The 52,399-nt window shown below is 68.1% G+C and carries 60 protein-coding genes (1 of these 60 cut by a window edge); 25 read left to right on the forward strand and 35 right to left on the reverse strand.

All coding sequences use genetic code 11. The features are described from left to right. Positions 1-118 precede the first annotated feature (118 nt). Genes CFK39_RS15470 through CFK39_RS15480 form a run of 3 tightly spaced genes read left to right on the forward strand, consistent with a single transcriptional unit; the run spans position 119 to position 2,320 of the window. The gene (locus tag CFK39_RS15470) at positions 119-967 is read left to right on the forward strand and encodes a hypothetical protein (protein WP_089066478.1); all 849 of its coding nucleotides are present in this window, start codon (positions 119-121) and stop codon (positions 965-967) included. Positions 968-977: 10 nt separating this feature from the next. Next, positions 978-1,835 (forward strand): J domain-containing protein, encoded by an 858-nt coding sequence (locus CFK39_RS15475; RefSeq protein WP_089066479.1) that lies wholly within the window; start codon positions 978-980, stop codon positions 1,833-1,835. A gap of 50 nt (positions 1,836-1,885) precedes the next feature. After that, entirely contained in the window at positions 1,886-2,320 is a 435-nt protein-coding gene (locus tag CFK39_RS15480; protein WP_172805713.1) for a hypothetical protein, read from the forward strand. Between the two features lie 22 nt (positions 2,321-2,342). On the opposite strand, the gene CFK39_RS15485 is transcribed toward CFK39_RS15480, so the two are convergent. The 4 genes from CFK39_RS15485 to CFK39_RS15500 form a co-directional block, all read right to left on the reverse strand. Continuing rightward, positions 2,343-2,711: a hypothetical protein gene (locus CFK39_RS15485; RefSeq protein WP_089066481.1), complete on the reverse strand. Its 369-nt coding sequence runs from the start codon at positions 2,709-2,711 to the stop codon at positions 2,343-2,345. 31 nt (positions 2,712-2,742) lie between these two features. After that, entirely contained in the window at positions 2,743-3,291 is a 549-nt protein-coding gene (locus tag CFK39_RS15490) for a helix-turn-helix domain-containing protein (protein ID WP_089066482.1), read from the reverse strand. A 6-nt stretch (positions 3,292-3,297) separates the two neighbouring features. After that, positions 3,298-8,382: a hypothetical protein gene (locus CFK39_RS15495; RefSeq protein WP_157697273.1), complete on the reverse strand. Its 5,085-nt coding sequence runs from the start codon at positions 8,380-8,382 to the stop codon at positions 3,298-3,300. Between the two features lie 229 nt (positions 8,383-8,611). Further along, complete coding sequence (locus CFK39_RS15500; RefSeq protein WP_172805714.1) at positions 8,612-8,800, reverse strand: type II toxin-antitoxin system HicB family antitoxin; 189 nt, start codon at positions 8,798-8,800, stop codon at positions 8,612-8,614. Between the two features lie 607 nt (positions 8,801-9,407). On the opposite strand from CFK39_RS15500, the gene CFK39_RS15505 reads away from it, so the two are divergent. Then, positions 9,408-9,713 carry a hypothetical protein gene (locus CFK39_RS15505; RefSeq protein WP_245823031.1) on the forward strand — a complete coding sequence of 102 codons (306 nt, stop codon included), beginning with the start codon at positions 9,408-9,410 and terminating at the stop codon, positions 9,711-9,713. A gap of 332 nt (positions 9,714-10,045) precedes the next feature. Beyond that, positions 10,046-10,744: a hypothetical protein gene (locus CFK39_RS15510; RefSeq protein WP_089066485.1), complete on the forward strand. Its 699-nt coding sequence runs from the start codon at positions 10,046-10,048 to the stop codon at positions 10,742-10,744. Positions 10,745-11,099: 355 nt separating this feature from the next. On the opposite strand, the gene CFK39_RS15515 is transcribed toward CFK39_RS15510, so the two are convergent. The 4 genes from CFK39_RS15515 to CFK39_RS15530 form a co-directional block, all read right to left on the reverse strand. Next, complete coding sequence (locus CFK39_RS15515) at positions 11,100-11,594, reverse strand: hypothetical protein (RefSeq protein WP_089066486.1); 495 nt, start codon at positions 11,592-11,594, stop codon at positions 11,100-11,102. A gap of 105 nt (positions 11,595-11,699) precedes the next feature. Then, complete coding sequence (locus CFK39_RS15520) at positions 11,700-11,903, reverse strand: hypothetical protein (RefSeq protein WP_089066487.1); 204 nt, start codon at positions 11,901-11,903, stop codon at positions 11,700-11,702. Between the two features lie 152 nt (positions 11,904-12,055). Beyond that, positions 12,056-12,526, reverse strand: coding sequence for a prepilin peptidase (locus CFK39_RS15525; RefSeq protein ID WP_089066488.1), 471 nt, complete (start codon positions 12,524-12,526; stop codon positions 12,056-12,058). 165 nt (positions 12,527-12,691) lie between these two features. Beyond that, entirely contained in the window at positions 12,692-13,009 is a 318-nt protein-coding gene (locus tag CFK39_RS15530; protein ID WP_089066489.1) for a histone-like nucleoid-structuring protein Lsr2, read from the reverse strand. Positions 13,010-13,163: 154 nt separating this feature from the next. On the opposite strand from CFK39_RS15530, the gene CFK39_RS15535 reads away from it, so the two are divergent. Continuing rightward, positions 13,164-13,376, forward strand: coding sequence for a hypothetical protein (locus tag CFK39_RS15535; RefSeq protein ID WP_089066490.1), 213 nt, complete (start codon positions 13,164-13,166; stop codon positions 13,374-13,376). A gap of 59 nt (positions 13,377-13,435) precedes the next feature. On the opposite strand, the gene CFK39_RS15540 is transcribed toward CFK39_RS15535, so the two are convergent. Continuing rightward, the gene (locus CFK39_RS15540) at positions 13,436-13,624 is read right to left on the reverse strand and encodes a hypothetical protein (RefSeq protein WP_089066491.1); all 189 of its coding nucleotides are present in this window, start codon (positions 13,622-13,624) and stop codon (positions 13,436-13,438) included. Then, entirely contained in the window at positions 13,621-14,490 is an 870-nt protein-coding gene (locus CFK39_RS15545; RefSeq protein WP_089066492.1) for a hypothetical protein, read from the reverse strand. Before CFK39_RS15545 ends, CFK39_RS15540 begins: the two co-directional genes overlap by 4 nt. Before the next feature lie 227 nt (positions 14,491-14,717). Here CFK39_RS15545 and CFK39_RS15550 point away from each other — a divergent pair, with 227 nt between their 5' ends. Beyond that, positions 14,718-15,131, forward strand: a complete 414-nt coding sequence (locus tag CFK39_RS15550; RefSeq protein ID WP_245823032.1) for a hypothetical protein — start codon at positions 14,718-14,720, stop codon at positions 15,129-15,131. 9 nt (positions 15,132-15,140) lie between these two features. After that, positions 15,141-15,935 carry a hypothetical protein gene (locus CFK39_RS15555; RefSeq protein WP_089066493.1) on the forward strand — a complete coding sequence of 265 codons (795 nt, stop codon included), beginning with the start codon at positions 15,141-15,143 and terminating at the stop codon, positions 15,933-15,935. A 212-nt stretch (positions 15,936-16,147) separates the two neighbouring features. Here the strand turns inward: CFK39_RS15555 and CFK39_RS15560 are convergent, their stop codons facing one another. Beyond that, positions 16,148-16,846: an SOS response-associated peptidase gene (locus CFK39_RS15560; RefSeq protein ID WP_089066494.1), complete on the reverse strand. Its 699-nt coding sequence runs from the start codon at positions 16,844-16,846 to the stop codon at positions 16,148-16,150. 310 nt (positions 16,847-17,156) lie between these two features. On the opposite strand from CFK39_RS15560, the gene CFK39_RS15565 reads away from it, so the two are divergent. From CFK39_RS15565 to CFK39_RS15580, 4 genes are all read left to right on the forward strand, one after another. Then, the gene (locus CFK39_RS15565) at positions 17,157-18,755 is read left to right on the forward strand and encodes a phytoene desaturase family protein (protein ID WP_089066549.1); all 1,599 of its coding nucleotides are present in this window, start codon (positions 17,157-17,159) and stop codon (positions 18,753-18,755) included. 104 nt (positions 18,756-18,859) lie between these two features. After that, a complete protein-coding gene (locus tag CFK39_RS15570) occupies positions 18,860-19,372 on the forward strand; it encodes a TetR/AcrR family transcriptional regulator (protein ID WP_089066495.1) in 513 nt (170 codons plus the stop codon). Then, on the forward strand, positions 19,369-19,713 hold the full coding sequence (locus tag CFK39_RS15575) for a DMT family transporter (RefSeq protein ID WP_089066496.1): 345 nt from the start codon (positions 19,369-19,371) through the stop codon (positions 19,711-19,713). Before CFK39_RS15570 ends, CFK39_RS15575 begins: the two co-directional genes overlap by 4 nt. Continuing rightward, positions 19,710-20,039 (forward strand): DMT family transporter, encoded by a 330-nt coding sequence (locus tag CFK39_RS15580; protein ID WP_089066497.1) that lies wholly within the window; start codon positions 19,710-19,712, stop codon positions 20,037-20,039. The genes CFK39_RS15575 and CFK39_RS15580 overlap by 4 nt, the downstream gene beginning before the upstream one ends. A 236-nt stretch (positions 20,040-20,275) precedes the next feature. Here CFK39_RS15580 and CFK39_RS15585 read toward each other — a convergent pair whose 3' ends face one another. The 22 genes from CFK39_RS15585 to CFK39_RS15685 form a co-directional block, all read right to left on the reverse strand. Beyond that, a complete protein-coding gene (locus CFK39_RS15585; RefSeq protein WP_089066498.1) occupies positions 20,276-21,280 on the reverse strand; it encodes an IS481 family transposase in 1,005 nt (334 codons plus the stop codon). After that, positions 21,277-22,461, reverse strand: a complete 1,185-nt coding sequence (locus tag CFK39_RS15590) for a Cmx/CmrA family chloramphenicol efflux MFS transporter (RefSeq protein ID WP_015780278.1) — start codon at positions 22,459-22,461, stop codon at positions 21,277-21,279. Before CFK39_RS15590 ends, CFK39_RS15585 begins: the two co-directional genes overlap by 4 nt. Positions 22,462-23,509: 1,048 nt before the next feature. After that, a complete protein-coding gene (locus CFK39_RS15600) occupies positions 23,510-23,791 on the reverse strand; it encodes a hypothetical protein (protein WP_089066500.1) in 282 nt (93 codons plus the stop codon). Between the two features lie 25 nt (positions 23,792-23,816). Next, complete coding sequence (locus tag CFK39_RS15605) at positions 23,817-24,530, reverse strand: ATP/GTP-binding protein (protein ID WP_089066501.1); 714 nt, start codon at positions 24,528-24,530, stop codon at positions 23,817-23,819. Positions 24,531-24,863: 333 nt separating this feature from the next. Then, positions 24,864-25,391 (reverse strand): hypothetical protein, encoded by a 528-nt coding sequence (locus CFK39_RS15610; protein WP_157697274.1) that lies wholly within the window; start codon positions 25,389-25,391, stop codon positions 24,864-24,866. A gap of 79 nt (positions 25,392-25,470) precedes the next feature. Continuing rightward, the gene (locus tag CFK39_RS15615) at positions 25,471-28,500 is read right to left on the reverse strand and encodes a LysM peptidoglycan-binding domain-containing protein (RefSeq protein ID WP_089066503.1); all 3,030 of its coding nucleotides are present in this window, start codon (positions 28,498-28,500) and stop codon (positions 25,471-25,473) included. Continuing rightward, positions 28,497-28,922 carry a pilus assembly protein TadG-related protein gene (locus tag CFK39_RS15620; RefSeq protein WP_089066504.1) on the reverse strand — a complete coding sequence of 142 codons (426 nt, stop codon included), beginning with the start codon at positions 28,920-28,922 and terminating at the stop codon, positions 28,497-28,499. Before CFK39_RS15620 ends, CFK39_RS15615 begins: the two co-directional genes overlap by 4 nt. Continuing rightward, positions 28,919-29,350: a TadE/TadG family type IV pilus assembly protein gene (locus tag CFK39_RS15625; RefSeq protein WP_089066505.1), complete on the reverse strand. Its 432-nt coding sequence runs from the start codon at positions 29,348-29,350 to the stop codon at positions 28,919-28,921. Before CFK39_RS15625 ends, CFK39_RS15620 begins: the two co-directional genes overlap by 4 nt. Positions 29,351-29,416: 66 nt before the next feature. After that, entirely contained in the window at positions 29,417-29,875 is a 459-nt protein-coding gene (locus CFK39_RS15630) for a TadE/TadG family type IV pilus assembly protein (protein ID WP_089066506.1), read from the reverse strand. Continuing rightward, complete coding sequence (locus CFK39_RS15635; protein WP_089066507.1) at positions 29,872-30,072, reverse strand: hypothetical protein; 201 nt, start codon at positions 30,070-30,072, stop codon at positions 29,872-29,874. The genes CFK39_RS15630 and CFK39_RS15635 overlap by 4 nt, the downstream gene beginning before the upstream one ends. A 111-nt stretch (positions 30,073-30,183) precedes the next feature. Next, complete coding sequence (locus tag CFK39_RS15640) at positions 30,184-31,074, reverse strand: type II secretion system F family protein (RefSeq protein WP_089066508.1); 891 nt, start codon at positions 31,072-31,074, stop codon at positions 30,184-30,186. Then, positions 31,071-31,922, reverse strand: coding sequence for a type II secretion system F family protein (locus CFK39_RS15645; protein WP_245823033.1), 852 nt, complete (start codon positions 31,920-31,922; stop codon positions 31,071-31,073). Before CFK39_RS15645 ends, CFK39_RS15640 begins: the two co-directional genes overlap by 4 nt. Then, on the reverse strand, positions 31,919-32,092 hold the full coding sequence (locus CFK39_RS16315) for a hypothetical protein (RefSeq protein WP_157697276.1): 174 nt from the start codon (positions 32,090-32,092) through the stop codon (positions 31,919-31,921). Before CFK39_RS16315 ends, CFK39_RS15645 begins: the two co-directional genes overlap by 4 nt. Next, on the reverse strand, positions 32,089-32,781 hold the full coding sequence (locus CFK39_RS15650) for an ATPase, T2SS/T4P/T4SS family (protein WP_245823034.1): 693 nt from the start codon (positions 32,779-32,781) through the stop codon (positions 32,089-32,091). Before CFK39_RS15650 ends, CFK39_RS16315 begins: the two co-directional genes overlap by 4 nt. Next, positions 32,733-33,566: a hypothetical protein gene (locus CFK39_RS17085; RefSeq protein ID WP_245823035.1), complete on the reverse strand. Its 834-nt coding sequence runs from the start codon at positions 33,564-33,566 to the stop codon at positions 32,733-32,735. The genes CFK39_RS15650 and CFK39_RS17085 overlap by 49 nt, the downstream gene beginning before the upstream one ends. Next, the gene (locus CFK39_RS15655) at positions 33,566-34,348 is read right to left on the reverse strand and encodes a CpaE/TadZ family protein (RefSeq protein ID WP_089066510.1); all 783 of its coding nucleotides are present in this window, start codon (positions 34,346-34,348) and stop codon (positions 33,566-33,568) included. Before CFK39_RS15655 ends, CFK39_RS17085 begins: the two co-directional genes overlap by 1 nt. 1 nt (position 34,349) lies before the next feature. Further along, the gene (locus tag CFK39_RS15660; RefSeq protein WP_089066511.1) at positions 34,350-35,042 is read right to left on the reverse strand and encodes an SAF domain-containing protein; all 693 of its coding nucleotides are present in this window, start codon (positions 35,040-35,042) and stop codon (positions 34,350-34,352) included. 15 nt (positions 35,043-35,057) lie between these two features. Then, on the reverse strand, positions 35,058-35,426 hold the full coding sequence (locus CFK39_RS15665; RefSeq protein ID WP_089066512.1) for a hypothetical protein: 369 nt from the start codon (positions 35,424-35,426) through the stop codon (positions 35,058-35,060). 23 nt (positions 35,427-35,449) lie between these two features. Continuing rightward, complete coding sequence (locus CFK39_RS15670) at positions 35,450-36,106, reverse strand: ParA family protein (RefSeq protein WP_089066513.1); 657 nt, start codon at positions 36,104-36,106, stop codon at positions 35,450-35,452. Positions 36,107-36,173: 67 nt separating this feature from the next. Next, complete coding sequence (locus CFK39_RS15675) at positions 36,174-36,773, reverse strand: hypothetical protein (protein ID WP_089066514.1); 600 nt, start codon at positions 36,771-36,773, stop codon at positions 36,174-36,176. Continuing rightward, entirely contained in the window at positions 36,770-36,913 is a 144-nt protein-coding gene (locus CFK39_RS16320) for a hypothetical protein (protein WP_157697277.1), read from the reverse strand. Before CFK39_RS16320 ends, CFK39_RS15675 begins: the two co-directional genes overlap by 4 nt. Before the next feature lie 175 nt (positions 36,914-37,088). Then, positions 37,089-37,883, reverse strand: a complete 795-nt coding sequence (locus CFK39_RS15685) for a hypothetical protein (RefSeq protein ID WP_089066516.1) — start codon at positions 37,881-37,883, stop codon at positions 37,089-37,091. A 237-nt stretch (positions 37,884-38,120) separates the two neighbouring features. On the opposite strand from CFK39_RS15685, the gene CFK39_RS15690 reads away from it, so the two are divergent. The 9 genes from CFK39_RS15690 to CFK39_RS15725 are packed head-to-tail and all read left to right on the forward strand — an operon-like array spanning position 38,121 to position 47,210. Beyond that, a complete protein-coding gene (locus CFK39_RS15690) occupies positions 38,121-38,402 on the forward strand; it encodes a hypothetical protein (RefSeq protein ID WP_089066517.1) in 282 nt (93 codons plus the stop codon). Continuing rightward, positions 38,396-39,391: a conjugal transfer protein gene (locus CFK39_RS15695; RefSeq protein WP_089066518.1), complete on the forward strand. Its 996-nt coding sequence runs from the start codon at positions 38,396-38,398 to the stop codon at positions 39,389-39,391. The genes CFK39_RS15690 and CFK39_RS15695 overlap by 7 nt, the downstream gene beginning before the upstream one ends. Next, entirely contained in the window at positions 39,388-39,768 is a 381-nt protein-coding gene (locus CFK39_RS15700; protein ID WP_089066519.1) for a hypothetical protein, read from the forward strand. Before CFK39_RS15695 ends, CFK39_RS15700 begins: the two co-directional genes overlap by 4 nt. Before the next feature lie 6 nt (positions 39,769-39,774). Further along, positions 39,775-40,374 (forward strand): hypothetical protein, encoded by a 600-nt coding sequence (locus CFK39_RS15705; protein ID WP_089066520.1) that lies wholly within the window; start codon positions 39,775-39,777, stop codon positions 40,372-40,374. A 2-nt stretch (positions 40,375-40,376) separates the two neighbouring features. Further along, entirely contained in the window at positions 40,377-40,775 is a 399-nt protein-coding gene (locus CFK39_RS16325) for a hypothetical protein (RefSeq protein ID WP_157697278.1), read from the forward strand. After that, positions 40,772-42,874 carry an ATP-binding protein gene (locus CFK39_RS15710; RefSeq protein ID WP_157697279.1) on the forward strand — a complete coding sequence of 701 codons (2,103 nt, stop codon included), beginning with the start codon at positions 40,772-40,774 and terminating at the stop codon, positions 42,872-42,874. The genes CFK39_RS16325 and CFK39_RS15710 overlap by 4 nt, the downstream gene beginning before the upstream one ends. Next, on the forward strand, positions 42,867-45,020 hold the full coding sequence (locus CFK39_RS15715) for a hypothetical protein (RefSeq protein WP_157697280.1): 2,154 nt from the start codon (positions 42,867-42,869) through the stop codon (positions 45,018-45,020). The genes CFK39_RS15710 and CFK39_RS15715 overlap by 8 nt, the downstream gene beginning before the upstream one ends. A gap of 23 nt (positions 45,021-45,043) precedes the next feature. Then, positions 45,044-46,312 (forward strand): M15 family metallopeptidase domain-containing protein, encoded by a 1,269-nt coding sequence (locus CFK39_RS15720; RefSeq protein ID WP_089066523.1) that lies wholly within the window; start codon positions 45,044-45,046, stop codon positions 46,310-46,312. A 25-nt stretch (positions 46,313-46,337) separates the two neighbouring features. Beyond that, entirely contained in the window at positions 46,338-47,210 is an 873-nt protein-coding gene (locus CFK39_RS15725; RefSeq protein WP_089066524.1) for a hypothetical protein, read from the forward strand. 127 nt (positions 47,211-47,337) lie between these two features. Here CFK39_RS15725 and CFK39_RS15730 read toward each other — a convergent pair whose 3' ends face one another. Next, positions 47,338-47,586, reverse strand: coding sequence for a hypothetical protein (locus CFK39_RS15730; RefSeq protein ID WP_089066525.1), 249 nt, complete (start codon positions 47,584-47,586; stop codon positions 47,338-47,340). 555 nt (positions 47,587-48,141) lie between these two features. Here CFK39_RS15730 and CFK39_RS15735 point away from each other — a divergent pair. The 4 genes from CFK39_RS15735 to CFK39_RS15750 are packed head-to-tail and all read left to right on the forward strand — an operon-like array spanning position 48,142 to position 51,747. Further along, positions 48,142-50,112 (forward strand): FtsK/SpoIIIE domain-containing protein, encoded by a 1,971-nt coding sequence (locus tag CFK39_RS15735; RefSeq protein ID WP_157697281.1) that lies wholly within the window; start codon positions 48,142-48,144, stop codon positions 50,110-50,112. Between the two features lie 50 nt (positions 50,113-50,162). Then, a complete protein-coding gene (locus CFK39_RS15740; protein ID WP_089066527.1) occupies positions 50,163-50,765 on the forward strand; it encodes a 3'-5' exonuclease in 603 nt (200 codons plus the stop codon). Further along, positions 50,762-51,478 carry an HNH endonuclease family protein gene (locus tag CFK39_RS15745; protein ID WP_089066528.1) on the forward strand — a complete coding sequence of 239 codons (717 nt, stop codon included), beginning with the start codon at positions 50,762-50,764 and terminating at the stop codon, positions 51,476-51,478. Before CFK39_RS15740 ends, CFK39_RS15745 begins: the two co-directional genes overlap by 4 nt. Further along, positions 51,478-51,747 carry a hypothetical protein gene (locus CFK39_RS15750; RefSeq protein WP_089066529.1) on the forward strand — a complete coding sequence of 90 codons (270 nt, stop codon included), beginning with the start codon at positions 51,478-51,480 and terminating at the stop codon, positions 51,745-51,747. Before CFK39_RS15745 ends, CFK39_RS15750 begins: the two co-directional genes overlap by 1 nt. Here the strand turns inward: CFK39_RS15750 and CFK39_RS15755 are convergent. Continuing rightward, a protein-coding gene (locus CFK39_RS15755; protein ID WP_089066530.1) for a hypothetical protein crosses the window boundary here: on the reverse strand, positions 51,738-52,399 show its 3' portion. It continues 148 nt past the right edge of the window; the window shows 662 of its 810 coding nt (coding positions 149-810); its start codon lies off the right edge, out of view; it ends in the stop codon at positions 51,738-51,740. The two genes, CFK39_RS15750 and CFK39_RS15755, sit on opposite strands and share 10 nt — an antisense overlap.

Raw genomic sequence — 52,399 nt, forward strand, 5'->3', positions numbered from 1 at the left:
CTCGTAGTCTCGTAACCTCGTTATCTCGTATGTTCGTAATCTCGTTAGTTCGGTAGCGTTTGGGGGGCGGGTCTCGATAGAATGATTGGTAATTGTTAGGCGGAAACTGAGGCGTGTCATGAAGGTCTACTCCGTGCAGGAGATCGCAGATCGGCTCGAGGTGAAACCCGAGACGGTCCGGTGGTGGCGGAGCCAGGATCCGGCGTTCCCGCCCGTGACTCAGGTGGGCCGGAGCTGGGGGCTAACGGAGGACCGTCTGGCCGCCTGGGAGACGGTGAGGGGAGCGGATACCGCCGGCCGCGCGAGTATCGGAGGTTCCCAGGGGAGCCGGCCCGTATGGACTCCTGCTCGAGTCGAGGTCCTGCTGCGCCTGGTGTCCCAGCGCAGAGGAACGCCTGCACGCACGAAGAAGGACCTGGCGGCGGCGCTCAAGGTGCACCCGTCGACGGTGAGGCGCTGGTTGACGCGGAGCGGGTCCTGGAAGGGGTCTCCGGCGGCGATCCCGGCCCGAAGGCTCGAGGAGCTGCTGCGGGAGATCTCGCCGACCCCTGCGGATCGTGAGCGTGAGCTGTTCCAGGAGGACAACGCTCGGAAGGCACTGGAGCGGTTACGAGCGCGCAGGGCGCCGTTGACGGCCTGGCGGGAGCAGGACTGGATGTCACCTCATCGCGTGTGGGTCGAGGACCAGGTCAATGGGACCTCTGTGGTCCGTCTGACGAGGGTGGGGACTCGGCGGGATCACGCCGAGGCTGGTTCCCAGAACGTGCGCTCGGTGGTCGTGAACAGCAGGTTCGAGGCCCAGCTGGTGAAGGCGGCCGTGTTGCGTGAGGTCTCTCCGTGGAGGGTGCGACTGGCCGGGATGTCTGGAGGCTCCGAGCGCTGGATCAGCGGAGCGAAGCTGCGTCCGCTCGAGGTCCTGCATGACGAGATCCGGCGGAAGGATCCCCGCGGACCGGGGAGGGAGTGAGGATCAGGTCATGGCTACCACCGGACCGACCTTGTACGAGATCCTCGGGGTCTCCCCGGACGCCTCTGCGAGCGAGATCAAGGCCGCCTACCGCAAGCGAGCTCGGAAGACGCACCCAGACGTTGCGGGCGCCGAGATGAACGGGTTGTTCCTCCTGATCCAACACGCGCACGAGGTGCTGTCCGATCCCGCTCGACGGGCGGAGTACGACCGCACCATGAGCGGCGGGTACGCGGCGCCGGCTGCTGAACCCGCGCCTCCCCCGGCGGATCCTCCGCCTCGCGGGTGGGTACCCGGAGAACAGGTGCCTGAGGAGCTCTACAGCGGCCCTCTGCCGCGTGAAGGGCACGATCTGGGCCGGATGCCCTGGATCGATCAGTTCGACGGCGTGGAGCGCTCGAGCGTGAGGATCACCGGGGCGGGGCTACGCCGATGGCACTGGGCCCTCATCGGCGCCGGCGCGGCTGCGGGCACGATCGTGCTCACGCAACTGGTGACGGTCACGCTGTTGCCGGTGCTGGTCGGTCTCCTGGGCGCGCTGCGAATCTGGATGACCCGCAGGTTCCCCCGGAGACTGACCGCCATTCTTGCGCTGACCACGGTGGTCCTCGCGGCTGTGAGCGTCTTCTACAGCTCGATCGGGCCCTCGAGCTGGCATGCCCCGGTGCTCGGCCTGGTAGGCATCCTCGTCCTCATCGGGGGCGTCTGGTGGGCGGTGTACGAGCTCGCGGTGCGAGAACGCCTGCGGGTACCGCGAAAGGACATCCCGGAGGGGTTCTACTGGGGAGAACCCGGGGAGACCCTCTCGCATGCGCAGGAGGTCTTCGGCCTGGACCGCACGATGGACGGGGTCGAGGGGAACGGCTGACGGCCGCGGAGATCGGCTACTTCCTGGGATCCATCCCCGGGGTGAGGCTGGTGAACGGGCTCGCGTTCCCCGGCTCCGAGACCGCTGATGTCGATCACGCGGTGCTCTGTGGCCGGCGCGTGGCCCTGATCGACTCGAAGGCGTGGAAGCCGGCCACCTACGCCATGGTCGCGGGACACGACGCGATCCGCGTCGGGGGTGATGAGGGGTGGAGCTACTTCCCGGCTCACATGCCGACGGCGGTGGAGCGGTACCGGGCCAGCCTCGGCGGTCGCCGCCTCAGGGCTGAGGTCCGTGGATACATCGTGGTGCACCCGAAATCGATCACGGAGGACCTCGAGCTGCTCAACGACAGGACCGACGGCTCGGTGCGCCTGGTGACGGCCAATGAGCTCATCGAAGAGCTCGGGACGTGGTTCAGTGAGGACGAGGAACAAGCAACCACGGTCGATCGCCGGCTGCTGTCGTTCCTGCTGCGGAGCTGATCGGAGTGCTCTTCCTCAGCGGCTACAGGATCGGCTGAACAGACGTCTTCACGTGGACTGCATGCACTGGGCCGTCTCCTACGGAAGGCGTCGCGAAGTCCCAGGAGGGCTCGAGATCCTCGAGCTGGCGGATGGTCTTGTAGTCCATCATCCGCGCGTTCCAGTTCTCGGTGAGGACGTTGACCCAGACGTAGATGTCGAACTCCACTGCGTCCTCGAGGCTGACGGTCGAGGTGTCGAAGAAGGCCTCGGCCTCGAATGCTCCTGACGCCCCCTCGACGACGCCCCGCGAGAGCTCGAAGCGGGAGATCCGCAAGCCGCCGTGATCGCTGTCTACGACGACAGGGACAGAGCCGCCGTCGGGGTTGTCCGTATGGAGAAGCTTGATCATGTTCTCGATCCTAGGGGCTGGATGGGGGTGCTCAGTCGAGCTTGATGTGGTCGATGTTCTCGAACGTCCAGCCGGGCACGTAGTTCGCGGAGTGGTGCTGCTGGAGCCAGTCGGTGACGGCGCTGTCGCCGCCTCGCTCGTAGGCGTCGAACATCGCGTCGACGTCGCCGCCGGAGAGCTCGATGCTGACGGTGCGGACGCGCGAGTAGCCCTTCCCTCCGCCTTCGGGGCCCTGGAGGCCGTGGGTGGTGAGCTTGGTGCTCTTGCGGCCGGCGAACCGCTGACGGGACTGGTCCAGGGAGGCCTTGCGGCCCTTCTTCGTGCTCACGGCCTGGCGGGCCTTGACGCGCAGGTTGGACAGGTGATCGCTGCGGGGGGCGTTGCGCTGCTTGCGGTCCTCCCCCGCGATCCAGCGCTGGACGCTGCGCTGGGAGACCCCGAGGGACTCGGCGGCGGCCCTTGTGTTCGGGCCGCCGCGCTTGGTGGTGCCGAACGCGCCGATGATCATGTCGCGGACGCTGCCGCCGGTGGGTGAGCCCTGGCGGCCGGTGAGGCCCTGGAAGATGGACAGGTTAGGCATGCTCGGTCACTCCTTCGTGGGGTCCCAGTCGGCGGGGTCGATCAGGCTCGCCTTGCCGTGCCAGTCGCGTCCGGTGAGGAACTCGAGGTGGTCGGCGAGCTGGGCTGATCCCTCGTGCTTGTACTGGCCGAAGCCGCGGCCGAGCTTGGAGGGGTCGCCGGGCCAGGAGGCGATCGGGTCGGGGTTTGCCGAGAGGTAGCAGATCGTGTCGGTGCCGATCGCGATCGGCCAGATGCCGCTGTCGAGGCCGTTCTTCTCGACGGTGCGCAGGATGTTCGCCCTGGACTTGGCGATGATGTGGTGCCGGCGCTCGGGGGCGAAGCCCTGCTTGCCCTGCATCCACGACGCGGAGCCCATCATGCCGATCATGCGGGTGTAGACCGCCTTGAGGGCGTCGAGGGCGTGCTCGGTGGTGGTGAGGTCGATGATGTCGGCCTCGTCGGCGGGGTGTGCGAGTCGGTCGAGCCTCTGGAGCAGGGCGGTGCGGCCGTTCTTGATCTGCTCGTAGAACGGCTGGAGGACGCGGCCGTGCTCGGGCCAGGTGTAGGCCTCGTGGATCTCGGGGCCGTAGCCCTGGGCCTGGGCGAGCTCGAGGGTGGGGGTGGTGACCCAGATCGGGTGATCGGGGGCCTTGGTGCCGCCCGGGGCGAGGGGGTTGGGGAGCCTCCAGTCGCCGTTCTCGGGGACGTCGATCAGCCAGTACCCGGGCAGGCGCTTGTCGAAGGGCCGGCCGTCGGGGTGGTGGACCGGCTCGCCGATGCTGAGCTCGAGGGACGCGGCGCCGGCCATGTAGGAGCCGCCGCGGTCGTAGGCGTGCAGGTAGGGCAGCTGGCGCTCCTGCTCGTCGGGGATGCGGGACCAGTCGAGGTCGCGTTCGGTGTTCGAGGCCTCGGCGGGCGGGACCGGGGCGTAGGGGGCGAAGAGCTCCTTGACGCGGCGGTGCTCGCGCTGGCCGGTCGAGGTGGTCACATCCATGCCCTTGCGGCGCAGCTTGATCGCGAGGTCGATACCGGTCTGGCCCGGGTGCATGTACAGCGGGATCCCGACGGCCGTGGCGGCGTCGCGGATCCGCTCGACGAGCTCCTGGGGGGTCGGGTTGCCGCCGATCATCGGGTAGTCCTCGGGCAGCGCGCTCATGATGACGAGCATCGCGATCGGGGCGTCCTGGTCGCTGCGGAAGATGCGGGTCCAGTTGCTCAGCGAGGTGCCCTTGCCGCCGACGCGGTAGCCGTGGCGCTCGGCGCGGGTGATCAGCTCGTGGCCGGTGGTGAGCTGGGAGAGCTTGGAGCGGACCTCGGAGGGGTCGTCGCCGAGCTGGTCGACGGGCAGGCCGAGCTTGAGGGCCGCGGCGTGGGTGATCCACAGCTGGCCGACCTCGCGCAGGTCGCCCTTGGAGTGCCCGATGCCGAGGGCGGGGAGGAGCTCGGCGAGCTGTCCGACGTGCGTGAGCTCGGGCCAGGCGTGGCGTTTCCCGTCGGGGGTGTAGATCGTGTCGACGTCGAGCACGGCAGCTGGCCCGATCAGGGTGCTGGAGGCCTCCTGGGTGCGGACGACATGGAAGGGACGTTCCTGGGTCTGCGGCTGCTCAGCCGGGACCTGGGCAGGAGCCGGGGGCTGGGTGGCCGGCTGCGCGTCGCGCTGAGGGGCCAGCGCCACCGCGCCCTGTGCCTGCGCGGTGGCGGCCGGGGCGGTCGCTGCGGGCTGCTGCTGCGCGGGAGCCGGCGAGGGGCTGGCGGGGGTGGTGCTGCGGCGCGTCAGGGGCGTGGGGCCCGTGGGGGCGCGCTTGCCGAACAGGCGGGGGTCGCCGCCCTCGTCATCATCGGGGAAGAGCTGTCCGAAGGGTATGACGAGCACGCGGGTCCTGGCTCCGATGCAGGGCAGGTTGCGGGTCTTGGTCATCTTCGGAGCCTTGCCGGGCTGCGCGGCATCGGTGACGAGGATCCCCTCGTCGTACAGGGCGCGCTTGGCGGTGGCTTCGTCGAGCTCGATCTGAACGTCCATGGCGGTGCGAGCCTGCGCGAGGACGTGAGGCAGGGCCCGGGGCTCGAGGTAGATCTCGGTGCCGTTCTCGCTGTCGGGGTTGATCCAGCCCAGCGGGATACCGCGGGCCTCGACACGCTCGGAGTTCATGCCTCCCTGGCGCTTCCAGCCCAGGCGAGCAGCCAGGGGGAAGGAGGGCGCGGCGCCGTCCTGGACGTGGCTGAGGTAGGCGATGCCGGAGTGCAGGGCGTACTGGAGCATCTCGCGGACGCGGCCGCCGGTGGAGGTGGGGATGTCGGGGTCGACGGTGGCCTGCCATGCCTCGAAGAGGCTCTCGTTCAGGGAGGTCATCCAGTCCTGTGCGCTGTCGTCGTCGAGCACGCCGACGTCGCGGAGGAACTCCAGGAAGATCTTGAAGCCGACCCACATCTGCGTGATGGCGGCGCCGGGGCGTTCGTCGGCGACACCGCGGGTGAGGTAGTGCTGGCGCAGGCGGTGGAGCTCCTCGTCGGCGTCGAGGTTGGCCTGCTCGCGCACGAGCTGGGGGTCGTTCTTGGCGAGCCAGTGGATGAAGCTGCTCATCAGGAGCGTCCGCTGGAATCGCGGATCGGCCTTGGACTGCTGCTTCATGAGGTCCACGGAGATGTCGCCGGCGCGCAGCGGGAGGGGGAAGGTGCGCTGCTGGCCGCTGCCCGCCTCCGGGGCGAACTCGGAGGTGAACAGGCCCGAGGCGTTGGGGCGGACGCCGGGGTTGACGTCGTTGCCGTCGCGGGTCGCGCGGGAGCGGCCGATGCGCTCGGCGATCATGCGCGCGTTTTCCTTCAAGGCGCGCTGCGCGTAGGCGATGCCGCGGTCGGGGGCGGCGTCATCTGCCCACCAGACGCAGTCCTTTGCGCGGGACATCCCGATGCGGGCGGCGTTGGAGGTGTCGCCGGTGCCGGCGAGGCTCATGCAGGGCTTGTTGCGCTCCCAGGTTTCGCCGAAGAAGCTCATCGCCCAGGACGCCAGCGAGCTCTTGAGGGTGCCGGGGACGCCGACGAGCACGGTGATCATCGGGTTGTGGCCGATGGCCGAGCGCATCATGAAGCCCAGCAGCGGCAGGATCACGCGTCGCGGGCAGGTCTCGAGCATTGGCTCGATGACCGTGGAGAACGCGGTGCGCAGCTCCTCGGTGTTGGTGCTCGGCGGCGGCAGCTGGATGCGGTTCAGCGGGGCGTCGAGGGCGACGGGGGCGTGCTCGTTGCCTTCGCGGGTGATGATCCCTCCGGCGTGGACGTAGCCCCAGTCGGCGGATCCGTCGGCGGCTTTGCGGCGTCGCCAGCCGACCCCGCGGTACATGGTGCGGGCCTTGTAGCCGACGCTGACCTGGGTGATCGCTCGGGCGACCTCGGCGCGGCCGTTGGTCGTGGCGGCGTAGTCCACGGCGAAGTCGAGTCGCTCGAGCCACTTGCTCGAGGTGAAGTCGTCGGCGTCGACCTTGGTGATGATCTGCTCGCCGGACAGGGGGTGGGTGTAAGCGAGCAGGTACTGCTTGAGGTCACCGGTGCCCGTGCGGGTCTCCTGGATCCCGTCAGCGGCAGCCGCGGTGACGTCGTTGACGCGGATCTGGTCGACGAAGTCCGCGTCGTCGAGGACCTCGTTCGCGTCGCGGGCGATGATGCGTGCGTCGAGGTCCAGGATGCGCTTGAGGTTGCGGACGTACTCGCCCTCACCGCCCCTGGCGGGCTTCCACTCCTCCTTGCAGATCTGCCCGTTGATCAGCACGTACTTCGGGGCGGAGATCTCCACGTCGAGCTGTCGCGGTGCGGGGTCCGCACCGGCGTCCTGGGCCAGCTCCGGGGCCGGGCCAACCTCGGGCACCGGCGCGGGGGCAGGGGCCTCCGTGACCGGCTTGGGGGTCTCCGCCGGGAGCTGGAGTGCCGGCGGGATGTCGCGACCGATGTGCTCGTGAAGGGTGCGGGCGAGGCGGATGCCCCGCTCACGGGTGGAGTGGGCCAGGCGCACGGCCTCCTCGGCCCAGTCCGTCTTGGCGACCGTGGCGTAGCGCTCGACGGTCGTGGTCGTCTCGGTGAGCTTCTCGAGGCGGACCTCGGACTCGATCGTCCAGCGCGTCGCGCGCTTGCGGTGGGTCTCGGCCGCCTTGGGGGCCGACTCGGCCCGTGCCTCGGCGGCATCGAGATGGGCCCGGGCCTCGCGGTTAGCCTCCTCGATGCGGGAGAGAGCCCCCTCGAGCTGGGATGCGGCAGCCCAGGTGTGCAGCTCGGCCAGGGAGGTCTCGATCAGGTCCTCGAGGGTTCCGCCGTCGTCGACGTGGTCGGTCAGGTCGGTCTTCGCCTCGAGGGTGCGGGGCAGGAACACGCGCACGTCAGCGCGACCCTCGAGAGCCTCGAGCAGCTGCGCGCCGCGCTTGTAGCCGGCGCCGTCACGGTCGACGACGACGCGGACGGTTCCGCCCTCGAGCATGTCGAGCATGGCATCGGAGAGCGAGCCGGCACCGCCGGCGTTCGTGGCCGCGATGACGTCGAGGCGCTCCTCGGCGGTGTGGACGTCCTTCTCCCCCTCGAGAATCCAGACCGTCTCGTCATCGGCCAGGGCGTCGACCAGCTCAGGGCAGCGGTACCAGGTGGGCTCGAACCCCTGCGGCTTCTTCGAGACCTGGCCCTTGGCGGTGAAGTACGTCTGCGTGAAGGTCTTGCGCCGCTCCCCCGCGGCGTTGGTGGCTTCCTTCCGGATGACCTGCTGGATCACCTCGCCGTCGGGGCGGGCGTAGTCGTAGGTCGCGGTGACCTGCCAGTCGAGCTGCTCCTCGGGCTCGCGCTCGGGAGCGGCGATCGGTGCGGGCAGGGGGCCGATCTTCCCCCAGCGCTTGCCCGTACGGCGTCGTGTCGTCGACCGCCCGACACGCTCCTCGCGCGGCGGGAGCGGCCGATCAAACAGGTCCGTCACCTCGAGGCCGAGCGCGGCAGCGATGTCGCGCACCTCGCCCTGACAGCCGAAGCACCGCAGCAGCACGCGCCCGTCGTCGCCGGGCACGTAGCTGACGTGCAGAGATGCCTCGTTGTCGTCGTGGATCGGGCAGCGAGCCTTGAAGTCGCTGGTGGTGCCCTTCATCGGGTCACCGCGCTGTGCCAGCGCGTCCCTCACACGGTGCAGTGATGCCTGGGGCTGCGGCGTGTCCTCAGCCGCAGGTCCTTGCATAGACAGGGTCATCGAGTATCCTCAAGAACGAGTTTTGGCACAGAAACTGTGCTGGAAGGTCATCGGTCCTCTCACGCCGGCAAGCATCGGAGGACTCAAGCTTCGGAAGCCCCTCACTGCCAGGTGGGGGGCTTCCTGCATGTCATGCAGACATTCGCGCCTCCTGATCAGGGAGGCGCGGCTGGTGGCTGTCGCTGGCAGCCTGGATGTACGAAGGGACCGGCTCGCCGTGCTGGAGCGCGAGGAAGCGGGTGATGTACTCCGATCGCGTGAGGCCTTCTCGGGCTGCTGCGCGATCGACCTTGTCGATGATGCGGTCGGGGACGCGCATCGAGACGTGGGTGCGATTCCCTCGGTATGGCTGGGGCATGGCATCTCCTCATCCAGCAACGGGACCGGTCGGGAACAAACTACAGCCGTGTAACTCCGAACATGAACATGATTCGTCTTCGGCGTGTCGGTGATCCTCAGAGGATGGCTGCTGAACGTCATGCCCATTTACCGCGATCGAGGACCCCTGCTGTGACACATCCGAGCAGACTCGTAACCTCGTAACCTTGCGATCCCTCGCGCGCGCGAGCGCGTAGCGCACACGCATACGACCGCTTGGGCCTGAAAGGGTGCGAGCGGTGCGAGCCAGATCAAACACGCAGGTCGAGACACGAAAAGTGCTCGCACCTAGGGGTGCGAGCAGGGTGCGAGCAGGGGGTGCGCGCAGGGTGCGAGCACCGCAAAAGACACGCCCTCCCCCGTTCCTCCCTCGGGGAAATCCAGGGGGACGCACACCCAGATTCGAGGGGTCACGGTCGCGGATTCGGGAGGGCCCGCAGATGTTCGGGCCGAGTTGGGTGGACGCACAGGAGGTCCTCTCTTGCCCCGCTCCCCCGTCGAGATTCGGCGCGCTCTGGCGTGTCGGGCTGTCGTGGGAAGGTGAGCGGGTGAGCGATCGAAGGCCGCCCGAGCTGACGGTGACCAACCGGCTCCCCTCGGTGGGGACGCCGGGGGCGCGCCCGATGGGCAACATCCCGGTCCTCGTGCGGCTCTTGCTCGATGACGGCATCGAGATGTGGCGGCCGGCGCGGGCGAACCGATGGACGGCCACTCAGGTTCTCGTCGTCTGGCAGAACGACTCGAGCAACCCGTGGTCCACGCAGATGTGCTGGCTCCCCACGGAGGACGTCGCTCAGACCTTCCGGGGCGACACCGCAGCGCTCGAGCCGCTGTGGCGGCAGATTCACGACTGAGAATGCTCTCGTACTACGAGGTTGCGAACATACGAGCTTACGAGGTTCCGAGCTTACGAGGTTCCTGGGTCACGAAGGGGCAGGGTTCCGAACCGACGGATTCGCGGTTTGCCGAACCTACGAGGTGACGAGGGTACGAACCTACGAGAGTGCGAGATTGGGTAGGTCGCTGATGTCGCGGGCTGCGCGGGCTGCGCGGGCTGCGCGGGCTGTGCGGGCTGCGCGGCTGCGCGGCTACGAGACTACGAGACTACGAGACTACGAGGTTCGTTGGTCACGAGTCTGCGGCGTGCCGTGATGGGCGCAAATGTGCAGGTCGGCATCATGGGGAGATGACTTCTGGACCGTGGCCACGTGAGCCCTCGCCGAGGTTCGCTCGATGGCGCGGCGAGCTCGACCAGTGGAGAGATGCTCACGCCCCCTCTGGACGTCGGTTCCCGGCAACCGCTGGCTACAGCTCCCAGCTCTACTACGAGCACGGCGGCGTCGACGAAGTCGGCACGGTTGCCGACCTGACCTGGCTCGCCCGCACCGGGGAGCAGATCAAGGCGTCACAGCAGGTGGTGTGGGACGTCCATGCGCGCGAGGTGCTCGAAGCGGCGCGTGAGGGTGGTCTCGAGGCGACGGCCGAGGCGCTGCGCGATTCCACCGAGTGGATCCGCCGACTCGCGCGGGAGGGGCAGCCGGTGCGAGAGGAAAGCGACGCTGCCCGACGGGCGAGCGAGGTCGTGGACGCGTGCCCGCCCAATCCGCTGGTTCGCGGCGAGGAGGTCTGGGGCCTGTGGGAGTCCCTCGCCGGTGCGCGGCACACGTGCGAGGGCCTGCGCGATCAGCTGCTCCTAGAGCTTGCGGACGAGGGATGTCCGCGCACGCGGATGGCGGACGGGCTGGGATGGTCCTATGGCCGGCTGCGCCGGCGCCTGGTGCGCCTTGAGGATGAGCGTGCTGCTCGCATCCAGAGGGCGCGACAGGGAGAGGTGCCGGGGATCATCGATCTGGAGTCCCGGCGAGCCACCTCCCGGCGGCGGTGAGGGTAGAACCTCTCCTGCATGCCAGGAGGGCCGCTCCCCGCGCTGCTGCGCGGTGAGCGGCCCTCTGGGTCACCCTCGCCGATGCCGACCTGCGGCCGTGCGGTGCGTGCGTGCGCCGACCTCGCACTTCGCCCGGATGAGCGCCGTCACCAGGTTGATACCCGCGGTGACCAGCGCGATCACGGCCACGATGATGCCCGCTGCCTCGCCCGTCGCCTGCTCCTTCCTGCCCCGGGTCCGCCTCCGGAGCGCATTGACGGTACCGGGGCCGCCCGACGGCCGAGAAGGCTTGCGAGGCCACGGAGCGTGTCCTCGGCGAGTCGTCGGCGGGCGTCCGGTTCGGGCTCGTGGGGCCTCAGGAGGTGGTGGGCCGGCCCGGGCGGGTGTTGCGGGTCTCGAGCCACCGCTCGACGGCTGCTCTGGCCATCAGGGGCCCCTGGGCGGTGACGATGACCGGGGCCGGGAAGCCGTCGATCTTCGTGAACGCCCGGGCGCGCTGCCGCGAGACGCCCGCGATCTCAGCGATCTCGGCGTAGCCGACAACCCCCGGGAACACGGGCTGCTCGAGCTCGCGGTCCAGGGCATCGCCATCACGCACGTCCACGCCAACGACGTCAGCTGTGGGAACGCTGCGCTGGAGCGCAGCCCGAACGATGGCGATCGCGTCGGCGATGGCATCCTCCAGCTGGGCCGACTCCAGGAAGAGCATGACCGACCCGTGGAGTCCGTCGGGGCTGACGGATCCGGCGGGGGAGTGGTCGGCGAGCTCGTCCAGGAGAGATTCGAGGGCGTCGGTCGTGGTGGTGGCGGTGCTCGCCCAGTCGAGGCGGGCATGCCAGGTGGTGGGCATGGTGTTCTCCTTCGTGTTGGTGGTGCGGGTGGAGGAGGTGCTGGTGAGCGTGGGGATCCGCGGCTAGGGTGAGGGGGTCGGGTGGCCGCCCGACCCCCTCGTCGTCTAGACGTCGAAGCCGCTCCGTCGGAGCATCGCCCTGGCGTTCTTGATCGAGCGCCAGTCGGAGTTCGTCAGGTGGATCATCACTGGGTCCCGTTCCTTGTCGGGCGGGTAGATCATCCATCCGGACTTCTTCTCGTCGATCCGCGCTCCCTGTGCCAGCAGGGTCTTGCGGAGCTTCTTCAGATCCTTGTCGATCGGGATCACCTCCTCTCTATATTGTTGTCAACGGGAACAGCGTAACATCAACTGTTCCCGATGACAACAGTTAGAGGTGGTCCTGTAAAAGGACTGGTCAGAGGGGCTGCCTGGGCGGCGTTCGCGACCCTCGTAGGTTCGTAACCTCGTAGGTTCGTAGGTCAGGCAGTGGCCACAGGAACCACGAGGACGAGCAGGGTTCCCAGGATCAGGCCGGGACCGAAGGGGATGTGTCCGCGGATGCCTCGTCGACGCCGAACGAGGATCCATCCCAGAGTGCCGATGCAGCCCAGCCAGATGCCAGCGAGCATCAGCAGCGGGGAGACGAAGCCGCTGTAGAGGGCGAGGGCAGCGACGAGGATGACGTCGCCAAAGCCGAGGCCGCCGCGCGAGATGACGAACAGCACCAGCATCAAGACGGTGGCGATCCCGCAGGAGACGGCCGCCCAGAGCAGATGATCGAAGCCGACCCAGGCCGCGGTGATCGGGAGTGCGACGGCGCCGGCGCCGAGCAGGCCGAGATTCAGCGGCAGCGGCAGCCGCGACTCGCGTGCATCGGTGACGACCATCGGCAGCGCGAGCAGGAGAAAGAGGGCGAAGGCCGGCCAGAGCTCGGGCGTGAGGAGGTACATCGGGGCTACCCCTCCTCGAGGCTGCGGAAGCGGGGCATCGTCGTGTCCTTCGTCCGGTGGATGGTCACCCTGTTACCGCGGCGGAGGTGGGCTCGTGTGACCGCTGGGGAAACTCTTCCTGGTCCTCGGGGCCGACCGACACCGATCAGCGCGTGAGGGACGGGCTCAGCGGGCGGCGGCGTAGGCCTCGCGGATCTCTGCGGAGACGCGGCCGCGGTCGGCGATCTCGTACCCGTTGGCCTGCGCCCACTCGCGGATCCGCTTCGTCTCGTCGCTGCGCCCGCGGGAGGTGCCGCGTCGAGCGCGGCCCCCGACGCGCCGTGCATGCCCCACCCATGCCGCGAACTCGTCGCGGAGCTTCTGCGCGTTCTCGTCGTTGAGATCGATCTCGTAGGTGACGCCGTCGAGGGCGAAGTCGACCGTCGAGGTGGCTGCGGAACCATCGAGGTCGTCGGTCAGGACGATGCGAGCTTTGCGGGCCATGCTGCGTGTCCTCCTGGGTAGATATTGCGTTCAGCTTACAGAACGGCGAACGCGTGATGAGGGGTTCTGCGTGGCGGGGACTGTGCAAATGCTTGGCGAATTCCCGATCCGCACGAGTAGCGTTCAAGGACCACCAGCATCGAGGAGACATGCGATGGACGAGCACGAGGATGACGAACGGCTGGCGGCCCTTGCGCAGCGGGCCGATCGTGGGGAGATTCCCGTGCCACCAGGGGCGCGGATCCAGAGTGCCTCGGACGAGGGCCCTGCCGGCGCCGCCGAGCTGCTGGAGATGACGGGGGCGAGCACGCTCGACGAGGCGTTCAAGGTGCTGCGTGCGGCGGCAGTGCGCGACGGAGCGAAGTAGACAGCGCCGGGCCCCGCGGTCAGGGGGAACCGCGGGGCCCGGACAGTCGAGAGGCGGGGTCAGCCGCCGAAGGAGAGGACCGTGCCGATGAGGGCCACGGACAGTTCCTCATCGGGGTACTCGGCGCGGACGTAGTCCACGGCATCGAGATACTGCTGCTTCCGCTCAGGGGTGAGCTCATCCCAGGCGTGCCGGTCGGCGTCGGTCACGAAGTCGGGGTAGGTGGCGGTCTGGTCAGCAGCGCTCATGACGTGTGTCCTGTTCTGGTGTACTCGTCGGCTTCATCGTAGTCCTGGAACGATCTCGGTTCGGGGCGGCCGAGTTTCTCATATTGGTCCTGCGTCACCATGAAGGTGATATCGGGCTCTCCGCGAGGTGGGGCGACCCTGCTCATGGCCGAATAGTCCCAGCCGTCGGGCGCGAATTCTCGGTTGAAGGGGATCGAGGCGACCTTGACGAAGCCGCTTCGGGCGTAGATCTTCGGCAGGAACGTGTCGAAGCACTCGAGGTGTGTTCCGCCGCGCTCTGCTGCGATGGGCAGCAGGGCACGCGTCGCGCCGCGGCTGCTGCCGTCGGAGTACACCGCCGAGATCTCGCCACTGTGGCGGACGGCCGCGCCGGCGCGGCCGTCCGCCAGCACGAGCATCGTGTGGAAGTCGCGTTGGAGTTCGGTGGGGGTGGCCCTGGTGACCTGCTTCCCCGCGGCGTCCTGGGTGTACCGCTCCGCGAGCCCACTGCTGTAGGACCGTGCGGATGTCGGCCCGGTGACCTCGAGAACGGTGTGCCCATGCGAGGTGTGTGCGCGCACGACGCGGAACGATCCTCCGGGCAGCGTGAGCGGCTTCCCGGTGGGGGAATCGGCGACGTAGCGGTTGATGTTCGCGGTCAGCTGCTCGGCGTCGTAGGAGCCGCCTGCGGCGGTCCGCTCGGTGATGTGCTCCTGGAGCCCGGTGCGGGTCTGGATCAGATCAGCTCTGGCCGTCTCCAGGCTCGAGGAGATCTCTTCACGCTCGGCGGTGTCGGGGGAGCTTTCGGCAAGCCGCTGCTCGAGCGCGTCGACGCGCTGACGCTGGTGGTAGTAGCAGCGCCCTCCCTCGTCTTTTCGTTGGCACATTGGATCTCCGTTCGGGTCACGGTGGACGTGGGCGTCTCGACGGCACCCACATCCCTCTACCGCGGGTTCCCGGGGGCCGTGTGACCGCACAGCACCAACTTGTCGCGCGCGGCGGCCCGGGCTGTCACACCAGATGGATGCACGGGTGTAAAAACGGTGGCATAGCGGTAGCTATGCCGAGGAAATAAACGGTATGATGAGGTGACACCTTCGGAAGGGAGGCACCCATGGTTCCCACGACATCCTCCGCCACCTCGGCCGATGCTCGAACGACCCAGAACCCGGCCTACCGGCGTGCGATCGCCCTCGACGTCCGTGAGGTCACCCGGCGTCTGAACGCCTCGCTCGGAGGGACGCTGGTCTCGGCTCTCGCCGGCTCCTCGGACACGAAGTCCTCGCACAAGTGGGCGAAGTCCACCGGCCCCAACCCGCGCCCGGAGACCGTCAAGCGTCTCTACTTCGCCTACGAGCAGTGGCAGAAGGTCTCCGAAGCCGAAGGTGAGCACACCGCCCGGGTGTGGTTCATCGGAGCGAACCCCTGGCTGGGGTACGACACCCCGGTGAACGCGATCCGCGAAGGACGCCTCCCGGAGGTCGCCACCGCCGCTCAGGCCCTGGTCGACGACTCGTTCAGCGGCTGACCCGCGGCGATGACCTCACTCGATCAGCGGATCTGCTCGCGGTCCGGGCTCGCCCTCGTGGCGGGCCCGGACTCCGCGTTGCGCATCGCGCGCGAGTCCTACGGCCCCCTCAACCCGGTCCCTCGCCCACCGGGGGAGACCCCTCAGGCCTGGAGCCGGTACGACACCCCGGGCCGGACGATCTACGCGTGCGCCGACCGGGTCACGGCCTACATGGAGCTGCTGGCCCCCTACCGCACCGACGTCAACGCCGAGCGCCGCGCGCTCCAGCCGATCGCCGACGTCATGGGGCAGGACCTCGATGCGCTCTGGAGCGAGATCGTCGCCGAATGGGACGAGGCCGGCGCCATGAAGGCCAGCTGGCTGCCGCGCGCCTTCCGCGAGGGCAGGAAGCTCTACACGCTCACCTTCCCCGCCGGCTGGTGGATCGACATCACGGCCACCGAGACGATCGCCGCCCTCGAGGATCTCCTGCCCCATGCGTGGCCCACGTCCGAGGGGCTCCTGGAGGAGCCTCTGACGCTCGCGCACCTCACCGGCGACGATCGAGTCCTGACGACCGCGATCGCCACGGCGCTGCGCGACGAGGTCACGCTCGACGACGGCACCCTGCCGTTGGGGATCAGGTTCCTGTCCAAGCACGGGCACCCCGCACAGGGCACCGGGATCTGCTGGGCCTACTGGATGCGCAACGTTGACAGCGGACTTGCCGAGCCGGCGACCAGGACGCACCGGGAGGAGATCCGCGAGGACGACGCTGATCTGACCGCCGTGCAGGCCTACTGCAAGATCAAGAGCCGCTGAGCTTACCGCGGTGAGGGCCACGGGAGGGCTCGTCGCTCGGCTGTATGTGGCCGGGTCGGGGGCCGGCGCTCTGGGCCTCCGGTCGGCCGGCCGCGCGGGCGATCTCCTTCCCCATCGCCTTTGCCTCTTCGCCGGTCAGCACCCTGTGCAGACCGGAGAACTCTTCGGGTGTGGCCATGGTTTCTGCTCTGTTCGATCAGTTGTGCTCGAGGTCAGATCGGTGCGATCAGGGAGGGGTCGGAGCGGTCCAGGCTGCGGACGCTGTTGACCTGCCGATCTACGGGGCGGGTGACGAGCTGCCCCGCGATCGTGGACGAGACGTCCTCGAGCTGCGCGAGCAACGGCGCTTTCTGGTCGGCCTCGAGCTTCCCGGGGGAGAGCCACTCTTCGACCGCGTCCTCGGTCAGGAAGGTCGGCATCCGGTCGTGGACCTCCCCGCCGGCATCCCGCGCCTCGCGCGTGATCACCGTGAAGGACACGTCCCACGCGTCGCCCTCGTCCTTCCTGGCGGCCGTGAGACCGGCGGCGTGCAGCAGCTCCCCGTCAGGGTGATGGATGAAGAACGGATCCTTGCCGCCGTCGGCAGCCTCGACCCATTCGTAGTAGCCGGTCATCGGGATCACGGCTCGGGCGCTCGAGAACGCGCCGCGGAACATCCCGTTGCTGCTCACGGTCTCCAGGCGCGCGTTGATCGGCCGAGGGCCCTTGTCCTTCGCCCAGGACGGGTGCAGGCCCCAACGGGCGAGCTCGAGGGTGCGGTGCTTCGCTCCGTCCTCGTCGACGAACTCGCGCACCACGGGAGCCTTCGTGCGCGGCGCGATGCTGTAGGTCGGCTCCCACTGGGCCGCCCGGTCGTCGCTCGTGGCGACGTACGAGCGCAGTAGCCCGTCCCCGTTGCCGGGGGAGGGCATCGTTCGGTTGAGAATTATTCTCCGGTCGATCGGCGCACAGCAGTGACCGCATGTCGTACCGCATGCACTCGTTTGGCCAGGGTGTTTCGCTCCCAACCATGGTGACGTCGCGGTCTGCATGCGCCGCTGAGATACGTCCGATCGGACAGCAATTCCAGAGCGCGCTCATATCGCGCTGGCTCCGCGCGCGTCCATGGGCACCCTCGGGAGTAGTGCCCAGATCCCATGGGGTTCGGACCTCTCGTTGACCTACCAAACATGAGGTAGGTATTCTCAGGTGGGTCGAGACGTGGAACACATGGAGGAAACGATGGACACATATGACGTCGTTGTGATCGGGGCAGGGGTCAACGGTCTGGTGGCCGCGGCTGAGCTCGCCACCGCCGGATGGAGTGTCGCTCTTGTGGAGCAGAACAGCCGCCTGGGTGGATTCATCGACTCTGGCGAGGCCACGCTGCCGGGTTACACGCACGACACATACTCCTCTTGGCATCCGCTGTTCGTCTCCGGTGGCGCATATGCGGCCCTCGGCCCAGACCTGCATGAGCACGGCCTCGAGTACGCGAACACCGACGGGGCTCTCACCGGCAGCATCTCTGCTGGCCGGGCGGCCGTGGCCTACCGCGATGCGGCAAAGACTGTCGAAGGGTTCACGCACCCAGAGGACCAGGCGGCATACCTGGCCATGCTGGAAGAGATGGGCGAACGCGCGAATCTGGTCTTCAGGATCCTCGGCTCCGAGGTTCGATCCGCCGCAACAGTGAAGCTCGCGCTCAGTGCCCTTAAGTCTCAGAAGATCAAAGGGATGGATGCTCTCGCGCGGGATGCGGTGATGAGCGGGCGCGCGTTCGGGCGTGACCGGTTCACCGGCAGCGAGCCTGACCAGTTGTGGGCGCCGTGGTTGCTTCACGCCGGCATCTCCCCGGACAGCGCCACCGGCGGGATGATGATTCCCGTCCTCGCGATGACGATGCACGGTTTCGGTTTGCCCGTTGTCACTGGCGGAGCGAAGAACTTTGTGACCGCGTTCGAACGGCTTCTCTCTGAGCATGGCGTGACAGTCCTGACCGGTCATCGCGCGGAACGCGTCACCACGACTAACGGTCGCGCGACCGGCGTCGTCACCGACAAGGGCCTGATTAGCGCGCGGCGGGCGGTGATAGCGAGCGTCACCCCGCAGGCCCTCTACGGCACGCTCTTGAAAGACGAGCCCGTGCCCTGGGCCATCCGGCGGGACGCAGAACGGTTCCGGTTCGGGCGCGCCGCCATGCAGATCCACATCGCCCTGGATCGTCCTCTGCGCTGGACCGACGAGCGTTTCCAGGATGTCCCGCTACTCCACATCAGTGATGGCTCTGGCGGCACTGGCATTGCGTGCGCGCAGGCCGACGCGGGTGCCCTCCCCGCCGCGCCTACGATCGTTGTCGGTCGCCAGCATGTCCTCGATCAGAGTCGGGTGCCCGAGGGGGCGGGGTCTCTCTGGCTCCAGCTACAAGAGGTCCCTTGGCAACCCACCGCAGACAGTGCTGGCGCGATATCGGTCGACGGAACCTGGAATGCGGACACGACCAGGCGGTACGTCGAACGTGTTCTCGCCCGGATCGAAGAGCACGCTCCTGACCTAACTTCGAGCATCCTCGAGACCACGGTGATCACTCCCACCGACCTGGCAGCCGCAAACCCTAACGCTGTTCATGGCGACCCCTACGGCGGTTCGATGGAGCTCGACCAGAATCTTCTCTGGCGCCCCCTCGCCCACTCGGGCAAACACACCACGGCGATCAAAGGTCTCCTGCACATCGGAGCGTCCACTCACCCCGGTGGAGGCCTCAGTGGCGGAGCCGGACACCTCGCAGCGCAAAGCCTCCTCTCCGCCAACAACCGCAGGAGCCTCATCTCCAAGAAATGACGGCGTCTGCAAGCGCAGCCGCCCGAGAGCCACCTTTGCCGTCAGAGGCTCAGCGATCGACATCACACTAGACCGACCATACATATGGTCGGTACGATGGGGGTATGGCAACGAAACTTGAGATCCTCGACGCCGCCCTCGAGGTGCTTCGACACGGAGACGCATTGACTCTTGATGCCGTCGCTCGGCACGCGGGGCTCACCAAGCCCGGGCTCGTCCATCACTTCGCTACGAAAGAGGGGCTGACGGTCGCGGTTGTCGATCGAGTGATCGATCTCTGGGAAGCCGAGCTGCGTGAGCGAGTCAGCGACGAGTCCGACGAGGTAGAGAGGCTGCGCGCCTATGTCGAGTTCTCTCTCTTAGATGACCTCGACCCCAGCGACCTCGCTCTCCTCGCCGACGCGCGCCTGCGCGACAAGCTCAGTGACCAGTGGATGCGCCGCCTTGATCCCTGGTTCGGCTCAGGTCTGGACGACCCCAGGGTGCGCTCTGTCCGCCTCCTTGCCGACGGAGCCTGGTTCGACCGCTCCCTCGGCATCGTTGAGCTTTCCCGGGCGCAGCGCGAAAGCATGCTGAGCGTCGCGCTCGGCCTCATCAGTGAAGGAGTGCAGAAGTGAAGAAATGGCTGTTTCTCGTCGGTGCAGTTCTCCTGGAAGTGACCGGATCACTCTCCCTCAAGGGTGCGCTCGATGCTCCCGGACTCTATGTCCTCGTCGTCGCCGGATACGTCGGCTCCTTCTTGGCACTGTTCATGTCTCTGCGCAACGGGATGGCCCTCGGCGTCGGTTACGGCATCTGGGGCGCTAGCGGCGTCGCACTCACAGCGATCATGTCGCTCGTGATCTACGGCGAACCCATCACTCTGCTCATGGGTCTCGGCATCGTCATCATCATGGCCGGAGTACTACTGGTCGAACTCGGCTCCCAGGCCGCCCAGAAGAAAGAAGTAGCAGCATGAGCGCCCTCGCACTGATCTCCCTCATCGGCGCGATCGCGGGCGAGGTCGCCGGCACCGTCTCACTCCGCATGGCCAGCAGCGGCAGAAAACTGTGGTGGATCGGCGTCGCAGCCGGCTACATCTTCGCCTTCAGCATGCTCGTCGTCGTCCTCGGACAGGGCGTCGCGCTCGGAGTCGCCTACGGAATCTGGGCCGCTGCCGGCGTCGCCATCACCGCGATCATCAGCAGGCTCTTCTTCAAAGAACCCCTCACCTGGATCATGGGCCTCGGCATCGCCCTGATAGTCGGCGGCGTGCTACTCATCGAGATCGGCGCCACCCACTGACCGGACCTGCGCCCCACGGCTCAGGATGTGGCGATTATGCCAGGAGGCCGAGAAGGATCCTGCCCGGTGGCGCCCATGGTTCCGGTTTCCCAGATCGAAAGCCAGCGTGAATCGACCGCAGATAGTGGATCCTCCTCGAGTTGGACTCTCAGTGTCGTGTACCCGGAGGTGCTTGGCCAGGGCCTCGGGAGATCGTGCCGCCGTCCTATGCGGTGCGTGGGGAGGGTATGGGACGTCTAGATGTATGAGGGCCAGACGTTGGTGACGCCAGCACGGAGCCGAGATGCTGGGGGATGTCCGCCCGCTCCACTATGGGGGCGGTGGTAGTTGTAGTGGATATTCCAGATTCCGATCGCGGTGTCGCGGGCTTCTTCGCTCTCGAACTCTCGGGCGTATAGCAGTTCCTCGGCCAGGATTCGCTGGTAGCGCTCCACCTTCCCGTTGTGTCGGGGCGTGTAGGGCCTGGTCTTCTGGTGTCGCGTGCGGTTGCCGACGATTCGAGCGAAGTCGGCCGAGCGGTAGCACGCACCGTTATCGGTGATGACGCGGTGGATGTGCGAGATCCCGTGAGCGGCGAACCAGGCCTTAGCTCGGGCGAGGAACGCTGCCGCCGTGGGTCCCTTCTCGTCGGTCAGCGGCTCGGTGTACGAGAGTCGGGAGAATCCGTCGACGGCGGAGTGCAGGTAGGTGTACCCCCGCTTCGCCCCAGCTGACTTCGCGCGACCCGCAGTCCTAGCCTGGTCGCTGTTGCGCCCATGAATGCGCCAGCCGCCACCGTCAGGGATTCGGCCGACCTTCTTCACGTCGAGGTGCACCATATGGCCGGGCCAGTGGGCGGTGATCTTCCCTGGCTTGCGATTGGTGTCGCCGCCAGGGTCGATGAACCGGCGTCGGCCAAGGTCGAGCCGGCTCAGGTGTCGGCTGACGGTACGCCGGTTGATCCTGACGTCCAGCTCGGCGAGCTCGTAGGCAATGCGCTGGGCGGACCACTTGTGCTCTCGCCGCCAGACCTCGATCTGTTGGATGACACAGGCGGCTGTCGCGGTACTGCTGTGGTGGGGCGTCGAAGCACGGTCTTGGAGCCCGGCTTCGCCATGGCGTCTCCACCGGTTGACCCACTTCGAAGCGCACGCGCGTGAGATGCCCATCTCGGCAGCTACGTGCGCGATCGGCCGGGTCAGGCACCGATTCACGAGCCGGCGTCGACCTTCAAGGCTCAACGGAGCATTAGCGTGCGTCACTTGGCAGCCTCCACATTCCGTACCCGCGGGGCGATCATGCGCAGCGTGGGCAGCATCACGAGGAGTGCGAGAGCGGTCAGCGCGGTCGCTGCCCACACGGGACCAAGGTTGCTCGAGCTCTCGAGCGCTACCGCTCCGAGCGCCGGACCAGCAGCGGCCCCGATGTTGAGAGCGGCAGTCGCGTAGGAACCACCCATGGTGGGCGCTTCCGATGCTGCGTAGAGCACTCGAGCGATCATGGTGCTTCCCACAGCGAATGCCAGCATTCCCAGCAGGAACACCAGGACGAGCAGCGGCACGGAGTGCCCAGCAAGCACCGCGAGCAACAGCCACCCAACTAACAGGAGCGGCGCGGCCACAACGAGGAGCGTTCGCGGGTGCTGGTCAGACAGTCGCCCGGCAATGCTGACTCCCATGAAGGACCCGATGCCGAACAACACCAGAGCCACCGGTACCCACACCTGGCCCAGACCCGCTGTCCCGGTCACGACCGGCGCGAGGAACGTAAACGCGGCGAAAGTCCCGCCATTGACCAGCGCAGCGAGCAGCATCGCCGTGAAAAGACGGGGCACGCGGAGCTGCGCCAACTCGAAGGCGAGAGACAGGCCATCGTTGGCTTCGTCCTGCGTGTCTCTCGGCTGTGGACGGATCCCGGTGAGGATGCCGATTGCAGCAGGAACGCACAGGAAGGCTACCGCCCAGAACGTGGCCCGCCATCCCAGCGCCGTGCCAAGTAGAGCCCCCGCGGGAACACCGGCGACCATGGCGATCGTGGTGCCCGAGAGGAGGATGGCAAGAGCGCGGCCCTTCCGGCTGGGGGCCACGAGGCGGGTCGCGGTGCTGAGTGCAACGGCCAGGAACCCGGCGTTAGCAACCGCAGCAACCACACGAGTTGCGAACAGCACGGAGAAGGTCTCGGCAGTGGCGGCGACGACGTGACAGGCAGCGAAGATGACCACGCACCCGAGCAAGGTGGTCCGGGCGGGCCACCGACGGGTGAGAGCTGCCATGGCGGGCGCACCGAGAATCATCCCGACCGCAAAGGCAGAGGTGAGTAACCCAGCTGTGCCGACAGAGACACCGACACTGGCGGCGATGTCTGGCACGAGGCCAGCAAGCATGAACTCAGATGTGCCCATGGCAAAGACAGCCAGGGCAAGCAGGTAGAGGGCGAAGGGCATGGAGGGCTCCGAGGAACGAGAACGAAAAGAGGGAAACGTCTCGTCACCACGGCCAGCGCCCAGGGAGCTGCCCAAGAGCCCGCTCAGCGCACAGGCGCAGGCGGCGGGTTAAGGACTCAGGAGGTCTGGGGGGCTGACGGTGTGACCGAAAGCCCCCTGAGTGTCTGATTCAGGGCACGCCATGCTCCTCACCCTACCGACGCTCCCTCAACACTGCACATCCTTTGCGCGCGCCGCGGCATCGTCATCAACGTCCTGCCCCGCAACATCTAGATAGCCGCCACGGACGATGCCAAGGGTTCGACTGTCAGTCGAGACCGTAGGTCTGCCAGCTCGGGTCGCCTCATTAGCTGCGTCATCTCGTGGGAGAAGATTGAGGTGCTCTTCTGCATCTCGGAACGCACGTGAGGAGGTAGTTCCTGGAGGATGTCGCGGCCGGGTAGATCGATGTAGTGATAGGTCACGATGGCGCTGTAGACCGTGTCGAACGGGACTGGACCGAGATCTCGCGGGTGGATTGGGATGACGATCCCGCGATCGATGCGATCGGACATCCCGGGACGGTTGGCCTGGTAGAGAGTGGGATCCATGAACCTCCCCAAGAGGGGGATCCACAGTCCCATGTGTCCGGTCCACTCCAGCCTCGTTCCGGTGTCGGTGACCGACGGTGTGCGTGAACCGACGTCGACCGTTGCCTCGGGCCACTCGACCGTCGCGCGGACAACGACTGGCTCGCTGTCGACGCCCCAGTCGGCGAGGACCGTGCTGATCCCGTGGATGGCATGGAGGCAGTGGTTCGCGGGGTTGTTCTTCGCGAGTATCTGCCAGGCGTCCGATAGCCGAGCGAGGAGCTCAACTTCGGGGGCGGCTGTGGCCCGCCGCCGCGTGGCCGGTTCGGGTTGTAAGCCGGAGTGAAGGCTCCGTGGTTCTGAGGCTGTGGTGCCCGGCTCCTACGAGCCTTCTCCTTGTCCTTCACCTTCTTCCTCTTTCGACTTACCGGGCTCATGAGGTCATTCCCTTCCGTGTTCTTGAATGCGGTTTGAATGCGTCATCTCGCTGGCTGGGGCCGCGGCTCCATGTAGTCCTCGAGGGTGAGGTCCTTGGTGGCCTCGTAGGTGAAGGGGAACCCCAGGCCCTGATCTGTGGCTCGATCGGTGAGCAGGAGAAGACCCTCGAGTGGCCCGACGTGGGTGACCTCCTCGGTGAGCGACACGTCCTCGATCTGGCCGCTGGCATGGGTCAGGCGGACCGTGGTGACAGCCTCCCTGCGGTTGCCGATCGGCTCGCCGAATCCGAGGTGTGCGCTGGTGATCGGGTCGGTGACGTTCATCGGTGCTCCCAGGAGGTCAGCGTGGTCAGGACACGTCGGTGACGACGGTCTGGTACTGGCCGATGCGCAGCTGCTTGGACGTGGTCAGCTCGACGGGGATCGTGCCGGTCTCACCGGTGTTCGACTCCCACTCGACGCCCCAGTGCGCGGTGATGTTCACGGTATACAGCCCATCGGGCTGTTCATCGCTCATCTGCTCGTAGACGTGTCCGCAGTCGGGGGAGGGGTCGATTCCGGTGCCGGGGTATTCGGTCCCGGGTCCGTCGCACTCGATCGTGGTGCCGTCGCCCATGTCGATCGACATGCCCGTGAACTTGGCCGTCGCGGTGACGGTCACCGCCCCGGCGGAGGCGCTGGTCGTGTTCGGACCCGTCGTGGTCTCCCCGGGGTTGGCCACCCACAGCCACACCGGCAGTCCCACGGCGCCGAGGGTCTCGGTGTCGTTCGGTGTCGAGGCGATCTCCGGGGCCTCTAGCCCCATCTGGGAGACCGCGGTCTGCGCGAGCTCGGCGGGATCCACCTGAGGCGCGGCCGGCTCACCGCCCTCCTGAGGCGCGGGATCCGGAGCGGGAGCCGCCGGCGCTGCCGGATCCGCAGGCTCGGGCTGGCCCTGGGTCATGCCGTCGAAGAAGGCGGTGGGTCCCCCGTTCTGCCCCTGCACGTACGCGCCTTCGGGCTGATACGTGGCTCGAGAGCCGTCGTCGAGGATCTCGACGTTGTCCGGGCGGCTCGAGGACACCGAGGACGGCGACCCGCTTGAGTAGTTCCCGACGCTGGTCCGGCCACCGCTGCTGACGGAGGTGGTTCCCCTCTGCCGCCGCCTCCGGAGGACTTCCCGCCGCCGCCAGAGGACTTGCTCCCCCCGCTCGAGGAGCCGCCGCCCGACGACTTCCCCCGCCGGACGAGCTACCACCCCCACTAGAGGACTTCCCGCCCCCGTTACCAGGGTCCTTCACCTCGACCTTGACGTTCGCACTACCACCATCGTCACCGAGGTCGAGGTCAACACCCCCTTCTGCGAAGGCTTGAGGGAGGAGCAGGAGAGCGATCGATGTTGCTGCGGTGCCAACAGTCAGCCGGCGAAGTGCGCGTCGCATGTCGTCTCCTCGTCGTAGTAGCCCTTCTGCTGGATCATCCACGGCTCTGAGCTCGACTCGCGAACGAGCTTGAACTGGCCGACGACTTTGAGACTCGCGTTGTTGATCTCAACGGGCTTCCCATCCTTGGTCGCCTCGAATCCCGTGCCGTCGTCGCAGAACTCAACCGTGGCGGTGGTGTCTTCCTCTTCGGTGACGGTCCAGTTGGTCAGCTTGCGCTCCCCAGTGATGACGGCCCCGGACTCTGCACGATCTGCGTCGTCCGTCTTCTGCTTCTCCGCGAGCTCGGGGATCAGGAAGTCATCTGCGTAGCTGGTGTCCTTCCAGCCATCGGCCGCGGCTGCATCCGAGGCCTCGAAGTACGCCTCGACACGTTCCTGGGGTGTGGCGTCGGCGGGGTCGGCCGTGGGTGGGGCCTCCTGGCTGGTGGCCGTCGTGGTGGGGTCCTCCTCGCCGTTGCTGCTGGTGCAGGCGGCGAGGGGAAGGGCGAGGAGGGAGGCCATCGCGATCGTGGTGAGTGCTCGCTGTCGGATCATCGGGCGGTCTCCTCGGTGGCGGGGGATGGGGGTGGTCATGGGGGCCTCAGATTGCGATGCGGTGGGCGGCGGGGGTGGTGTACATCAGCGCCTCGGTCTCGGGCATGAGGTCGTAGTCGTCGTCGACGGCGGCGATCTGGGCCTCGAGGTCGTGGGTGATGCGCTGGTGGAGGTCGGGGTCGTAGGCGGCTGCCTGGAGGCGGTAGCGCCAGAGCTGCTCGTGCAGGGACTCGACGAGCAGGCCCCGCTGGGTGGCCCACAGGGTGGTCTCGATGTCGCCGGCGTCGAGGGCGCGCTGGGCGAGCTCGTGCGCGACGTCGAGGACGGTGTCGGTCATCCGGTACTGGAGGGTGATGGACCAGCGGTAGCGGCTGCGGCCGCCGCCGGCGAACGGGGCGCCGCGCACGAGCTTGAGGGCCTCGGCGAGCTGCTCGCTGGTGGCGTCCTGGTGCAGCTCGGCGATCTGCTGGATGTAGGCCCAGTCGGAGGTGATGTGGTCGTCGAGCGTGTAGGACCCGTCGGCGCCGTTGGCGCGGGGGAGGTATCGGGTGCCGTCGTCGGCGGCCCCGAGCCACTTGCGGGCGCGGGAGATGCGCTGGTGGCGGGTGCTGTCGGCGACGCGCTTGCCGGGCCAGAGGTCGGCGCGGAAGTCGTTCTCGGCCTTGCCGGGCTGGAGGTAGATGTAGGTGACCGTCTCGGTGAGCTCGGCGAGGCGCTTGTCCTCGAGGGGGCCGGTCGCGCCGAGGACCTCGACGGGGCCGAGTACGCGGATGTACGGGTGCTCGGCGGGGAGTTCAGGCTCGGCGTCGCGCTGGGCCGCGGTGAGGATCGTGCTGGTGGAGGGCTGCACGATGGCGACGGGGTGCAGCGGCGCCGCGGGAGCTTCCTCTGTGGCCAGCTGCTCGTCGGAGACCTCGTCGGTGGGCTCGAGGGTGGAGGCGGCGCCGAGAGCGCGCAGGACCGCGTCGTAGTCGGCGTCGGTGAGGTGCTGGGGGTGGAGCTCGAGGCCGAGGGGCTCGAGGCGTGCGGCCTCGAGGGACTCGATGTGCATCCTCCACTCGGACAGGTCGGTGTGCTGGTCGCTGGAGATCACGGCGACCGCGATCTGGGGGCGGGCGTCGACGATGGCCTGGAGTCGGCGCTTCTCGGTGAGGGAGAGGTCGGTGCCGATGATGATGATCTCGGGGGTCCAGAGGTCAGTGGCATCGCCTGCCTGGCGGGCGTGCTGCGCCGAGTCGTGGCCGAGCTCTTCGAGGACCTCCTGGTCGCGCTCGAGCTTGGCCTCGAGGTCGTCCAGGAGCTCGGTGACGGTCTCGCGGTAGGTGATCCGGCCGGAGCCGAGGGCGTCCTCGAGCTCGGGGCAGACGCCGACCGTGGTGATCGCGAGGTCATCGGCCCACTGCGACGTGGCCAGGGAGACCGTGAGGGCCCGCATGACGGGCATGGAGGTCTGGGAGGCGGCGTGGATGCCGAGTGCGGCGAGGTGCTCGAGGTCGACGAGGATCTGGTACCCGTCGGAGTCGGTGCCGATCGTGACGAGCGCCGGGTAGGGCGCGACGATGTCCGCGATCGTCTCGTCGTCGGCCAGGGCGGCTGTGCGGGGCAGCAGCCACGTGGCGGGGTCATCGGTGGCCTCGAACGGCGCGGGCAGCTCGTGGGGCGCCGAGGCGTACAGCTCGAGGTGGTCATCGGTCAGGCGCGCGAGGCGGACATCGGGAAGAGTCTGGCCGTCGCGCAGCTGGAGCGCGGAGAGGGTGCGCAGAGCGCGGTCGACGAACCCGAGCACGGTGGGGTCCTCGATGCGGGTGAGGCGGACCTGGTCGAGGTCGACCGTCGCGGCCTCGGGGATCCTCTGGTCAGCACGGCGCTTGCGCTGGGTGTACAGGCGGCGAGCCAGGACCGCGCCGAGGATGCTGGCGGCGAAGATCGAGCCGACCCCGGTCCACGGCACGGTGGAGGTCTCCTCGGCCTCGGCGCTGGGAGCCGATGCAGGGGCAGGGGTCTCGGCGCCGGCGGGCGCGGCGTCGGTCGCGGTATCTGCCTGCGGGGTCTCGGCGGCGGGAAGCGCGTCGCTGGCCGCGTCGACTGCCTGCTCGGCCGCCTCGGCGGCGCCGGCGGCCTCCTCGCTGGAGGGCGCCTCCTCCTGATGGGAGGGCTGCTCGTCGGCCTGGTGCGTGGGGACGGCGGGGGCATCGGTGGGCACGCGCAGCGTCCAGCCGATGTCGATCTGGTCGGGGTCCTCGAGGTGGTGTCCGCCGGGCTGGGTGATGTGTGCGGAGCCTTCGGCGATCTCGGGCCACCGGTCGGCGTCGCCGAGGTGCTCGTCGGCGATCGAGCTCAGGCTCTGCCCACGCTCGACGGTGACCGTCTCGTACTGCTGCTCAGCGCCCTGGGGAGCTGTGTCGATGGCGGGGACGCCGGGGATGGTCAGCTTCCATCCGGGCTCGAGGAAGGGGTCCTCTCCGACGCGGAGCGCGCCGCCGTCCGGCTGGATCTTGCCGTCGTTGGCCTTCACGATCTCGCTCCACTGGCTGCCGGAGCCAAGGTGCTTCGCGGCGAGATCCCAGGCGGTGTCTCCGGGCTGCACGGTGATGACGAGGTCCTCGGTCGTGGCGGCGGAGGTGTCCTGCTGGGCGCTCTGGGTCTCGGTGGACGGCTGCTCGGCGGGCATGGCGGGGGCCTCTCCGGTCTGCACGGCTGGTGCGATCTCGGCCGGGGTCTCGGCCATCGCGGCGGGCGCACCGAGCCCGGCGATCGCGGCAACGAGGACGGCTGCGGCGCCCTGCTGGGCGCTGAGCCCGCGCAGCTGCGGAGTCGGGATGTGGCGCATGCGGGCGATGACCTCGACCACCACGGACAGGGTGAAGGTGGCCCAGGCGATCCACCCGATCCACACCACCACGAACAGCAGGAAGCCGATCGAGTCGTTGGTCGTGAACAGGTGCGCGACGTCCTCGGCGCCCGGGAGCTGCTGCGGGATCGGGTTCCCGTAGAAGGTGAGCAGGGCGAGCGGGATCCCGCCGATGAGGGCGGCGAGCACGACGAGGGCGCCGAGCGCCTTAAGCGGCTTGATCATGGGAGGACCTCCGTCTGTCCCTGGATGAGGTCGACGCGTGCGGTGCGGGTCGCGGAGACCGAGTGGATGCCGATGAGGCCGAGGAAGACGGTGTCCTCGGAGCTGGTGACCGTGACCTCGATCGTCGTGGGGTCGATGACGCGGGCTGAGCCGGTGGCCCCGGCCTGCGCGAGGTAGCTCTCGGCGGCGGTGGCGGCGCCGCTGGCGCTCAGCTGCGCGGGCTGCGTGTCCGAGGGGAGGGACTCCAGGGGCTGTGCGCCGACGCGTGCGGCGTCCTGCGCAGTCGCTGAGGCCTCCGCGGCCGCGTTCATCTTGGCGCCGCCGTCGACGACGAGGCCGATCACGAGGAACAGGGCGACGACGATGACGATGGCGAGCTCGGAGACCTCGCCGCGCTCGAGCTGCTTCCGGATCCGGGTCATGACCGCTCCCTGTAGGTGTCGAGGGGGCTGGTGGACTCGACCGTGATCGTTCGCGTACCGGGGAGGCCGGGGACGGGGATCACCTCGGCGTAGGGCAGGGTGCAGGTGATGGTGCTGCGGACGGATGAGGTCTGCCCGGGGGCTGTGGTGAAGGCGGCGGCGTCGACGTCGACGGACACGTTGGTGCAGGAGATCCCTCGCTGCTGGAGCTCGCTGGTGAAGGCTCCCTCGACGCGCTGGACGGCATCGGCCTGACTCGTGGCCAGGGATGCGGCACGGGCGGAGGAGTGCGCTGCGGTGGTGACGGCTTGCTGGCCGGTGGCGAAGCTGGCGACGGCGAGGAGCACGCCGAGGATCAGGAAGAGGGCGGGGGCGATGATCGCGGCCTCGGTGCTGGAGGATCCGCGCTCGAGCTCGAGACGGGTCATCGACTCGCTCCTCTCTGTGCTGGGACACCTATAGTGTGCACGCTGGCATGTTTAGTGTCAACAGCTTTACGGAACGTAGTGTTCGGTGGGGATGGTGACGGTCTGCTCGATGGCGGGCAGCTCGTACAGGGGGATGAGGGACAGTGCGCGTCCGCGGACGGTGACGGTGATCGCCTGGTCCGTCTGCGATGAGGTCACGGTGTAGTCGCGCAGCACACCGTCGGCGTTCACGGTGAGGGCGGCCGTGGTGGCCTCGGTCGAGGAGCGATTGGACTGGTAGGTCGCCGCAGCTGTTGCGCCCTCTCGGGCGGAGTGGACGGCGATGCTGCGTGCATGAGCCCAGATGCCGACCTGGATGATCAGGAAGACGATCACGAAGACGGTCGGGATCACGATGATCGACTCGGCGGAGGAGCCGCGCTCGAGCTGTGCTCGGCGTCCGGGGTGTCGTCCTCGTCGACCGGGAGGACGGCAGCGCTGAGGGGCCGAGCGTTGGCTCGGCCCCTCAGCACGGACCCAGGTCACGAGGGCAGCTCGCCGATCTTGCTGTAGACGTAGGCGCCGATCGCGGCGACGACGGCCAGCGCGAGCGTGACCAGGGCGACGGTGACGATGATGGTCTCGGTGCTGATCGCGCCGACAGTCGCCGACTGACGCGCGCGCTGCGCGTGGTCGCGAACGAAGCTGGTCAGGTACGAGATGAGGATCTTGAGGGCTTCCATGGGTGTGGGTCCTTTCCGGGTCTACCCCTCTACCGCGGTTTCGGACCCGTCGTGTGACCGGATCCTCCCAACATCTTTACAGGTGCCGGGGTATGGCGGTAAGGGCGTGGCTCAGTACGACAGGAGATTGAGGATCGAGGGGGTGATGAGCAGGGCGATGAACGTGACCGCGAGGATCGCGAGGGGAGCGACCATGCCCTCGCTGCGGGCGTTGGCGACTCCCTGCTCGTCGCGGAGCTGGGCGTTGCGCATCGAACGCGCGCGTGCGTGAAGGTTGTCCTTGATCGAGGCTCCTTCCTCTCCGGACAGGCGGATGATGTCGGCGATCTCGTTGAGGTCGTTGACGCCGATCTCTTCTCCGAGCTCGCGCAGGTCATTCCAGGCATCGGTGCCTCGCAGCCGCGAGCGTTCGATGAGCTGACGGATGCGGGCGAACAGCTCGTGGTCACCGATCGAAGCGGCCTCCGTCATCGCCTGCGCGGGGCCGGCGCCGCCGTTGCGGGAGAGAGCGACGAAGTCGACGTAGCTGGCGAGGACCTTGGAGTAGTGCTGCCGCTCCTCGGCAGCACGCTGACGGACCTCGAGGTCGGGCAGCAGGAAGAACACCAGGGCCAGGACGAGCATCGCTCCCACGGACCCGACGAGGGGCAGGGGGATCTGAGCGATGTAGGCCAGTGCCGAGAGGATCGCCGGGAGGGACAGGCCGAACAGCGCGGCCTTGGCCTTCTTGCCGTAGAACGTGCGGCTGCTCCAGCCGATCAGCGCGAGATCTCGGCGGGGAGTGACGATCAGGGGGAGCTGGGTGAGGGTGCGCTCGGCCCAGGCGCCGAGGCGCTCCTCGAATCCCTCGGGTTCGGCATCGGGGCTCTGCGAGGCGTCAGGAGCCGCGGTGAGCCGCTCGACCGCTGAGGACAGGGCCGGCTGCGTCGGCATCGCGGCTCGGATGAGGACGAAGATGCCGGCGCCGATGGTGGCTCCGACGAGCAGGACGATGGGGGTCATCGTGCGCCTCCAGTGGTGCGAAGGATCCGTCGGCCCTTGGGGGTGCGCGAGGCCATGTTCATCCACCACAGCGATGCGAGGAACGCTGCGGTGAGGACCGAGAGGATGAGCTGGCCCAGGAGGGTCTGGTACGGCTCGACGTAGGTCGGATTCGCCACGAACAGCAGCAGCAGGACGACCACGGCGATGATCGTGATGATCCGTGCGTTGGCGCGGGGCTTGGCCCTGTCGGCCTCGATCTCGCGCCGGGATGCGACGTCGTCGGAGATCATCTCCGCTGCCCCGTCGAGCACCTTGGCGAGGCCGGGCCCGCGCCGGAACGATCCCAGCAGGAGGGAGCCGGCGAGAACGTCCCCTGTGGGATCGTCCAGGTCGTCGGCGAAGCTCTCCAGCGCAGTGCTGATGGGGACACCGGCCTGGAGTCGGGCGACGAGCCGGCCGACCTCGCGCTTGATGGGATCGGCAACCGAGGCCCGGGAGGCGATGATCGCCTGCTCGAGGCTGGCCTGGGCGCCGAGCACGGCGCTGAGGGATCGCGTCCACTCCTCGAGGGCGTTGAGCCTCTCGATCGGGGCCTTCTCGCTGGAGCGGGGGACGATGTACGGCAGCAACAGGGCGAGGGCGGGAAGTGCGGGCAGAGCCACGAAGTACCCGGTCACCAGCCAGAGCAGGCCTCCGAGGACGGTGGCGGTGAGGATCATGCCGCCGTGCCGTCGTTGCGTGGGGGTGAGCCGTCGGGAGCGCTTGGTCTTCTCGGTGACGGGCTGGGGGATCAGTCCGGTCACCAGCAGCCAGATGCCCAGGATCAGGGCGATCGCGCTGAGGGAGGCGAGGAAGGGGATCATCATCGGCTCCTCGGGGTGAAGGTGTCGGTCTCGGTGAGCATGTCGGCCATCTCGTGGAGCTGCTCGGCCAGCAGGGCGCGGTCGAGCTCGTCGAGCGCGAGCGGGTCGGCTTCGGGGGAGTGCCTCGCGGTGATCGCCACCGCGTACCAGCCCATGGCGTCGAAGGTGCTCATGAGATCTCCGGGAAGGTGGTGGGGTCCTCGCGCAGGTGCGGCCTGAGGTCGTCGTAGAACGGGGGCGAGAGGCGCTGGTGGATCTGGCCGTCGCTGTACTCCCACAGCTGCGTGGAGGCCACGCGCCCGTCCTCGCCAGGGCTGTACGTGGTGACGTTCGTGATCCGCCGGCCGCGGGGGGCCTGACCGGTCCAGGGGTTGGGCTCGGCCAGGGGGATGACACCGACGTAGATCGCGAGGTCGATGTTCTCGGCGACCTGGCGGCGGGCGAAGTCTTCCGTGACCCTGCCGTCCTTGCGGGCGAGAGTGACGATGCGCTCGGGGACGGCGGCGGCGGACTTCGCGTGGATCGTGGACATGCTGCCGGCACCGGTCTGCATCGCCTCGAACATCGCGATCACCTCCGGGCCGAGCAGCTCGCCGACGATGAGCCGGTCGAGGTTGTGGCGGAAGGATCGCTGCGCCCAGTAGTCCATCGGGATCTCGCCGATCGGGCGGCCAGCAGCGTCCTTCTCGCTGCTGCCGGGGATGGCCTCCCAGGGGATCAGTCGTGGGTGGCGTTCATCGCCGAGTTGCTCGAGGTGCAGCTCGTAGACGGACTCGATGGTGCCGATCTTCTCGGCGGGCTCGATCTCGTTGATCAGCGCGCGGAGCAGGGTCGTCTTGCCGGCGCCGCGGTCACCCGCCACGATGATCGACTTCTTCGCCCGGACGGCCGCGCGGAGGAAGGACGCGAGCTCGGGGGCATGAGGTCGAGGTCGACGAGGTCGGCGAGCGTGATGTCGATGAGGCGGTGAATGCGGATAGTCGCGATCGGCTTGGGCATCACCCAGCCTGTCGCCTCCAGTCGGGCGTTGTGGCCGAGGTTGAGCTCGAGGTTCGGGTGGGCGGGGTCGAAGTTGCGGCCGGCCTTGTGGGCGTAGTGGGCGAGCATGCTGAGCAGCTCTTCGTCGGAGTCGGCGATCGGGTCGACGTACTCGAAGGCGCCGTGGCCGGTGCGCTGGACGATGACCTTCTGGTGGCCGTACAGCTCGATGTTCTCGATCGTGTCGTCGTCCAGGAGGGGCTGGAGGCGTCCGAAGCCGAACACGGCCTCGAGGACGGCCTGGCTCAGCGCTCGGCGCTCTTCACCGGACCATCGCGCCTGCCCCTGGTTGATGCGCAGCCGCTCCTGGTCGTCGATGAGGTGGGTGATCAGGGAGATGGCCTGTGCCTTCTGGTCCTCGAGGGGGAGGTCGAAGGAGTCTTCGCGGGAGAGGTGCTCGGAGACGTCGTTGCGCAGGCGGGTGACGATCTTCCAGTCGGTGAAGCGCTGCGCCGGCTGTGGCTGGTCCGGCTTCTCGTCTTGGCGCACGAGGTGTGGTCGGGGGGCGGGGGCGGTCGGGACGATGTCCAGCGGGGCGTCGTTCTCCTCGTCCAGGCCGATCAGAGGCAGGCTGGCGAAGTCGGGCAGCTCGGCGGGGTTGGAGTTCATCAGGCGTCTCCTCGCAGGTTCTGGATGGCAGCACGTCGCTTCCTGGCAGCGGTGCTGATGGAGTCGGCCAGCGACCGCAGGGAGCGGATGTAGGAGCTCGAGTCGAACCCCCGGGGTCGGGGGCGGCCGTGTGCGAAGGCCGCGGCGTGCTTGGGGGCCCAGGGGAGGGATCCCAGCGACGGCTGCCCCAGTGCGCGCGATGCCTCGCTCTCGGAGTAGGTGTCGGGGGCGTCGATGGTGATGAGGTGCAGAGCGGGGGCCTCGATGTCGCCGGACTCGGCGAGCCGGCGGTGGGTGATGGTGCTCTTGGCGGCCACGGTCGCGGTGACCGTCGGTTGGAGCACGAGCGCGGTCACGTCGGAGATCTTGAGGATCGGTGCAGCCATGAAGGGGGCGTGGAACCTGCCGATGTCCACGAGCACATCGATGCCGGCTCGCTCGAGGTCGTACAGCGCCATCGCCAGCGCGTCCCACCTCGAGGAGAGTGCGCGACCTTGGAGGGGGTTGCTGATCCCGGGCACGAGCCGGCGGAGGGGCTCGGTGTCGTCCGTGAGGGGGATCGACTGCTCGAGCAGCTTCTCCTCGAAGTCCTGGCCGGGGGTGAGGTCGATGACGGTGCTCTGGGGGCTGATGCTCCCGGCGAAGAATCCCGCCAGGGTCGAGCTCACGCCGAGGGTGTCGGCCTCGAGGAGGATCACGTCGCGGGGCCAGGCGAGGGCCAGGCCGAGAGCGGTCGTTGAGACACCGGGGGATCCTGAGGATGAGGTCAGGGAGATCAGCACGTCACTCCTCCTCGGGGACCAGGATCACGCCGATGCGGCCGGTGGCCGACAGGGCTGTGAGCGTTCCGGCCTGGTCGTCGGAGACCAGGACGTCGACGACGTAGGTGCCGTCGGTGGACGGCTCTCCGAGAGCCTGGATCGTTCCGTTGACGGTGGGCGCGTCACCGCTGGGCGGGTCGTCGCCGGACTTCGGGGTGCCGACGATCTGGACGGGATCGCCCGGGTCGACGTTCTGGGTCGGGATCTGCCCGGGGGCGACCTTGATCCCGACGATCGCCGTGCCCTCTCCCGGCACGGAGGCGGCACTGACCTGGCTGGGGGAGAGGAGCGCGCCCTGCTCCAGGGAGGTGGTCGTGCGCTGTCCGACAAGGCTGTCGAGCTCGCTGCCGGAGATCACCGCGGACCCCGAGGGCACGTTGACATCGCTGGTGGTGAGGTCGTCGGCCGTGATGACCTGCCCCTCGGGGACGTCTGCTGCCGCGACGACGACCTGGCTGGTCGTGGACAGGCGGTCGGAGATCCACCAGGCGCCGAGCGCGCCGACGACGAGCAGGGCGATGCCGAGGGCGAGCATCCTCGGCCGGCGCCGCCGCTTGACGGGGGTGCCGGATGAGGCGGTGGGGACCGGATCGGGCGTCAGCTCGGTGGTCGACGTGTCGTCGTCCTTCTTCCGGGACAGCAGGGGGAGGGGCACGGTGGGTCCTTTCGGTCAGCCCTTGAGCCGGCGGAGGCTCTCGAGGATTCCCTCTTCGGTCCAGCCGTCGATGGCGTCGGCATTCTCGAGGAGGTAGGTGATGGCGGCGCGGGTGATGACGTGGTCCTGGAGCGACGGGCTGCGCTGCTCGGCCGGCAGAGGCTTCTCGGCGGCGTTGCGCGCGCTGTTCAGGCGTCGACGCAGACGGGCGATCTCGTCGATCTGCTCGGACCGGAGGCGGGCCTCCTTGCGCACGAGCTCGTCGTAGGAGGGGGTGGGGGAGGGCGCCGGGGAAGCACTGGGGGAGGTCTTCTCCGTGGTGGCGGTGGACTGCGGCCCGTCGTTCTTGCGGATGGTCTTGCGCAGCGACACGGTCTTGGACATGGGTGGCTCCTGGTGTCGTCGGGTCAGAGGGTGGCGATGGAGGACAGCAGCTCGAGCGCCGCGGCGTGGTACTCGCTGGCGGCCTTCCGGGCGTTCGCGCGGCGGCTGGTTCCTGCGGAGACGAAGACCCCGTCCTGGTAGGCGTAGGGGAATGCGCGGAACAGATGGATCGCCGACTTGAACACCGGCTGGTTCGCTTCGGCGAAGAACTCGCGTGCCGCGGTCTCCTGCTCGGGGCTGCGGGAATCGACCTTGGTCAGCAGCACCGAGTAGGGCTTCTTCGTAGGCACCACCAGTTCGTTGATGTACCTGTCGGCCGGCTCGAGAGAGAGTCCGTCGACCTCGGAGGAGACGAGGATGAAGTCCGAGACCTCGAGGTAGGCGGCAACGAGATTCTGCTCGTAGCGGCTGCCGGGGGTGTCGATGAAGACCAGGTCGTAGTCCGCGGCGATCTCGGGGACGCTCCCCAGCTCGGCAGGGTCCGAGAGGATCGCGATGTCGAACGGGGTGTTGTCCTCGCCGACCTGGTCGACCCAGCGGCGGAGCGATCCCTGCTCATCGCCGTCGATGACGAGGACGCGCTTACCTGTCGCGGCGACGGTGGCGCCGACCTCGGCCACTGTTGTGGTCTTGCCGACGCCACCTTTCTGGTTGCAGACGGTCACGATTCGGGTGGTCATGGGGTGGCTCCTTCGGGCGGGTGTAGTCAACACCTTACCGGAAATACGAGGTTACGAGAACCCGAACCTACGAACCAGCGTTCTCGGTGTGTCGGGATCCCTCGGTGGCATGGTCGTTCACGATCTCTTCGGCCAGCTCACGGCGCCGGGTCTGGTCTGCATCGATCTGCGCCTGGTGCCGTTCGATGAGGGCGCCGAGGACTTCGTCGATCACGTCGTAGTCCTCGGCGACCCGGAGCGCCGAGTGCTGGGCCTTCGTCAGCTCGAGAGCGATCGGCACCGGGCACCGGACCAGAATCTCGTCCTGCTGAGTGACCTCGGTGACCTGTCGGTCCAGTTCGCGGGGCAGCGGCTTGGGGAGGCGGGTGAGGGTGAAGAGTCCGCCGAGCACGACGAGCGGGAACCACCAGAGCGAGGTTGCTCCGTTCAGGTACAGGTAGCCGGCGGCTGCGAGGGCGACGATGGTGAGGGGGATTAGGAGTCGGGCATCGGCCCGGGCGACCGGCTGGAGCCGGTCGTGTCGTGCGTGGTGGCGTTCGATGAGCGCGGCGGCACTGCCGCGGGTGATCGCGGCCCAGGACGGGGGCATCGCCTTGTTCTCGGAGATCAGGATCGCGGTGTCTGTGGGGTTGGCGGAGAGGTGGACGCGCTGGGGGTTGGTGCTCATGCCGGGGTCTCCTCGGTCTTCTGCGCTGCGGTGCGCAGCTGCTCGTTCTCGTCGAGCAGTGCGAGGTACTCGCGGGCTGGGACGATCAGGTTCTTGTCGTACTTGGCGGCGTGCTCGGCGCGGGCGCGTTCGGTGGTCATGAGAGGTCTCCTTCCAGGAGCGTGAAGAGGTCCAGCTGGGTGGGACGGTCGTGGTGGTCGAGGTGGCACTGGCAGGGGGAGGGCTCGCTCTGGGCCTGTTGCGTGGTGGCCGCCGTGCAGCTGTCGTGGTGACCGTGTTGGCAGGCGGGGCAGGCAGGGATGAGCGTGGTGGCGCTCACGAGAGCTCCCGCGGGCCGAGCTCGAGCTGCCGGTCGGTGCTCTCCGTGACGGCGCGGGCGATGCGCTGGGAGAGCCGAGAGGCGCGCTTTCGGACGGCGGCGGGGGTGAGGTCACCCAGATCGAGGCTGTCGAGATCGATGCCGGTGTCGGGGGAGTAGATCGCCAGGAGGAACCGCGCCTCGTCGAGGGTGATGATCTCTCGGTCGCGCGCCCAGGCCAGGCTCTCCAGCAGATCGATCTGGCTCTCGTGGGCCGTCGCGGGGCGGGTGAGCCGGGCCTCGAGCTCGACGACCGAGGGGATCTCGTCGGTCTCCGTCTGCTGCTTGCGCCAGTCGGCCGGCTGCTGCGTCATCCAGTCGGCGTCCATGGCGTCCAGCTGCGTGCGCACCTGCCCGAGGAGCCGTGCGGCCACGCGCGTGGTCTTCCGGCGGATCCAGGGGTTCTCGAGGGCGTCGTAGAAGACGTCGATCACGGTGCAGAACGCGTCGGCGCGGTTGTTGTTGGTGAACCACGTGAACAGGTGGTGGTTCCAGGCGAGCGATGAGAGGCCGGGCCGCATCGCGTACAGCAGGAGCTGGCGCGCCTGGGGGTCGGTGTCGGCCCGGGCGATGAGGGTGTGCAGCGCGTGGTCGGTGGCGTCGTAGTCCCCGCGGTGCTCGAGAACGGCGAACAGTTCACGGACCGTGGTGGCTGAACCGACAGGGGCCGTGAGGGGCTGCTCGCGCATCGCGTCGAGGTTGGCGAGCAGGCCGGCGTTGATGGACTCGATGGTCGGCTGGGTGGTCTCCATGGTGGCTCCTCGTCAGGGGAGTGGACGGGTTGGTTCCACGCTGGAGAGAGGGCCTTGCCCTGGATCTTGCCCGCGGGGGCAAGAAGACGATCGGGTTTCTTGCCCCTCGCGTTTCTGCTGGTCAGACGGGGGTGCCGTTGTAGCTCGGGGGGTGGCGGAAAGTTCCTTCGGATGGGTGGTCACAACGGGGTGCGCTGGACGCGGTAACGGGGTGACACCGATCCGGAGGAGATTCCGATGACCACCACGCTCGACCTCGACGTCTCGTACGCGGCGCTGTGTGCTGCGGGGGCTGTGTGCCGTCGCGAGCGCCGGCTGCGCGCCTCTCTGGCGGCCCTGCTCGCCGACCCGCGAGACGTCGGCGCGTGGGCGGAAGTGCGCAGCTGCACGCGCCCCGAAGAGGAGCAGCTGCTGCGTTCGGATCTCGCTCTGCTGGAGACGGTGTCCCAGAGCGGGAGTGCGGGGACGGGCATGGGTGGCTCCCCCCGCACTCCCTTCCCCGAGGAGGAGTCGTGCTGACCCTGTGGCGCAAGAAGACCGCCCCCGACCCCGAGAGCGACGCCCCGGATGAGGCGGCATCGACCGAACGCGACACCCCTGCGGATGAGACTCGCGAGAGCAAAGCCGAGCCGGACCTCGCCCATGGGTGGACCAACGGGGAGCGGCTCAAGTCGATCGCGGCGACCGGCGTCGTCGTCGGCCTGTGCCTCACTGGCCCTGCCGCTCTCGGCCTCCACTTCTTCGGGAGCGACCCCGCTCCCCAGACGGCCGCTGTCGAGGTCCAGGACCCGGCTGCCTCCCAGCGCGTCTCGGAGTTCGCCACGAGCTTCGTGACCCAGTACCTGACCGCGGCACGAGGCCAAGAGGATCAGGTGACCGCGATGCTCGCCCAGGGGGCCGGCCGGCGGCTGAGCCTGCCGGAGAAGCCCTCCCCGATCGGAGCCGCAACCCCCGGCGAAGCGGTGCAGACCTCCGACGGAAGCTGGGTCGTCACCGTCGCGGTCGACCAGCCCAGCGAGACCGGCGCCGCTATCCGCCGCTACTGGCAGGTGCCGGTGCTCACCGACGAGGCAGGCGGCATCGCCGCGGCCGGGCTGCCGTCCCTCGTTGCCGCGCCGACCGCCGGAGACCTCGAGGTCGACCAGGGCGACGCCATCAACGACTCCGCCGTGCAGGACACCGTCACGGCCTTCATGCAGGCATACCTCACCGGGCAGGGAGAAGTCGCCCCTCTGACGGCCCCCGAGTCGTCGCTGAGCGCCGTGCAGCCCACCCCGTTCCAGGAGCTGTCGATCTCGTCGCTCACCACGACCCAGCAGCTCCCCGAAGAGCCAGCCGAGGGAGACCTCCTGCGAGCACAGATCTCCGTCACTGCGACCGCAGCTGACGGTGGCAGCGCCCGACTCGACTACACGGTCGAGCTGCGCTACCGCGATCGCTGGGAAGTCGCCGCGATCAACCCCACCACCGCAGGTCCCACCACCACCACCACAGGAGAGCAGTCATGAACGACCTCATCATCCAGGCCGCCGGCGTCATCCAGACGGACGGGACGCTCCAGGCAGCCGGATTCTTCGATCAGATCAACACCTTCGCGGGGCTCGCGGAGGAGACGGCCAAGGTCTTCTTCGGGGCGGGCTTCATCGTCGGCGCCGCCATCCAGTGGGTCAAGAACAAGTTCTCCGTGGCGAGCGGCATCGCCGGCATCTTCCTCGCCGTCATCGGCGGCGCGATTCTCGCGCAGATGGACATGTTCCAGCAGTCGGCAGAGGACACGATCCCCGACGCGGCGCCGGTCGTGAACGAGTCCACGCTCCTGGAGGCGCAGCCCCAGCTCGAGGACCCGATCGTGCTCACCGTCGACGACCTGGGCTACGCAGCCTGATCCGCCATGAACGAGCAGCCGCAGGCCGTCGTCAGGTTCTACACCCTGGCCAGGAAGATCCCCTTCCTGCTGGGGAAGCTCGGCGACTGGGTGCTGCCCGGGGGCCCCTACACCCTGGCCCAGGGCGGCGCATTCATCGGGGTCGCTTTTATCGGACAGAAGACCATGCCGCTCTGGGCCTCGAACATGGCCCCGATCTTCGCCTGGATCCCAGTGCTCGTCCTCGCCGCCGCCAGCGCACTCGCTGCGGGGCACATCCCCCTCAAGGGCAGGAACCCGCTGATGATCCTCTGGGGCGTCATCGGCTACGCCGACGCACCGGCGTGGGGTCGACAGGCCGGCAACACCGTCGCCCTCAAGAGGACTCGCACGGTGAGGCACCGCAGTACCTCACCCACATGGCGACCGGCTCCGTCTGAAACCGCCGAGGAACCCCTCGACGAGGTCGAGGCCCCCGAGGATCTCGCCAGCGTTGTCCTCGAGCCCGCGATCGCGACAACGCCAGGGGCGGGCTCGGCCGTCGATTCACGGCCAGATGGCGGCCCCTCTCCTCACCAGCTCAACGAGGTGCAGCAGCTCCTTGCTGCATCGGCACAACGGAGGTAGCCATGCTCCACCCCGCTTCGATTCGCGCAGGGCATCTGATGTGGACCCGCCAGGGCACTTGCTGGGCCATCTGGCAGCTCGAGGGCATGTCCTACGGGATGCGCCCGGTCAAGGAGAAGGCAGCCGCGCGTGCGGCTCACCAGGCGATGTTCCGTGTCCTCACGGGGGAGTCGATGCTCCTGAGCGTCGTCGTCGCCCAGGATCCCGTGAGCATCGTGCAGCGCATGATCGAGGACGTCGACCTCGAGGAGCGCGAGGCGTGGGCCGAGGAGGCCGAAGCCCGCCTCGACGACCTCGAGGGAACCCAGGCCGGGGACCGTCTCTACTTCCTGTGCGTGCCGCTGCCCAACTCCGGGATCCGCAAGCTCACCGTCCCGCGAAGGCGGCGACCCAGAACGTGAAGGCGCACCTGGGGCTCCCTCACTACGGAGTCACCCAGCAGGAGATCACGTACCGCATGGGGCAGGCCTCGCGCGTCGAGGCGATGATCCCCAAGACGTTCTCCCCTCGACGCTCGAGCGTCGCGCAGCAGGTGTGGCTGGACTACCACCTCCAGTACCGCGGCATCGACGCCACAGCGTTCACCCACGAGGACTTCGAGAGCCTGGTGCCAGCTCGCCACATCGGTGAGCCCGTCATCGACGAAGGCGGAAAGTCGGACGAGCAGACCAAGGCGTCCAAGCTCAACCCCTTCTCCCACCGGTATGTGAAGATCGGCGACGAGGAGATGTTCTCGCAGGACATGGCCTCCTACCAGTCCATGTTCGCGCTGACCGGGCTGCCCGCGGGAGGTCTCGCGTGGCCGGGCTCGGAGATCCTCGGCGACATCGACTCCTACGTCCCCGGGGCCGACTGGGTCCTGCGGATGCGGTCGCGCTCCTCCGACGCCGCCAAGCGGGCGAACCGCACCGCGATGGCCAGGATCAACGACCAGCTGGACCAGCGCGCGAACGAGGTCGGAACGGGTCAGCACGACCTGGACGCCGCCGTGGACGCGCTCACCGCCCTCGACGAGACCCTCGCCCACGACCCCAACGAGGTCGAGATTCAGCCCGTGATCCTGTTCGCGGTCTGCTCGGACAGTGCCGAGGACGTCACCCAGCGCTCCCGCGAAGCCGTCAAGATCCTCCAGGACCAGGACTTCTCCGTGCGTCACCCCGCCGGCTACCAGGAGGACCTCTGGTGGAGCTTCGTGCCCGGCGCCGCCCTGACGGCGAAGGTGAACGAGTTCGCTCAGATCACCACATCCCGCGACCTCGCCGGACTCGTGCCGATCACCGTCGCCAAGCTCGGAGACGACAAGGGCGCCCTGCTCGCCGAGAACCAGACGTCGGGGTTGCTGTCGATGGTCCACCTCGATCTGCCGGGCATGCTCCGCTTGCGCGATAAGTCGGGCTGCATCGGCGTGACCGGAGATCTCGGCTCGGGGAAGTCCACCACCCTCAAGATCATCATCAAGGCGATCGTGGACTGCTGGGGTGGGCAGATCATCGCTACCGACCGCTCTGAGACGGGGGAGTGGGTCTCCTACGTCAAGACGCTCACCAGACCAACGGTCGTCGACCTCATCGAGCCGGAGTTCTCCGTGGACCCCCTGCGCATGTTCGATCCCGACCGCGCAGCCACCGTCGCGAGCAACTTCCTGGTCACGCTCCTCAACGTTGACCCGACCGACGAGGAGGGCGTGCTGTTGGGCAACCTGCTGAGCCAGGACTACCTCGAGGACCACCAGCTCGAAGGCCTGGGCGCGCTGCTCCAGCACCTCACCGAGCTCGGCAAGGACGACGAGGTCGCCCGGAAGCTCGCGGGTCAGATGAACGTGTACGCGCGCAAGCCCTTCGCACGGGCGCTGTTCGACGACTCGCTCCCGCCGCTGCCCTGGCGGGAGTCCTCGGCGATCGTCATCCGCACCAACCGGGTCGAGATGCCGAAGACGAACGAGCTCGACAACCCGAATATCTACAAGACGATGCGCCTGGAGAAGCGGTTCGGCCGTGCGGCCTACACCCTGATCAGCACCCTCGCCCGCGTGATCTGTTTCGACGACCCCACACGGTTCGCTGCCTACATCGAGGACGAGGCGCACAACGCCACCGGCAACGACTTGCAGGTCGGTGAGATGACCACCTTCGTGCGCGATGGACGAAAGCACTTCGCCGTGCTCGTCCTGGGCAGCCATGACCCCGAGGCTGACTTCGGCGACGAGACGATGCGTGGCCTGATCCCGATCCGGATCGTGCATCGCCAGGAGGACGAGACCCTCGCCAAGAAGTCATTGCGCTGGCTGGGCATGGATGCCGAGGACGAGGACCTGGTCAACGAGCTCCGCACCGACACCTCGCCCCAGATCGGCAACCAGGTCCCGCGCGAGCGTCGAGGCGAGGCCTACATGCGCGACGCCACCGGCACGATCGGCCGGATCCGCACACTGCTCCCTGCCGCCGCAGCTTCCCGAGAGGCCGCGAGCACCACCCCGAAGGCAGGCGTCACCCATGAGTGAAGCGCTCCCCCGGCTGCGCGAGTTGTTCATCCCGCACCACCTGCCCAACCTGATCCGAGCGATCCTCGCCCGGCCCCGACTGGTGATGTGGCTCCAGATCGCCCTGGTCGCCTACCTGATGATGTTCCTGGCGGCTCCGCCGGCGATGGCGGCGCCCCCGAACCCGCTCGAGGCCCTCGACCGCGCGGACTCCGCCGGCTACCAGATCAGCAACTACAACGTCGAGTACCTCATCGATCAGCTCTCCCTCGACGCCCCTGGTCAGAACATGACCGCATGGTTCGTGAAGTTCATCTGGGACGGCTACCGGTACGGGATCGGTGCTGCGGCACTCATCATCGATCTGGCCCTCGGCTTCGGCTGGCTCGACTACCTCACCTACCCCGTCGAGCAGACCGCGGAGGTCCTCGACAAGCTCCTCGACCAGATCCCTGCCGCCCGCGAGCTTCTGATCACCCTCGCCATCGGCTGGGGCATCACCCGCATGTGGCTCGGGCAGGCCGCACGCGGCCTCACCGACATGGTCGGAAGCATGGCCGCGTGGGGGATCAGCGCCGCCATCCTGGTCAACCCCGTCACCTGGCTCACCGGCCCCGAGGGCGTCCTGCCAAAGACCAAGGAGGCCGGCCAGCAGTTCAGCGCCCAGCTGGTCGACCCCGACGCCGCCGCGGGCGCCGCCGACCCCGCCGACGCTGCCGGATCCCTCGCGCAGCAGATCGCCACCATCTTCGTCAGGAAGCCCCACCAGTTCGTCGCCTACGGCGGACTCTCCGACGGCGGGGGCTGCGAGCAGACCTACAACGACAACCTCACCAGCAGCGGCAAGGACCTCGCCAACGCCATGCTCAAGTGCTGGCCGGACGCCGAGAGCACCATCAAGAACCCCTCCACCGTGACGTTGCTGACCGCGGTGATCATCGCCGTCGGAGCTCTCATCCTGATCGGGATCGCCGTGCTGTGCTCGGCGGTCATCCTGTACGAGGTCGTCAACATCCTCATCGCCGGCATCCAGCTCGTCTGGGAGCTGTTCCGCGCGGTCGGACCGGGCGGCTCCTACCTCGGCCTGTTCGGGCAGGGCTGGAACGTCGTCGAGTCCATCCTCGCGATGTTGTTCGTGATCATGATCAACGCCCTCTATCTCGGGGTGGTGACGTACACGTTCAACAACTGGGAGGAGGAGATGATCACGATGTTCCTCATCGTCGACGTCATCCTCCTGGTCATGATCGCGGTGATCCTCCGTACCAGGGCGAAGCTGCGCAAGCACTTCGAGCGGATGAAGGAGCGCACGCGGGCGAAGGGGAAGAACGCCCCGGTGCCGCAGCGGTTGCAGTCGATGGGGCGAGGAGGCTTCGCCGCGGGGGTGTCCACGGCCGCGGGCAGCAAGTTCGCGAACGTCGCCGGCCGCGCCGGATCCCGAGTGGCCCGCGGTGCTGTCGGCGTCGGCCGCCGCGCCGGCGGCATGGCCCTGGCTCCAGCCCGTGCCGCGACGCGAACGGTCTCACGGCCGGGATTCATGGGTGCACGGCTGGGCAGCGGGATGCTCCACAAGGCCGGAATCCACGACAAGGCCAGCCACCGCAAGATCCGGGGCGTCGCGCACTCCATGGGTGAGCGGAAGTGGCGGAAGAAGGAAGCGAAGAGGGCCGAGAAGCGAGAGATGCGGCAGGAGCGCCGGGTGCGCGGCAAGCACTGGACATGGGGCGGCGGCACTCGCGATGTCGAGCAGCGTGCCGCGATGCAGGAACGGAATCTGTCCGCGGCACCCGGCAATCGTGGGAAGCGGCCCCAGCGCCGCTCTTCGGCACAGCCCGGGCCCGAGCAGGAGCCTCGTTCATCGCGACGCAGGAGTTCCGCTCCCAGCTCGCGCCAGCAGGGCTCTGCCGACGCCGCGTCGCGCCGAGCGAACCCCGGCCCGGACTCGGCCAAGCGCAGCAGCCGATCGCAGACCCCCGCCTCCCGTCCTGGCGAGCGGGCTACCCAGCAGTCCGGACGCTCGCAGCCGGGCGCCGCGAGCGGGACCGGGGCCGCCAAGGACCGCCTGAACGCCAAGATGCGCAGTCGTGCGCGATCGACGGGGCCGCGCCCGCAGACGACCCGTCGCGTCCGCCAGGCGCGGGACCGCGCTCGCTCGTCGGCTGCATGACCCGCTGAGGGAGGTAGAGCACCATGAAGAAGATCCTCGCGTGGGCCATCGCCGGCGCCCTCGTGGCCGGTGTCGGCATCGTCGTCGGTGTCACGGCCGTGTTCTTCCAGTTCGCGTCTATCTCCTCGAGCGACTCTGACAGCCCGAACGCCGCCTGCACGGATACATCGGCCCAGGCCCTCTCGGTGGACACGTCGGCCCTCCCGGACGTCGCGGGGTACACGCCGGAGCAGCTCTCGGTCGCGGCCCAGATCATGAAGGCCGGCGAGGACCTGGGCATGTCTGAGCGCGCCCAGCTGATCGGTCTCATGACGGCGATGCAGGAGTCCACGCTCCAGAATCTCTCCGGTGGCGATCGTGACTCCGTCGGCGCGTTCCAGCAGCGGCCCTCGCAGGGGTGGGGCACCGTCGAGCAACTGCAAGATCCGTCCTATGCCGCGACCGCGTTCTTTCGCGGGGTCGACACCTCCAGGACCGGGCACATCCCCGGTCTCATGGACATCGACGGCTGGGAGTCGATGAGTCTGACGCAGGCCGCCTCGGCCGTCCAGCTCCCGGCGGAGCAGTACGAGGGTGAGTACGCCAAGCACGAGAGCGAAGCACGCAAGCTGATGTCTGAGCTCGCGGGCGTCCCCGTCGGCCAGGCCAGCGGCAGCCTCACCGACACCAGCCTCGGATGCAGCGCCCCCGTGAACGTCGCGGTCGGAGATCTCCCCACGCAGGAGCAGCTCACCCAGGACTCGGCCAACGTGGCGTGCCCGGAGGGCAGCACCGATCTCGGCGCCGCGTCCGGCGGATACCAGGGCAAGCGGATCCCCATCCGTCTGTGCTCGATCACCGGCACCGTGTGCACCGGCAGCGACTGCCGGTCCGGCGAGCTCGGCGGGAAGGCCCGCGGAGAGGTTGTCGTCAACTCTCTGGTCGCCCCCCACTTCATGAAGTGGCTCGAGGCGGTCCGCGCTGACGGCTACAACCCACAGTTCAGCTCCTCGTTCCGCAGCTGGGAGACGCAGGCATCGTTCTCTGGAGGAAACGTCGCTCGTGTCGGCTACAGCAACCATCAGATGGGCGCAGCCATAGACATTTCAGGACTCCCTGGCGGATACAACCGGCACAACTGCTCCGGATTTGCGGCAGACGGATCATGCAAGTCCAATGACCCCTCATGGAGCTCCTATCACAAACATGGTGTTGAGAATGGAGCGCTCTTTCACGACGAAGAATTTTGGCACCTGGAATGGGTGATCACCAGAGCCCCAGAGCGCGACGTCCCCTTCATCCCGGCTGCATGAGCTACCCAGAAAGCGAGCCCCTGTGATGCGAGTCAGCCTGAAATCCATTCTGGTCGTCGCGGCAGCTGTTCTGGGCATCCTCGCCCTGGTGGTGTTCAACCCCGAGAACCGACAGCAGCAGGAGACCTCGGAGCCCGAGGCCGCAGCACCCTCGGTGACGGCGGGATCACCCAACGAACCCGCGACCGAGCAGAACGCCCCGCTGGGGCCGGCGGAGGTCCCTGCCGAGGTCCAGGAGTTCATCGACAACTACGCCGACCCCGACGCCTCCGATGACGAGTGGAGCGAGGCCCTGGCACCGAACGTGACGCCGGCGCTGCACGCCTCGCTGCTCTCGAGCGACCGCGAGCTCGCACGAACAGCGGGGCACGAGATCCTCGACGTCAGCGATGGCCGGGTGTCGGTGGGGACGAAGACGGACGTCTCCTACACCCTCGAGTACGCCCAGCTCGAGGATGACCACGAGCACGACGGGCACGAAGCGGTGGGCCATCCGATCGTCACGGGGATCGACTTCACGGACGCGCCCGACGGCGCCGCACTGCCGCTGGGGACCGACGGCGTCGAGCAGGTCCGCGCTCCCGTCCAGGAGGCGCTCACGGCCGTTGTGGCGCAGCCTGGCGGGCAGAGCGATGAAGACCGCGAGCAGCTGATCCGTGACACCTTCACCAGCCCGGAGAAGGCCCTGAGCCTCCCTCGCAGCGTCGACGACGGCGCCGCCGTCCGGATCGGCAACGCCCACGAGCTGGTGCTCGCGGCCGAGGACGATCAGCTCGTGGTGCATGCGACCGTGCCCTACGCGCGCGACGGCGAGAACACTCCCACTTGGACCACCGTGACGATCGAACTCACCCGGGACGACACTGGCGCCTGGACCCCCCAGGACGCCCATCTCTGAGACAGGACCCCATCAGGGCAAGTTCACGAACCCCCAGGTCAAGCGCCAGGGCAAGGTGGATCGACGGTCCGCGATCGCAGACCACGCCGTCAGCTGACGAGGGCTGTGGGCAGCGCCTGAGCCGGGATCAGGCCTCCTCGAGCGGCCCGTGCAGCGTGTACCGGGTGATGGTCGCGGACCCGGAGTCGTCCTCATCGAGCCACCACGTTGTGCCTGCTGCTCCGCCGCTCTCGCGCACGGACTGCGGCTCCCCACGCCGTTCCCGGTAGACCTCCAGGGCATCTTCGTAGGTCGGGCACACCTTGTAGAGGTCGACCGCCGCATCAGGGGTCCCGAGGTTGCGGACCTCGAGGAGGGCGTAGACGTTGTGATCCATGGCCGCATCGTACGGCTGGCGATATCAGGGGTGCCGATCGCTCTGCTCGACGGGTTCTGGAGGGCCCGGAGAGAGGGGGGCAAGTGCTGGGGGAGAGTCTCTGGAGTGCGGGAGCGATGCTAGTCCAGCGATCCAGAACCTCTACGAGAACCATGTATCGCTGAGCCTAGCATGCGCGACCAAACGAGGTCCCGAACCTACGAACCTCCGAGGGTCCGAAGCCACGGGCCTGGGAACCTCCGAGGTCCCGAACCCACGAGGGTCCGAAGTTCCGGGGAGACGAGGTGACGAGCTCACGAAGCCGCGAGTCTCCGACTCTCCGAGATGAGGAGTGCACACCGGCGCAGGCCGACGAGCCGACACGGAACTTCTCCGCGGCGGTCACAACGACCCCCACCTGACGCGGTAAGAGAGTGACCCTCGTTCCAGACCTGGAGGACCTCTCATGACGCAAGCACCGGCGATCGATCGGAGACGAGCCGGCCGATCGAGCTCCCCTCTGCCCTTGGGCACTCTCGGGCCGGCGCGACCCTCATCGCCGGCGGCACCCTGATGATGAACGACGTCCCCTTGGTCGGCGCCGTCGCGTGCGTCGCCCCGCCGCTCGCCGTCGTGGGGTTCGCTCAATGGCGAGGCGCCAAGCGAAGGCAGCTCCGCAGTGATCTCGTCGAGGGCCTCGTCCCGCTCATGGGGATCGGGGTGGAGGTCCGCTGCTCGCGCTGGGCCAAGCGCGAGTACATCCATCCCCGCCCGGGACGGATCGAGGTCCGCTACGCCGCCGCCTCCCGCGACTGGGACCCGAAGTGGATGCAGCAGCTGACGGCAACTGTGGAGGCGCGCGTGGGCGTCGACTACAAGGTCGAGAAGCACCAGAGCGCCCGCAAACGCGTGTACCTGATCCCTGATATCAGTGAGGAGGAGATCACGGATGACTCGCCGCGTGCCGCTCTCGCCTACAAGGCAGATGTGGTGATCCGCGAGCTGCTCGGCAAGGAATCCAGCGCCACCTATTCGTGGGGAGAGGACGACTCCCTGAGTAGCATTCAGGTCGAATTCCCCAACGAGATCGCCGTCAAGCTCGTCAGCCGCATGAAGCGCCAGAGCGTTGAACGCGTCGTCACCGGCACCCTTCCCGGCCGCTGGCGCTCCTCCTGGGATATCGAGAATTCGACAGCGAACTTCCGGCTCCGCACGGAATTCCCCGCCGCCGTTCCCCACCCCAAAATCAACGTCACCGACGAGAATCGGTATCTCATCCCCAGCGCCGTCACCGAGGACGGCGACACCGTGTTCTGGGACCTACGCTCCACGGACCCGCACGGTCTGACCACCGGACGAACGGGAACCGGCAAGACCGTCGTGCTCCTCGGGACCTGCATGGAGTTCGCCGGCCGCAACTGGGCGGTCTGGGTCGCGGACCCGAAGCGCGTCGAGTTCCTCGGGATCCGGAAGTGGCCCAACGTCCAGGTCGTCGCCACCACCGTCGAGGACCAGATCGCGATGATCTGGGACGCCTTCGAGCTCATGGAACACCGCTACCGCCTGATCGAAACGGCCGGCGCCGACGAGGACGACTTCGAGCCCCTGCTCGTGCTGGCCGACGAGTACACCGAGTTCCGCAGCGCCGTGAACGCCTGGTGGTCCGAGAACAAGCACAAGGGCGCCCCCAGCAAGTGCCCCATCTTCAACGCCGTCGGCTCGCTCGCACGACTCGCCCGCAAGGCCCGCATCCACCTGCGATTCGGGATGCAGCGCCCGGACGCGGAGCTGCTCTCCGGCGAGGTCCGCGACAACCTCGGCGACCGCCACTCGCTGGGCCGCCTCTCCCCGCAGGGCGCACAGATGATGTGGGAGGCCGCCTACATCGGCACGAGCGTCCCTCGGAAGATCCCCGGCCGCGGAACCGCCACCGGCCCCGACGGACAGCCGGCCGAAGCGCAGGCGTACTGGACGCCGGACCCCCGCAAGGTCGCCCGGTCCCGCAAGGCCGGCGACATCGAGATCCTCGAGGGCCTGTACCCGACCTCGACCACCCACAAGCGGTTCACCTACGAGATCGAGGACGAGGACTCGCCGACCTGGCTCGACGACAACGACAAGCCGACGCTGTACACCCCGTGGGCTGCCATCACCCAGGCACGTCGCGTGCCGAGCCCGGACGCTGACCAGCACCTCACCCTCGACGAGCTCCTGGACGACCTGAGCAGCGCTCGCGAAGCGGCAGCCGGCGAGACCTCCGCCCCGGCCCCGGAGCCGCGCGAGGACCGCCATCTCCAGCTCGTGCGCGAGGACGAGGAACCCGACGACTACGGCCTCGTTCAGACCGTCTGCGCCGACCGACTGCGACCGGGAGACCTGATCGACGTCGACGGCGACTGGGTCGTGGTCGAAGAGGCCGTCGCCGACCCTGACGAGGAGGGCATGATCTCGATCGCCTGGCGCTCCGATGATGACGACGCCGGCGAGCTGGCGCTGACCGCTGACGACATGCTGGAGGTGCGACGGATGACCGAGGAGAGCGACTGACCTGACACAGCCCGCCGCCCGCCTTCCCCTCGACCGACCCCGGAGACACCATGAACTTCCCTCAGCACCCCGCTCTCGATCCCGGCCTGCCCCTCGTCTTCGTCGACACGGAGACGACCATGCTGGAGCCGACCCCGAAGCCCTGGGAGATCGCGCTCATCAAGCATGCCCCCGGGCAGCTCGAGGATCGGTTCCACATCATGCTGCGCGACCCCGACCTGTCCGATGCGTCGCCCGACTCCCTGCGCGTCAACCGCTTCTACGAGAGGCACCCCCGTTGGACCGGATCCGCTGCGCCGTCGGACATCGCCGCCCTGCACCCGAGCCACGACGCCGCGCAGGCGGTCGAGATCTTCACCGCCGGCACCGTCTTGGTCGGATCCAATCCCGACTTCGACGCCCGGGCCCTGGAGTGGCTGCTCCGCCAGCACGGGCTGCGGCCGCGCTGGCACCACCACACCATCAACCTGGTCACGTGGACCTACGCGCACCTCCTCGCACGGGGGGAATCGGTGAAGATCCCGACCTCCTCCTACGATCTCTCCCGCCGCGTGCACGTCGATCCTCCGGCAGCTGAGGAGGCCCACACCGCCATGGGCGATGCCCTCTGGACCGTGCGCTGGTGGGAGAACTTGACGGAGGCCCAGCGATGAGCCGGCGCGGCGTAGGCGCACTCGGCGGCCTCGTGGTTCTAGCTCTCGCGGGCGTCGCCTATGTGGCGCCCCCGGTGGAGGAGATCCTCCCGGACATCGCGCCCTCGAGCGGCAGCTCCCCGGCCTCGGCAGCCCAGGACGAGGACGTGGACGCAGACGCTCTCGCAGGCGCCTCGAGCCGCCTAGATGCGCTCACGATCGCCGAGCTCGGCCACGGGGACGACTACGAGCGGGACCTGTTCGGACAGCGCTGGGCAGACATCGACCGCAACGGCTGCGATCAACGAAACGACGCTCTGCGCGCCGGCGCCGCCGAGGTCACGACCAAGCCGGGGACCCACGGCTGCGTGGTGCTCGAGGCGACGATCGAGGACCCCTACACGGGCACCACGATCGACTTCGTCAAGGGCGAGAACACCGTAGATATCGACCATGTCGTGCCGCTCTCGCGTGCATGGCAGCAGGGAGCCTCCAGCTGGCCCGAGGAGCGCCGTGAGGAGTTCGCCAACACCTCGGGCAACCTCCTGGCGGTCGACGCCTCCGCGAACCGGTCCAAGGGCGATCGAGGCCCGGAGGAGTGGATGCCTGATGCCGGCCGCTGCGGCTACGTCATCCAGTGGATCGACGTGAAGACCGAGTTCGAGCTCAGCGTCTCCGCGGAGGAGAAGTCCGCCCTCGAGGACGAGCTCGACGAGTGTGAAGGGAGCCTGTGATGGACAAGGACTGGGAGTTCGTGATCCTCGTGTTCGGCGGCCTGGTGGCCGCGGTGTTCCTGCTGCCGACGCTTCTGCCCGAGCTCGTCGCCAGCGCGATCGCCAAGCTGCTCAGCTGGCAGGTCGTGGTCCCATCAGCCGAGGCGCTGGTGTCGATCCCCACCACCGGGGTCGGATTCGACCTTCCTCGCCTGCTGGTGGGGGCCGGGGTGCTGCTACTGGCAGCGTGTGCGGGGCGTGTCGCTATGACGCGCCGTGCTCAGGACTGACGCTGCGCGCTGGGCCGGCTGTCCCTCCACGCACGCACCTGCTGGCGGTCCCAGAGACGGGAGCGGCCGATCTTCCGCACCGACTCAGGAAAGTCCTTCGAGAAGTCGGTGTCGCGTCGCTGGTAGCGCGTGACGGTGTCGAGTTTGACGCCGAGCTCGGCGGCGACGCCGGCCCGGGTCAGCAGTCCCTCAACCTCGAGGGTGTCTCCCGCGGCCGCCTCGGCCACGGTCGACCGCATCCGCTGGCGCTTGTCCTGCCACGAGCGGATCTGCTGGAGACTGAACAGAGGGCGCGGCCCGGTGTACTTGACCGGCTTGGGGAAGTCCGCGTGACGACCGAGGTAGGTCCTCATCGACCCGTAGCTGAGCTCGAGCTCGTCGGCGGCCTCTTGGAGGGAGACGAGCCGGTCGGAGGGGTCGACCGGTGCGCCCTCCTCGTACCGCCGGACGGCCTCGGCATCGTACACGTAGGAGTTCGCGCACATGCCGCAGCGCGCGACCGGGCTCGGGAAGTCGGCGTGCTTCGAGTGCTTCCAGAGCGTCGTCGCGGTGACGTCGAGATCGTCGGCGAGCACCGAGAGCGGCTGCACGGTGCGCGTCGTTCCGTTGGCCGTCGCCGACCCGTCGCCGGTCTCTTCCCAGCGCTGCACGG

It is taken from the genome of Brachybacterium avium, assembly GCF_002216795.1.
Classification (GTDB): domain Bacteria; phylum Actinomycetota; class Actinomycetes; order Actinomycetales; family Dermabacteraceae; genus Brachybacterium; species Brachybacterium avium.

Excerpts from the sequence above, each read along its gene's own strand:
- CFK39_RS15470 (WP_089066478.1), top strand. The coding sequence starts at position 119 with ATGAAGGTCTACTCCGTGCAGGAGATCGCAGATCGGCTCGAGGTGAAA.
- CFK39_RS15475 (WP_089066479.1), top strand. The coding sequence starts at position 978 with ATGGCTACCACCGGACCGACCTTGTACGAGATCCTCGGGGTCTCCCCG.
- CFK39_RS15485 (WP_089066481.1), bottom strand. The coding sequence starts at position 2,711 with ATGATCAAGCTTCTCCATACGGACAACCCCGACGGCGGCTCTGTCCCT.
- CFK39_RS15490 (WP_089066482.1), bottom strand. The coding sequence starts at position 3,291 with ATGCCTAACCTGTCCATCTTCCAGGGCCTCACCGGCCGCCAGGGCTCA.
- CFK39_RS15495 (WP_157697273.1), bottom strand. The coding sequence starts at position 8,382 with ATGAAGGGCACCACCAGCGACTTCAAGGCTCGCTGCCCGATCCACGAC.
- CFK39_RS15500 (WP_172805714.1), bottom strand. The coding sequence starts at position 8,800 with ATGCGCGTCCCCGACCGCATCATCGACAAGGTCGATCGCGCAGCAGCC.
- CFK39_RS15510 (WP_089066485.1), top strand. The coding sequence starts at position 10,046 with ATGACTTCTGGACCGTGGCCACGTGAGCCCTCGCCGAGGTTCGCTCGA.
- CFK39_RS15515 (WP_089066486.1), bottom strand. The coding sequence starts at position 11,594 with ATGCCCACCACCTGGCATGCCCGCCTCGACTGGGCGAGCACCGCCACC.
- CFK39_RS15525 (WP_089066488.1), bottom strand. The coding sequence starts at position 12,526 with ATGTACCTCCTCACGCCCGAGCTCTGGCCGGCCTTCGCCCTCTTTCTC.
- CFK39_RS15530 (WP_089066489.1), bottom strand. The coding sequence starts at position 13,009 with ATGGCCCGCAAAGCTCGCATCGTCCTGACCGACGACCTCGATGGTTCC.
- CFK39_RS15535 (WP_089066490.1), top strand. The coding sequence starts at position 13,164 with ATGGACGAGCACGAGGATGACGAACGGCTGGCGGCCCTTGCGCAGCGG.
- CFK39_RS15540 (WP_089066491.1), bottom strand. The coding sequence starts at position 13,624 with ATGAGCGCTGCTGACCAGACCGCCACCTACCCCGACTTCGTGACCGAC.
- CFK39_RS15545 (WP_089066492.1), bottom strand. The coding sequence starts at position 14,490 with ATGTGCCAACGAAAAGACGAGGGAGGGCGCTGCTACTACCACCAGCGT.
- CFK39_RS15550 (WP_245823032.1), top strand. The coding sequence starts at position 14,718 with ATGGTTCCCACGACATCCTCCGCCACCTCGGCCGATGCTCGAACGACC.
- CFK39_RS15555 (WP_089066493.1), top strand. The coding sequence starts at position 15,141 with ATGACCTCACTCGATCAGCGGATCTGCTCGCGGTCCGGGCTCGCCCTC.
- CFK39_RS15560 (WP_089066494.1), bottom strand. The coding sequence starts at position 16,846 with ATGCCCTCCCCCGGCAACGGGGACGGGCTACTGCGCTCGTACGTCGCC.
- CFK39_RS15565 (WP_089066549.1), top strand. The coding sequence starts at position 17,157 with ATGGACACATATGACGTCGTTGTGATCGGGGCAGGGGTCAACGGTCTG.
- CFK39_RS15570 (WP_089066495.1), top strand. The coding sequence starts at position 18,860 with ATGGCAACGAAACTTGAGATCCTCGACGCCGCCCTCGAGGTGCTTCGA.
- CFK39_RS15580 (WP_089066497.1), top strand. The coding sequence starts at position 19,710 with ATGAGCGCCCTCGCACTGATCTCCCTCATCGGCGCGATCGCGGGCGAG.
- CFK39_RS15590 (WP_015780278.1), bottom strand. The coding sequence starts at position 22,461 with ATGCCCTTCGCCCTCTACCTGCTTGCCCTGGCTGTCTTTGCCATGGGC.
- CFK39_RS15600 (WP_089066500.1), bottom strand. The coding sequence starts at position 23,791 with ATGAACGTCACCGACCCGATCACCAGCGCACACCTCGGATTCGGCGAG.
- CFK39_RS15610 (WP_157697274.1), bottom strand. The coding sequence starts at position 25,391 with ATGGCCTCCCTCCTCGCCCTTCCCCTCGCCGCCTGCACCAGCAGCAAC.
- CFK39_RS15615 (WP_089066503.1), bottom strand. The coding sequence starts at position 28,500 with ATGATCAAGCCGCTTAAGGCGCTCGGCGCCCTCGTCGTGCTCGCCGCC.
- CFK39_RS15620 (WP_089066504.1), bottom strand. The coding sequence starts at position 28,922 with ATGACCCGGATCCGGAAGCAGCTCGAGCGCGGCGAGGTCTCCGAGCTC.
- CFK39_RS15625 (WP_089066505.1), bottom strand. The coding sequence starts at position 29,350 with ATGACCCGTCTCGAGCTCGAGCGCGGATCCTCCAGCACCGAGGCCGCG.
- CFK39_RS15635 (WP_089066507.1), bottom strand. The coding sequence starts at position 30,072 with ATGGAAGCCCTCAAGATCCTCATCTCGTACCTGACCAGCTTCGTTCGC.
- CFK39_RS15640 (WP_089066508.1), bottom strand. The coding sequence starts at position 31,074 with ATGACCCCCATCGTCCTGCTCGTCGGAGCCACCATCGGCGCCGGCATC.
- CFK39_RS15645 (WP_245823033.1), bottom strand. The coding sequence starts at position 31,922 with ATGATGATCCCCTTCCTCGCCTCCCTCAGCGCGATCGCCCTGATCCTG.
- CFK39_RS16315 (WP_157697276.1), bottom strand. The coding sequence starts at position 32,092 with ATGAGCACCTTCGACGCCATGGGCTGGTACGCGGTGGCGATCACCGCG.
- CFK39_RS17085 (WP_245823035.1), bottom strand. The coding sequence starts at position 33,566 with ATGAACTCCAACCCCGCCGAGCTGCCCGACTTCGCCAGCCTGCCTCTG.
- CFK39_RS15665 (WP_089066512.1), bottom strand. The coding sequence starts at position 35,426 with ATGTCCAAGACCGTGTCGCTGCGCAAGACCATCCGCAAGAACGACGGG.
- CFK39_RS15670 (WP_089066513.1), bottom strand. The coding sequence starts at position 36,106 with ATGACCACCCGAATCGTGACCGTCTGCAACCAGAAAGGTGGCGTCGGC.
- CFK39_RS15675 (WP_089066514.1), bottom strand. The coding sequence starts at position 36,773 with ATGAGCACCAACCCCCAGCGCGTCCACCTCTCCGCCAACCCCACAGAC.
- CFK39_RS16320 (WP_157697277.1), bottom strand. The coding sequence starts at position 36,913 with ATGACCACCGAACGCGCCCGCGCCGAGCACGCCGCCAAGTACGACAAG.
- CFK39_RS15685 (WP_089066516.1), bottom strand. The coding sequence starts at position 37,883 with ATGGAGACCACCCAGCCGACCATCGAGTCCATCAACGCCGGCCTGCTC.
- CFK39_RS15690 (WP_089066517.1), top strand. The coding sequence starts at position 38,121 with ATGACCACCACGCTCGACCTCGACGTCTCGTACGCGGCGCTGTGTGCT.
- CFK39_RS15700 (WP_089066519.1), top strand. The coding sequence starts at position 39,388 with ATGAACGACCTCATCATCCAGGCCGCCGGCGTCATCCAGACGGACGGG.
- CFK39_RS15705 (WP_089066520.1), top strand. The coding sequence starts at position 39,775 with ATGAACGAGCAGCCGCAGGCCGTCGTCAGGTTCTACACCCTGGCCAGG.
- CFK39_RS16325 (WP_157697278.1), top strand. The coding sequence starts at position 40,377 with ATGCTCCACCCCGCTTCGATTCGCGCAGGGCATCTGATGTGGACCCGC.
- CFK39_RS15715 (WP_157697280.1), top strand. The coding sequence starts at position 42,867 with ATGAGTGAAGCGCTCCCCCGGCTGCGCGAGTTGTTCATCCCGCACCAC.
- CFK39_RS15720 (WP_089066523.1), top strand. The coding sequence starts at position 45,044 with ATGAAGAAGATCCTCGCGTGGGCCATCGCCGGCGCCCTCGTGGCCGGT.
- CFK39_RS15725 (WP_089066524.1), top strand. The coding sequence starts at position 46,338 with ATGCGAGTCAGCCTGAAATCCATTCTGGTCGTCGCGGCAGCTGTTCTG.
- CFK39_RS15730 (WP_089066525.1), bottom strand. The coding sequence starts at position 47,586 with ATGGATCACAACGTCTACGCCCTCCTCGAGGTCCGCAACCTCGGGACC.
- CFK39_RS15735 (WP_157697281.1), top strand. The coding sequence starts at position 48,142 with ATGAACGACGTCCCCTTGGTCGGCGCCGTCGCGTGCGTCGCCCCGCCG.
- CFK39_RS15740 (WP_089066527.1), top strand. The coding sequence starts at position 50,163 with ATGAACTTCCCTCAGCACCCCGCTCTCGATCCCGGCCTGCCCCTCGTC.
- CFK39_RS15745 (WP_089066528.1), top strand. The coding sequence starts at position 50,762 with ATGAGCCGGCGCGGCGTAGGCGCACTCGGCGGCCTCGTGGTTCTAGCT.
- CFK39_RS15750 (WP_089066529.1), top strand. The coding sequence starts at position 51,478 with ATGGACAAGGACTGGGAGTTCGTGATCCTCGTGTTCGGCGGCCTGGTG.